Below are 57671 nucleotides of genomic sequence, written 5' to 3'. Positions count from 1 at the left end.
GGGTGAGAGAACACTCTCACCCTAGCAAGGAGTAGTTTGATGGCTGAATTAGCAACGAATATCGAACCGGCAGAAATACTGCTTTCAGTGAACAACATTGAAGTCGTTTACGACGAAGTAATACTAGTGCTTCGCGGTGTGAGTTTAGAAGTTCCAAAAGGGCAGATTGTGACCTTACTGGGGGCCAACGGTGCGGGTAAATCCACAACGTTGAAAGCCATTTCTGGTCTATTGAAAACCGAAGATGGTGAAGTAACGCGCGGCGAAATCAACTTCATGGGCGAGCGCATAGACAACAAAAGCCCGGAAGAGATCGTCCGTTCGGGCATCTTCCAAGTTATGGAAGGTCGCCGAATTGTTGAAGATATGACGGTAATAGAAAATCTTCGCTTAGGCGCTTATACACGCACTGACAACGAAGTTGAACAAGACATCGAAATGGTGTTTGACTATTTCCCGCGACTCAAAGAGCGCACTGGCCTGGCGGGCTATTTGTCTGGCGGTGAGCAACAAATGTTAGCGATTGGCCGAGCTTTAATGGCTCGACCGAAGATGATTTTGTTGGACGAACCGTCTATGGGGCTTTCTCCACTGCTAGTTAAAGAAGTATTCAGCATTATTAACAAGATCAACAAAGAGCAAGGTATTACCATGCTTTTGGTTGAACAGAATGCCAACTTCGCTCTTCAAGCGGCCGATTACGGTTACATCATGGAATCAGGCAAAATCGTACTAGATGGCAGCAAGCACGAACTGTTAAACAATGAAGACGTAAAAGAATTCTACCTTGGCGGAGGCGATGAAGATCGCAAGAGCTTTAAGAATCTGAAATCTTACAAACGTCGTAAGCGTTGGTTGTAAGGAGCAAGGATGAACGAACTATTTGATGCGAAAGAATCGTTGTCTCTACAGGCGCGAGAAGAGTCGCTGTTTCAACGTTTGCCAGCACTGATTGAAAATTCGAAAGCCAATAGCGAACATTACGCGGCGCATTTTTCTGAGTTAGAGCCTACATTGGCAAACAATCGTGAAGGGCTTGCTCAGTTCCCGATTACACGTAAGTTCAATGTACCTAATCAGCAGCAACTTAAACCGCCGTTTGGTGGCTTAAATAGCGTTGCCATTGGTCAAATGGCACGTGTTTTTCAGTCTCCTGGGCCTTTATATGAGGCTCAAACGAATGAGGCCGATTTCTGGCGTATGGGGCGCGCGTTTCACGCTGCTGGGTTCTGTGCGGGTGATTTAGTGCATAACACGCTCTCTTACCATTTCTCTCCTGGCGGATTTATTATGGATGGTGGCGCAAGGGCTTGTGGCTGTTCGGTATTTCCGGCTGGGGTAGGCAATACCGAAGCGCAAATAGAGGCAATTAAACAGCTTCAACCTAATGGTTACACTGGTACACCTTCCTATTTGCTGACGTTGCTACAAAAGTACCAAGAGAAATACGATGAGCTGCCTAGCTTTGAGAAAGCTCTGGTCTCTGGTGAAGCGGTTACAGCAGACATGCAACAGATGTTTGAGGAAAAAGGCATTGCAGTCTTTCAAGCCTACGCAAGTGCAGAGCTTGGCTTGATTGCTTATCAAGTGTCTGGTGAACAAGGATTAGTGATTGCCGAGGATATTATTGTTGAAATCGTTGATCCTGATGGTGTTCCTGTACAACCGGGAGAAGTCGGTGAAGTCGTTGTAACGTCGCTCGATGAGAAGTTCCCGCTGATTCGCTACGCAACGGGAGATTTATCGGCATACCTAGAGACAAGTTCTGATTCTTCACGCACGAATGCACGAATTAAGGGCTGGATGGGACGAGCAGACTCCGCGGTGAAAGTAAAAGGGCTATTTGTTTATCCGCATCAGATCCAAGAAGTCTGTCGTCGCCACGATATTAAAGGCTCATTGAAAATTGAGCGCGATGGCTTCAACGATGCCATTACTTTCTGTTGTCATGATGTGCATGTATCAGCAGAGGACATTCAAGCAACACTCCAGTCTGTCACTAAACTGAAAGGCAATGTCCAGTTTGTACCGAACCAAGCGGAGCAGCCGTTAATCAATGATCTTCGCAGTTAACTCATTGGTGGCATAAGTGCAGTAGAAAGTGGTTGTCATAAAAAACTAACAACGTCAGACAAAAGGCTAGAAAAGGGATACCACATTGCGCTGCGTATCCCTTTATTTTTTACTACCGCAATCAGGGAGCGGGTAAATGAAACAGGCACCAATGATTAACACACAATTCTGGGATGATTTGTTTATCCGAGGCACTATGCCTTGGGATGCCCAATCGACACCTCAAGAACTCAAGGACTATCTCGACAATTCACTTCATGTAGGCCATTCAGTGTTTATTCCTGGGTGTGGTGCCGCTTATGAACTGAGCACTTTTATTCAATATGGGCATGACGTGATCGCGATGGATTACAGCCAAGAAGCGGTAAAAATGGCGCAATCAGCGTTAGGTAACTACAAAGATAAAGTCGTATTGGGTGATGTATTTAATGCCGATTTTTCTCAATCGTTTGATGTCATTTACGAGCGGGCCTTTCTCGCAGCACTACCGAGAGACATGTGGTCAGAATATTTCTCTATGGTGGATAAATTATTGCCAAGCGGAGGTTTTCTAATTGGTTTTTTCGTCATTGATGATAATTACCTATCACGCTTCCCTCCATTTTGTTTGCGAAGTGGGGAGTTGGAGGGTTATCTAGAACCGGCGTTTAAGCTTGTGGAATCCTCAGTGGTGGCAAACAGTGTTGAGGTTTTTAAAGGCAGAGAACAATGGATGGTGTGGCAGAAACGTTAGTCGTCACTGAGACTTCTTTAGAAAGTATTCGCGGAAACTGTCTGGTTCTTTTTTAATCGCTGAAAAGTAAGTCACAAATGTATGATATTTGGTCGATGCCATGAGCCAGAGAGCGATAATAGGAAAAAGTACAAAACTAACAAAAAAAAGTTTATGTTCATCTTCAAGAAGGAATAGGCCAAGAAGCGTAAACAAGGAACTGAAAGTAAATATTGATTAAGTTGATTTCTGCCGCTTTAGGTTTGCCTCTAACAATCATCATGCTTGGGATAACAAGCAGTAGAGTCATGACCCCAGCAAAAGAAAAGTTTAGAGCCAAGAAAGTATCAGTAGTTAAGTGCTCAGACGACTGGTCAATCAATATTGCCAGCAACGTTACTGCCATGCCGCCTCCCATCATAATCAAGGTAATGACTGCCACGCCAACAAGAAAAACCCAAATAGAAAGGTAATGGTTGTCAAAAAACTCTTCTGCCTTCAATCTTTTAAACCTCATCGATACATACTGTGAAATAACAGAGGTTACTTCACTCTATTCCTGTTGAGGGGATACTCACACAGAAAGAATACGTATGTAAAATATCAATAAGCGTTAGTTTTAAAGGCGGGAGTTACCCCCATAATAGGTCGAAAGGTATTTCAGAATGGCTTCGCGATTATCACCCGGCAGTTCATCCATCCCTTGCTCTTCAATCATCCAGTCTAAGGTTTCATCTCATCGTTGGCGGCTTAGTCATTGTTGTGTGACCATGTGTAACGAATGACAGGCTGAGCAGACTGCCGCGACGAGTTCCATATTCTCTCCTGGCGCTAATATCCCATCACCAGCTGATTTGACCTCCATTTCAGATGAAGCAGTATTCCAATCTGGTGGCGTGTAGGGTTTTGGGTTGCTAGCCATGCAATGATTGCGGCTCGCGCACCCGGGTCTTTTACGCCGGGAAAGACCATGTTTGTGCCCGGAGCAAACTCTGGTGGTGACGCCAAAAAAGCATCCAGTTTTTCTGCGTCCCATTGACCTTGATGCTGTTTGATGGCTTCGCTGTAATTGAAGCCTGTAAAGCCGGCAATATCACGCTCTGCTAAGCCCCAAAGAGGCAGCCCCACAAGCACTTCCTCCATTTTTCAAACTGGTGACAAGCTTTACACACCATCGCTTGCTGTTCGCCTGCGGCTATCAACTCGTCATTGTTTGCTAAGGCTGAGTAACTTAACAGCGCGAGAAAAGTAAACGAGAGCGGGAAAACCCGCTTATTTAAGGATGTTGCTTTCACTGTTATTCCCCCTTCATGTTTAACCCTTAACAATCAGCGCGATTCGGTGGAAGGTGTTGTTGAGGTAACCTTTCGGGTTCCATGTGATAGCAAAAGGTTGGCCCACCTCTTGGTCATCAGTCGCCTTTGCCCCAACTTCGTAGTAGCCCGCTTGGGGGAATGTCACTTTGGCGTTGAACGTCTGCCAAGCGCTGTCATTGGCTGGGGCTGCGAGTTCGGCATCCATACATGTTGCGCCAAAATCAATCCTTTCTCGCTGCACTACCGAGAGACCAGTGGCCAGATTACTTTGCTATGGTGGATAAATTGCTGACAAGAGACGGTTTGTTAATTGGTTGTTTCGTTATAGATGATGATTACCACTCTCGCTTCCCTCCATTTTGTTTGCGAAGTGGGGAGTTGGAGGGTTATCTAGAACCGACGTTTAAGCTTGTGGAATCCTCAGTGGTGGCAAACAGTGTTGAGGTTTTTAAAGGTAGGAGCGCTGGATGGTGTGGCAGAAAAGTTGCCGTATTTAAACGCTATGGCATCAAATAATGAATACAAAATCAGCGTCACATAATGCATCTTTTAAAGACAATTATTCTTGTGGTAACGATAAGTGTTGTGAATTGGCGAAGTTGCGAGAAATGTGGATCATGTCCTTTGAAAATATAAGGATATATAATATGGACAAATCATTTTCTCTCATCGATAAGCCTACCTTCTTAGGCTCACTCTTTCTTTTACTCAGCGTCGTTATACCCTTAATTTTATTTCCCACACAAGGTGCGGATTGGATAGCTTCGGCCAAATTTTTCATGACCGATAAGCTTGGTGTGTTATACCTCGCACTGGGTATCGCAGCAATGTGTTTTATGATTTACACCGTGTTCAGCGATCTTGGCCAAATCAAACTTGGTGAAGCCGACGAGCAACCAGAATTTGGTAACGCCTCATGGGCTGCAATGCTATTTTGTGGAGGTATTGGCGCAAGTATTCTGTATTGGGGGTGTATCGAGTGGGCATACTACTATCAATCACCACCATTTCAGTTGGAAGCAGGCAGTGAAGAAGCCATTCGCTGGGCCGCGACTTATGGTCTGTTTCACTGGGGACCGATTGCTTGGTCAATTTACCTTATTCCTGCTCTGCCTATCGCTTACTTCTTTTATGTACGCAAACAACCTGTTTTGAAAATCTCTAGTGCGTTAATGCCTGTATTAGGAGAAAAGCGTGCAAACGGTGGTATTGGCAAGTTTATTGATGTGTTGTTTATTTTTGGTATGTTGGGTGGCGCGGCGACTACGCTTGGCTTAGCAGCGCCTCTTATCAATGGTGGTCTACATCATATCTTCGGTCTTCCAAACAATACCTTCAGCCAAGTGGCTGTATTACTTCTCTGTACTGCTATTTTTGGTTACTCCGCGTATGCAGGGCTTGAGAAGGGGATCAAATTCCTTAGTAACATTAACTTCTGGGGTGCGATGGGCTTGTTACTCTTTATACTTGCCGTTGGGCCAACCGTGTTCATGTTAGAAACGGGCTTAGATTCAATTGGTCGTATGTTGTCTAACTTCTTTGTTATGGCTACCTGGGCGGAGCCGTTTGGTGGTTATGGTGAGTTTACAGATACACACTTCCCGCAAGACTGGACTATTTTCTACTGGGCATGGTGGTTGGTCTTTGCTCCTTGTATGGGATTGTTTGTTGCGCGTATCTCGCGTGGAAGAACGATCAAACAGATGGTCGTAGGTTCTATATTTTACGGTTCTTTAGGTTGTTTCTTATTCTTCATTGTTTTAGGTAACTATGGTTTATCGTTGCAATTGACGGGTGAGCTTGATGTCATTGCAATCCTCAACGAATCAGGCGCGCCAGCGGCTATTTTTGCAACGTTAGACACATTACCGTTAGGGCCAATCGTTATTGGTGTTTTTACACTATTGTGTATCATTTTTACGGCGACTTCGTTTGACTCTATCTCGTACATTCTTGCGTCTGTGGTTCAAAATGATGTGACGGAAGAACCGATGCGCTGGAACCGTTTGTTCTGGGCGTTTACTTTGTCTTTTCTGCCAACCGTCCTAATGTTCATGGGAGGTTTATCGACATTACAAACCGCTGCGATCGTGGGAGGTTTACCGTTGTTAGTTATCTCGGTGATGTTGATGGTGTCCTTTGTCCGCGCGGCGAGCCTAGATATTAAACATCAAGCAGAATACGAAGAGCCAACCATTAACATTGAAGAACTGCCGGAAATTGACCCTTGGTCAACAGAGGGAATGGCTTTGGCGAAATTTGAGCGCTTTAAAGACTTAGCTCAACAGGCGGCTGAAGAAGAGCGCGAAGCAATGGCGGCCCTGATGAGCATGCGTAAGAGAATTCGCGCATTTGCCTTAGAACACAGCTGTGAATCTGGGTTTTCGGACCATCATTTACCAGAAGAGATGCAAACAGAGCTACAGCAACTAACCGAAGCGCTTGAGTTGGCTCAAAAGAAGAAACAAGAACTGTCTGAGCAAGCCCAAGAATCTCGAATGGAATTTAATCATGTGTTATTAGGCGGCGCGTCGGCAGGTTTAGCAACATCGCAGGCTTAAGAACAGGCACACAAGAGCCGAGTACAAACTCGGCTCTTTTTTTGCGTGGATACCTTACAGTTAAAAATTCTGCTCAATCAGTGTTAATGCTTACACTATTTTAGGTTGACCATCTGATGCGGTGGCACCGCCGTCTACAGGTAGGTTTACGCCATTAATGAAAGATGCGTCATCACTTGCCAAGAAAGTCACGACAGACGCAATTTCTTCAGGTTCGGCTGCTCGGCCAAGCGCAATGCGCTCATTGAATTTATCGCGGATGTCCTGCGGCCAGCCGTTTGTCATGTTGGTTTTTACTAAACTTGGGCATACGGCGTTAATTCTTACCCCATCCGCACCATGGTCCAATGCCATCGCTCGGGTAAGGTTCACCACTGCGCCTTTACTCGCGCAATAGAATGCGGCACCCCAGTCACCACCCAAACCGGAAACGGACGCGGTATTTACCATACAACCTTTCGTTTTTAAGAGTTCAGGCAAAGCAAACTTCGCGCAATAAACAACACCATCAATGTTTACACCAGAGATCTTCTTCCAGTCTTCCAAACTACCTTCAATCACGGAACCTGGGACATGTACGCCAGCATTGTTTACTAAAATATCCAGTTTACCGAAACGGGTAACAACATCAGAAATCAGTGCTGCGACTTTGTCTGGATCAGAAACATCAATGGAATGTGCCGACACACGCTGTTTATCAAAGCCCTCAACGGCGTTTGCCAACTGCTCTTCATTCCAATCGGCAAGAGCGACGTTTGCGCCTTCTTCATACAAACGTTTTGCGATGGCCAAACCAATACCATTGGCAGAACCAGTGACGAGTGCGACTTTATTTTTTAATCCTCTCATGCGATTTCTCCTTCGAAACTTACAAAAACGGGATCTTGATTTTTCTCTGTGCGCGGCAACATCAGTTTGTCGTTGTCGCTGTAATCTACGGGGATAGCCACCACTGCTGGTCCTTCAACGTCCATGGCTTTATTCAATGTCGGTAGCAATTCGTGTTGACTAGTCACTGCGAAGCCTTTCGCGCCAAATGATTCGGCGTACGCCTTGAAATCAATTGGTCCAAATTTCACACCAGAGCAGCGCTGATATTTGTTGATCTCTTGCATTTCTACCATGTTGTAGGCGTTATCAACCCACACAATATGGACGATATTGCAGTTCAGTCTAACCGCGGTTTCTAACTCCATGCTCGATTGCATAAAACCGCCGTCTCCTGATATCGATACCACTTTGCTACCAGGTTTTAGTAGGCTGGCACCAATGGCCCATGGTAGTGCAACGCCCATCGTTTGTTGGCCGTTAGACACCAGCATTTGGCGAGCTCGAAAACAGCTTAAGTAACGAGCGATCCAGATGTGGAAGCTCCCCATATCAAGGCATAGCGTGGTATCTGGTGTGATGATAGATTGCATGGCTTTAATCAGTGCCAGTGGATGAAATCCTTGCTTGTGATAGACATTGGGATAGGTTTTGATCACTTGCCGTTGCAGTGCTACCTCTTCCAGTACTGAAAGTGCTGTTGGGGAAAGACGAGCATATTCAGAGATATAGCTGCCCATCTTGTCTAATGACTGCGCAATGTTTCCGACGATTTCAACACAAGGCTGATAATTAAGTTGGTATTCTGCCGGTTCAATATCGAGGTGAATCACTGGGTTGCGGTGGCTGTTCCAAAGCTCAGGGTCATACTCTATTGGGCTAAAGCCGATGGTGAGAATTAAATCGGCGTCCCGCAGTAAAACATCGCCAGGTTGGTTATTAAACAAACCGACACGCCCAGCAAAGTGATGATAGTAATTGATGTCTACCGTGCCGGCGGCCTGGTAAGTGCCGACAACGGGTAGCTGCGTATTTTGAAGAAACCGAGCGATAGCAGTAGCGTTTTGACTGCGGCTCGCGTGAAGGCCAAGTAAAACCACACAGCGCTTTGCTTTACTGATTCGACTGACCGCTTCTTCGATTGCTGCGATGTCTGCGCAACCAGGCTGTGTGTAAGGCGAGGGGACAATAATGTCCGTTTGGGTTTGCTCGGATAAAACATCTTGGGGGAGACTCAAAAAGCAAGCCCCAGGACGACCTGACTCTGCGATACGAAATGCGTTCGCCATGATCTCGCTTGCGGCGTCCACATGCTGCACTTCAGCACTGAACTTAGTTATAGAGCGAAAAATACTGACGGTATCCATGCTCTGGTGTGTTTGTTTTTGCTGGTCAGTTCGTTTCACCGCACCACCGATAGCAATCAGCGGATCGCCTTCGGAGTTTGCTGTTGCAACCCCCGTAACTAGATTTCCACAGCCAGGGCCTGACGTAACCATTGTGACGCCTGCTTTGCCGGTTAGTCTTCCCATAACGCCCGCCATAAACGCGCCGTTAGCTTCGTGACGTACCGGAATCATTTGGATGTTAGTGTCTTCAATCGCATCGAACAGTCGATCTATTTTTGCACCAGGAATACCGAAAATGTACTTAATGCCGAGAGACTCTAGCTGTTGAGCGATCAACTGAGCTCCATTTTTATTTGAAGGTTTGGATTGCATTTGTTGTCCTTATTATTTGCCTGACTTTGTTACTTTTCCGCCTTTTCTATGGCGGTATTTATATCTTCCGGAGCCAAATTGGCGTTGAGGAAGTCTGTCGATACTGGGGTATCAATCACTAGCCGTGAGACTTTGCCAATCTGGAGGAACCCTGACGAAATGCTGTAATCCTGGATATGACCACCTCCTTGGCGGTCATCGGTAATAAAGTGTTCGTGATAGCCGGGCACATTAATGCCAGTCGTGTATTTAGGACTGCGAAAGCCGGCGACCACGCCTTGCTTATGCGTGAAGCGGAATGTTGGTTGTTCTTTGACCACTTCAAGCATTGGCCGATAAGGGCGTGTTTGTTTAGGTACGGTACGAGTGCGAACTGAATCGAAAACGCCATCAATGCGCACTGCGCAAAATAGGTTATCGCTTGGAACCATGTCGTCTATGAGGTTATGGACTTCATGACGTGACATGCGCGATGTCAGTGGCAGCTCGATATCAGGTTTAAAAAAAGTCATGACAGCAAAGGGCGTTTTTTGCGCCAGGTCTGCCGGGTTTGCGGAGCCATCCGACTTGAGTTGAAAAACTTCCTTATCAAAAGCAATCAACTCACCATCCAATTCATTGAACGTACCTAAACCAAAATCCCCATGTTTCAGCAGTTCTTCTATAGTTGTTGAACCTTCGTAAACTCCAGCGATCAAAGCACTCATTAACGAAGTCTGATAAATCTCACCATCTCCGGTAACGTGATGGTATTCAGAAAATTCTTTCGCTACTTCAAGCGAACAAGCACATAGAGGGTTATAAAATCCACGCATGAGTAAGACCAGTTATGCAATGAAGAGTATATTTAGATTGACTTCTACACGGTGCTAAATCCAATATAAAAAAGATTTATTTTGATATGGAAAATATATGGAATTTCGCTACCTGAAGTATTTTGTCTCGGTCGCCGAGACTCGTCACTTTACCCGAGCAGCTGAACAGTTAGGGATTGCGCAACCTCCTTTGAGTCAACAAATCAAAAAGCTAGAGCACGAGCTTGGCGTGGACTTATTTAAGCGCTTGTCTAGAGGAGTAGAGCTGACCCGTGCAGGGCAAGTCTTTTATACGGATGCGGTAAATATTCTTGCTGATGTGGAACGCGCTAAAGCAAAAGCTCGTCAGATTGCTCGTGGTGAAAATACGCAGGTTAAAATTGGGTTCGCGACGTCAACATCAACCTGCATTAAGGTATTGGAGAAGATTGGGCGTATTCAAGAGAATGGGGTTCATTTACAGACGGCGGAACTATCAATGCCAGAGCTTGCCACTCAGTTAAAAAGCAAACAACTTGATCTCGCAATCATGCGGCTACCCTGTTACGCCAGTGAGCCTTTTGAGCACAAGGTGTTGTTTAACGACCCGTTTGTCGCAGTGATTCCGGCGGGCCACGAACTGGCAAAATATCCCTGTATCCAGATGAAACAGTTGAGAGGCCATAAAATTTTACTGTTTCCACGAGAGACTGGACCCGCATTGTTTGATGGCATGAGCACACTTTTTGCCGACGCAGGAGTAAGGCTCGAACCACAGTTCGCAGCACCGCAACTTCGTACGACGATTGCCATGGCGCAGGCCGGGTTAGGTATTGCTCTCGTTCCGCGCTCACTGGCTGAACATCTCGATGATTCCGCGACAGTCGCTGAGATTGATAATATCCCTCTCATTAGTCGTGTTGTTGTTGCTTGGGAGGCATCTAATCTCAATAAACAAGCGCTAAAAGTAGCCATGCACATCGGTCATGTTGAGGCTTAAAGATGAGTCATCGAATTGGCTCTGATAGCCACAGGCAAATGTGATACTCTCACTCGTTATATGCAAAGCTATGCTTTGGTTGAATAGACAAATCTTACTCAACGAATAGAACTTACTGAGGATGTACCAATGATATACGCTGCGGTCTTTGATATGGACGGGTTGCTGATTGATTCAGAACCTTTGTGGAAGGAAGCGGAAAAGCAGGTGTTTTCATCAGTTGGTGTCCAAGTGACCGAAGTGCTGTCAAAGCAGACTGCAACTATGACGACAGGTGAAGTAACAAGGTTTTGGTATGAACGTAATCCTTGGCAAGAAAAGAGCCTAGAGGAAGTAGAGAATGCTGTTGTGGATAAAGTGGAGGCATTAATAATTGAAAAAGGATGCGAATTAGAGGGTGTTACAGAAACACTCAAATTGCTTAAGGAAAAAGGGTTTAAGATAGGGTTGTCTACTAATTCACCTTATCAACTCATTCCCATCATTTTGAACAAACTCGGTATTGCCAGTTACTTTGACGCGATATCATCGTCAGACGATGTAGAGCAGGGTAAGCCAGAGCCAGATGTCTACCTTTCAACAATCAATAAACTAGGTGTAGATTCAAGTAACTGTATTGCCTTTGAAGACTCTTATTCGGGTATGCTTGCGGCAACACGAGCAAACATAAAAACAGTCGTGATACCTCAACCTGATAAGTTCTACCAAGAGTTTAATGAAGCCAGTCTAAAGCTGCAAAAGCTATCAGAGTTTAATGAAAGCCATTTGGCGAGTTTAATGGACTTGAATTTGAAAGCAACACTTGCACCAACACCGCATGAAAGTTTTTTAGAAGAAGGACTTGATTGTGAATAGCCGATCGCTGAAAAAATACCTACTGCCAATGTTCTTATTGGTTTTACCTATAGAATCATTCGCAAAAGATACGACTATGTTGGACGAGCTCAATAATCGATTTGTTACATTTGAAAGGCGATTTGATGATTGTATCAACTCTGCTTCTCAAAGTGATATGAGTGAAAACATTGTCAGTCAGATTCAAGCGCTTAATATTGATTTTGAAATTTCGGTTGGCTATTTATACAAACAATCACTTTATTTATGCTCTGATGATGAATTCAGTGATTTAGCAAGAATTATCATGATAATTGAAACCTCCGATAATGATGGATTGCAATTATCAAAGGCAAAAGCTAGTCAAATTAGAAAGCTACTTTTTAGCAAAGTGGATTTACGTTTAGAGTCGAAGTTTCAAAGTTTACCGCAAGATAAAAAGGAAGCATTACTGAGCATTGCGAAAAAGCTTGAACCTTTTGATCTCGTAAGCATGCATGAACGACTTCAGGCAATGTAGACTTATGAAAGAATGTTTTGAGTAGATTCTTAACGCTTGGCTTTTTCATTAAGATTGAGTATTAGGTTCAACGCCTCTAGCTCTTACACAAGATCTAGAGGCATCCATTTTTTATTGACTTAAAAATGCCGCGCTAAGATTTTAACCCTGCAGCGGTCATCATGACGCGAAATAACATAGACACTAACCCTAATGCAGCGACGCTAACGACCCAAATTCCAACCATCCACGCCCATTGGCGGCACCAATTTTTGACTTTCATACTCACTCCTTATCAACTCGTTAATGGTACGCTTCGTCTTCTTTCACTTTTCCAGAGAAGACGTAATAACTCCAAAAGGTGTAAGCCAGAATGATCGGGATGATGATCACCGCTCCAACGAGCATAAAGCGCTGACTGCTTGCAGGAGCCGCTGCTTCCCATATTGATATGCTAGGAGGAATGATATTTGGCCAGATACTGATACCAAGCCCTGCGAACCCGAGAATCACGATCACTAGCGCCATCACGAAAGGGCTGCGCTCTTTACGCTTTTTAACGGAGTCAGCAATCTTCAAACATACCAGTCCAGTAATGACTGGTACGGGCAGTAAGTAGAACAAATTCGGCAGAGAAAACCATCTTTCCGCAATGGTAGGGTAAGCAAGTGGAGTCCAAGCGCTCACAATGACTAATGCGGAGATCATCGCCAGTAGTGTTTTATTAGTGAAGCGGTACATCGTGTTTTGCAGTGCACCTTCCGTCTTCATGATGAGCCATGTGCTACCGAGCAGCGCGTACGTTGCGACTAAACCCAAACCGCAAAAGATGGGAAAAGGGGTAAGCCAGTCTAGTTGGCTACCTACGAAGACGCGGTTTTCCACCGCAAAGCCTTGAATTACCGCGCCAACAACGATGCCTTGGAATAACGTGGTTAAAATCGAGCCGACCATAAAAGAACGGTCCCAGAACTTTAAGTGGTTTTCCAATGCTTTAAAGCGAAACTCAAACGCGACGCCACGAAAGATCAAAGCAATCAACATCAACGTCAAAGGGATGGTTAGCGCTTCAATAATTACCGCGTAAGCCATGGGAAAAGCGCCAAATAGAGATGCACCTCCAAGCACAATCCAAGTTTCGTTTCCGTCCCAAACCGGCGCGACACTGTTGACCATGACGTCTTTTTGTTTTTCATCCTTGATGAAGGGCATCAGTATTCCAATACCCAAATCGAAGCCGTCCATGATGATGTACATCAAAGTGGCAAAAACGATGATCGCGAACCAAATCACGGATAAATCAAAATGCATATTCTCTACCTTAACTTTGTGACAAATTCTAGATGCGGCCTGAAACGGTCGTCATGTCGTGCTCATCGTGCTCGATTGCATCGGGGCCTTTCTTGATTTGGTGGATCATGTAGTAATACCCAAAACCAAACACCAAGCTGTACACAACAAGGAAACACAGCAGGCTGATGCTCATTTGTAGGTCTCCGTGTGCAGAAACCGCATCACGCGTTTTTTGTACGCCATACACGACCCAAGGTTGTCGACCAACCTCTGTCGTAAACCAGCCAGCGAGTATTGCGATAAGACCAGATGGCCCCATAAACAATGAAAATTTGAGGAACCAACGCGAGGTATAAAGCGTGTTCTTTTTTCGTAACCACATGCTGTAGAAGCTTTGAAAAATCATCAGAAGTCCTAGCCCGACCATGATTCGAAATGACCAAAAGACGATAGGTGAGTTCGGTCGTTCCTCTTTCGGAAAGTCTTTCAGCGCCGGGATTGGCTCAGTTAAACTGTGGCGTAGGATCAAACTTCCTAGAACAGGAATTTCTAAGGCATAGTCTGTGCGTTCTTGTTCCATGTTTGGCATGCCGAACAAAATCAATGGGGTTGGTTTGCCATCACTGTTATCCCAATGTCCTTCGATGGCAGCGATTTTGGCGGGCTGGTGTTCCAGAGTGTTTAGCCCATGCACATCGCCAATCACGGCTTGGAGTGGCGCAAGGAACACTAAGATCCCTAGCGACATCGAAAACATGGTTTTTACCGCAGTCGATTGATTGCCTCTCAATAAATGCCAAGCGGCTGACGCGCCTACAAAGAGTGCTGAACTGACGAAAGCCGCGACGCTCATGTGCGCCAAACGATAAGGAAATGAAGGATTGAAAACGATAGCAAACCAGTCGGTTGGCACCACACGTCCGTCGACAATTTCATAGCCTTGTGGCGTTTGCATCCAACTGTTGGAGGCGAGAATCCAGAACGTCGAAATGATCGTTCCTAACGCCACCATCGAGGTTGCAAAAAAGTGCAGCTTTTCGCCGACGCGACGCCACCCAAACAGCATTACGCCAAGAAATCCGGCTTCGAGAAAGAAAGCCGTTAACACTTCATAAGTCAGTAATGGGCCTGTGATAGAACCAGCGAAGTCGGAGAAACCACTCCAATTGGTGCCGAATTGATAGGCCATGACAAGACCAGATACAACACCCATTCCAAAGTTAACCGCAAAAATTTTCGACCAGAAGTAATAGAGCTTTTGGTAATCGGGATTACGTGTTTTTAGCCATAAACCTTCCAACACGGCGAGATAGGTGGCCAAACCTATGGTGATAGCGGGGAAAATAATATGAAAGGATACGGTAAAGGCGAACTGTATCCGTGCAAGCATAAATGCGTCGAGGCCAAACATTAAACTTCCTTTGATCTTTTAAGTTTTATGAGAGAGCTATTTTAAAAGGAGTGAAATGAGGGAAGTAGGTACAGACAGTGACTATAAACCTATAACAGATTAAATATTGAAGTGTTATTATTTTGCATTCGGCTTTATGAAAGGGGATTTGCGTTTGGCGAAGTATCAAGAGTTAGTGGAACAGCTTAAAAGGCAGATAAAATCGGGGATATGGCATCCGGGTGACAAGCTGCCTTCTCTGCGTCGCCAATCTGAACACTCGGGTTTGAGCTTGATGACGGTGTTGCACGCGTATCAAATTCTGGAATCTCAAGGCTGGGTAACATCACAGCCGCGATCTGGTTATCGAGTCGCGCCCAATATTAAGAGTTCAAATGAACCCCAAGCGCCAGCCGCGGTTTCGTGGACAGAGCAGGTAGACATCAATGAGTTTATCTTTGATGTTCTGCAGGCGAGCAAAAATCCATCCATGATCAATTTTGGCTTTGCCTATCCAGACCCAAGTTTGTACCCACGATATCACGTGAATCGGGCGATGAGCGCAGCCGCTCGCAATATGCCGATTTCCACCACCTTTGATAACTTACCGCCGGGAAACGAACAATTACGCACCATCATCGCGAAGCGTTATGCTGCGAAAGGCATTGAAATTTCACCCGATGAAATTGTCATTACGGCAGGCGCGCTGGAGGCGTTAACGCTCAGTTTGCAAGCTTGTACAAGACCGGGAGATTGGGTGGTTGTGGAGTCGCCTGCATTCTATGGCGCTTTGCAATCCTTAGAGCGGTTAGGTTTGAAAGCGCTCTCAGTAAGAACAGACCCAGTCACGGGCATTGACCTAGACTCATTGGAACGAGCGCTGCAAACGCATGATGTGAAAGCGTGCTGGCTGATGTCGAACTTCCAGAATCCTCTGGGTTTTACGCTCTCCAACGAGAAAAAACAAAAGCTGATTGAACTGACACAGCGATATAACGTGCCAGTAATTGAAGATGATGTGTACAGCGAACTGCATGCTGAGAATGACTCGGTTTACCCACTAAGAATGTTTGATGACACGGGCAATACCATGTTGTGCTCCTCATTTTCAAAATCATTAATCGCAGGGCTACGTATTGGTTGGGTTGCGGCGGGAAAGCGGGCGCTAGAGGTACAAAAGTTACAGCTAATGAGTACATTAGCGACGAGTGCACCAGTGCAAATGACATTGGTGCATTATTTAACAAGCCGCAATTATGAATTGCATTTGAAGCAGTTACGGAAAAAGCTGTTTGAACGCAAAAGTAAGATGACGGGTCTGCTCAGTGAGCTGTTACCTGAAGCAGTCAACGTGTTAAGCCAAAGCGGCGGGTACTTTATTTGGTTAGAGCTCCCCAAGCATATTGATGCCTTGCCAATATATCGAGAAGCACTAAAAGGTAATATCAGCATCGCACCGGGAAAGATGTTCAGCCTGACAGAACAATACGATCACTGTATTCGTCTTAACGCTTCTTTTGAGCTCAATGACAAATACGTTCATGCTCTCATTCTGCTTGCCAATATTATTCGCGACCATTTGGCGAAATAGCGACTTTCTTCAGTTTTTTGGTTTAATGGAGCGCGCCGGATTTCCGACAACTCGATCGCCCGGCACAACGTCTTTGGTTACGACAGAGCCAGCGCCAACGATGGCCTGGTCGCCAATGGTCACGCCTGGCAGTATGATAGCGCCCCCACCAATCCAAACGTTATTGCCGATGTTGACCGGTTTGGCGATCTCATCTCCAGCTAAGCGCCTTTGCGTATCGAGTGAATGAGCGGCTGTGTAAATTTGCACTCTAGGCCCAATCATGACGTTCGCGCCAATCTCAACCTGCCCATTGTCCAGAATAATGGCATCCCAGTTGATGTAGGAGTTTTCCCCGATGGACAAGTGACAACCGTAGGTAAGTTGAAGCGGTGGCTCTATACAGGCGCTGTTTTCTAATTGGACGCCCATTTCTGCCAATAGTTGTCTACGTATATCTGGGTTTGGCTCGTGGTTAAATTGGAAGACAAGCTGCGCGGTTTTGGCGCGCATTAGCTTTAGCTCTTCATCCAGACAATTATAGGTTTCTCCAGAGCGCATCCGAGTCAGTTCTGACATAACAATCATTCCATCAATGTTATTTGCAACAAGGTGCACAATAATAAGTGAGAGTGACTCGAAGTGAAAATTTGATGCTTAAAAATCAGAAAGTTATCACTGATTTGCCTTGCGTATTCAGTCGGTTGATTGGCTCGTTTAGTACACAAAGACGTGCTCCCTAAATAGCTTAATCGTGTTGAAGCTAAAGCGGGAAACCACTCGAAGCGTTTTGCGTAGATTACAATATAGTTAATAAGAAGAACTTAATTGAGCCGTTTGCGCTATCGATTGGGCTAAAAATATAAGACTTATGCGCTCTGGCTTGCTGGCAACGATGAATCAAGAGTGAGCACTTTATGTTCGAACGGGTCATTTCATTTTTAGAAACAACACTGTTTACCTTTAACGAACAACCTATCACGTTATGGGCGATATTGATGGTGCCGACATGGGTGATTGTCGCTTTATGGTTATCAAAAATTTTGATCAAAACCGTTACGTCAAGAATGTCTTCATCGGGGAAAGACCCAAACGTGATTCATTTGGTTAAACGGATATTATTTGTCATCGCTCTCGCCATTATTTTTATGACCACACTTTCGATGATCAATGTGCCAATTACCGCGTTTGCCTTTCTGTCTGGTGCCATCGCTATCGGCTTCGGTTTTGGTGCGCAAAACATCATTAACAACTTCATAAGTGGCTGGATTTTGATTGGTGAAAAGCCAATTCGAATTGGGGACTTTTTAGAGGTTGAGGGCGCCAAAGGCACTGTCGAGCAAATAAATACACGTTCAACGAGAATCAGACGAACCGATGGTGTTCATATGCTCATACCCAACAGTCAGTTGATTGAGAACGTGGTGATCAACTGGACGTTATGCGACAGATTAGTTCGTGGCTCGGTCGTCGTCGGCGCCGCGTATGGGAGCGATGTCAAACAGGTTGCTGCCTTAATGGCGGAAGTGACTTCGCAGCAAGCGCAAGTTCTGAGTTCGCCAGCGCCAGATGTGTTTTTTCAAGACTTTGGTGACAATGCTTTGATCTTCGAATCTTATTTTTGGATTAACTCAACGGTTGAGGGCGGTATTCGCTCGGTCGCAAGTGCCATGCGTTTTGAAATCTACGAAGCTTTTGAAAAGCACGGCATTGAAATCGCGTTTCCACAACGAGATGTGCACATTGATGGGCAAATCAAGTTGTCTAGGGAGAGAAACGGATAGGGCGATAAGCGGTATTGGTGTTCTTATCTTGGTGTCGAGTAACCATAGCGAGGCGGTCACAACACGGATTCACCTCGCTAGAAACCAGTTTGAAGGCGTTATTGGTTGTCCCACATGACTTCGCATTCTTCTTTGATTGCTGATTTTAGCAACTCAATCAGTGGAAACGCTCTGCGTCCTAGGCTTACCGCGGGCTCTGCTTGTTCTTCCTCTTCGTCTACATCAGTAGGGAGGTTTTCTTCAGCTGCATTTTTCGCAGATAGAGCAGAAGTTAATCTTGATAGCGCGTCAGGAACATCTTGAGCGGAAATTGATCCCGGCACCGTGCCGCTGTGACCCATCATTTTGAGCATATCTAATGCAATATCACCAAACATTGTGACGTTTGAGTGGCTTCGACAACGAAATGTTATGAGCATTTACCTGATCCTGTTTTATATGTTCGGTTTGAAACTAAATTGTAGCTGAAATCAGACACTAATTAATGTGATGAAGACTGTTGAGCGTTAAGGTTTTTATGAGTAACAACAAAAAACGGGCACGTACGTCTGCATGCCCGTTGAAATACATTACCTGATTGGTTGTTGATGATTTACAAGCTATACGGATCGCCCAGAGCTAATGCGACCCTAGAAGCAGGAGACTTTCCTAACGCACGGCAAATTTGCCAACCCGCTTCATTGATGACGCTAAGGTCAACGCCCGTTTCAATCCCAAGTTGCTCACACAGATAAAGTACATCTTCCGTTGCAACATTGCCACTGGCACCTTTCGCGTAAGGGCAGCCGCCCAAACCAGCAACCGCACTATCAATGGTGTTGATGCCCATTAACAAGGCTTGGTAAATATTGGCTAAAGCTTGTCCATAGGTGTCATGAAAATGTACCGCGAGCGCGTCTTTTGGCAGTAGCGTTAACAACGAATCCAGCATGGCGATAACGCGATTAGGCGTTGCTTTACCGACAGTATCACCGAGCGAAATCTCATAACATCCCATATCAAACAACGTATTGGCGACCTTGGTAGTTTGCTCTGGCTTGATTACTCCCTCATATGGACACACCATGGTACAAGACAAGTACCCGCGTACAGGAATGTTGTGCTGGTTCGCCAATTCGATAACGGGTTCAAATCGAGCGAGACTTTCGGTAATGCTGCAGTTGATGTTCTTCTGGCTGAACGTTTCTGAAGCGGAGCCAAACACCGCAATTCGCTTTACACCGCTTTCCAGCGCACGTTCTAACCCTGCGAGATTTGGTGTGAGCGCGCTATAAACCACGTCAGGCTTTTTTGAGATACCAGCAAACACCTGATCGGAATCGGCCATTTGAGGCACCCACCTTGGAGAGACGAAAGATCCCGCCTCAATATGCTTTAAGCCACTGCTGCTTAGTTGGTTAATCAAACGGATTTTATCAACCAGCGTCACTGCCGTTTCATTTTGCAGACCATCACGAGCGCCGACTTCGACGATATTAACCTTCGCTGGTAGCATATTCGCGCTCCTTATCTTCACTGACGTTATCCGATATCAAAGACAAATTCAGCAGTATGGAACCGTGCTGTACTTGGTCCCCGTGCTGATAAAACAATTCGTCGACTGTTGCTGCGACCGGAGCCGTGATGGTGTATTCCATTTTCATTGCTTCGAGTACCAAAAGCGGATCGCCCGCCGCCACTTCGTCACCTTTAGCCACCATAACTGCTGAAATTATGCCGTTGAGTGGTGCGGTTGGACTTAGTTCATCATCTACATCTTTTGCAGAGTCAAAGTTAGGTTGATGAGCGAACGTGCGCTGCTGACCAAGATAAAATAGTGTTGTTCTTTGTTCATCGCTAAGTGCATTAAAGGTGTAACGCACATTATCAATATCGACGATAAATTGGTTGTCACTTTCAAGCAGGATGACCTGATGCAGCTCCTCACCGCATCGGACAGTGAAGTGAGATCCTGTATCTTGCGATGATTGTTGCAAACGTACTTGATGGTTGGCATTGGCATCCGTGAAGTTAAATCGGTAAACGTTGTCAACCGACAGTCTAAAACCTCGTTTGGTTGGCGCGGGTAACGTTGAGCTGTCTGATTTTGAAATCAGATCATTCCAGCGAGCAACCGCCGCCAATGTAAGCCAGATTGAATCCGACACGTCTTGCTGCTCATTTATGCCTTGTTGATGTGTGACGAGGAAACCTGTATCAAGCTCAATCTCTGCAAAGGCTGGCTGCGAAATAATGCTGTGCAGATAACCAATGTTTGTCGTTACGCCACGTACGTGATATTGAGTTAACGCCTGCTTAAGCTGCTTTAGAGCGATATCACGAGTTTGCCCCCAGACGATCAGCTTGCTGATCATTGGATCGTAATATTCGCTGATGCTATCGCCTTGGGTAACACCGCTATCAACTCGTACGTACGCTAGGCGCACATTACTGTCTGATACGGGTTCTTTTAAGTAGTCAATGCGGCCAGTCGACGGCATAAAGTCATTGTCTGTATCTTCTGCGTAAATTCGCAGCTCAATTGAATGACCGTTGTGGGTGATTTCAGATTGCGAAATAGGTAAATGCTCGCCAGCTGCGACTTTGAATTGCCACTCCACCAAATCAACGCCGGTGATCAATTCAGTGACAGGGTGTTCAACTTGCAGACGGGTATTCATCTCCATGAAGTAGAATTGACCTCGGCTATCGAGTAAGAACTCCACCGTGCCAGCGCCAACATAGTCGATCGCTTGAGCGGCCTGAACCGCAGCTTCACCCATTTGTTTACGCAGTTCATCACTAAGACCGGGAGCTGGTGCTTCTTCGACTACTTTTTGGTGACGGCGTTGAATGGAGCAATCGCGATCAGAAAGATAGACACAGTTGCCATGTTGGTCAGCAAATACCTGAACTTCAACGTGGCGAGGCTGCAATATACATTTTTCGATTAGAAGCTGCTTATCGCCAAAGCTTGAAAGTGCTTCACGCTGCGCACCGTCGATGGCCAGAGGCATTTCGGCTGCGCTATTGACTACTCGCATGCCTTTACCGCCACCCCCTTGGGTTGCTTTAAGCATCACTGGGTAACCGATTTTTTCAGCTTCCGCTAATAAGTGCTCTACGCTGTTGTCTGTGCCGTGATAGCCGGGAACCAAGGGCACGTTCGCCTCAGACATGATGGCTTTGGCGTGCGACTTCGAACCCATTGCTTCAATTGCGCTGGTGGAAGGGCCAATAAAGGCGATGCCATTTTCGCTGCACGCTTTCGCCAGTTTCGGGTTCTCGGAAAGAAAACCATACCCAGGGTGGATAGCATCGGCTTGCCATTTTTTCGCAGCGCCGATAATCGCATCGATATCGAGATACGATTCACTCGCCGGAGCGGGGCCAATGAATTCAGCGAAATCCGCTTGTTTAACATGTAAGCTGCTGCGATCCGCTTCGGAATAGACGGCAACCGTCTCTATAGCCATGCTTTTTGCGGTTTTAATGATTCGGCAGGCAATTTCACCGCGGTTTGCGATCAGTATTCTTTTAAACATGATTCCTCCAATTGGCGGCGCGCTTTTCAAAAAATGCAGCTAGTCCTTCTTGTCCTTCGCTGGACACGCGAGCGGTTGCAATAGCTTGGCTGGTGTATTCAATTAATGAGTGATCGATAGGTTGATTGTCACAACGTAAGCAGAGTGCTTTTGCTGCCTGCATGGCTTGTGGACTGTTGTTAAGCAGGTGATCAATGGTGCGATTGACGGCTTCACGTGGTTGAGCGTCTATCTGATGAAGAATACTCATCGATAGTGCGGTTTCGGCATCAATCAGTTCCGCGGTTAAAAAGTAGCGTCGGCTCTGTCTTTGTCCAATCGCTCGGATTACGTAAGGTCCGATGGTGGCGGGTAACAAACCGAGCTTCACTTCACTCAAACAGAAGCGGCTTTCAGGTGTACCAATAGCGATATCGCAGCAGCAGATAAGCCCAAGCGCGCCGCCAAATGCAGCGCCGTGCACCATAGCAATGGTTGGTTTGCTAAAGGTATCCAGCGTATGCAAAAGTTTTGCTAGTTGCTGTGCATCTTGCAGGTTTTCACCCTCGGTTTTGGTTGCCATTGACTGCATCCAGCCCAGATCTGCTCCCGCAGAAAAGTGTTTTCCCTGTGCAGTAAACACCAGTGCACGGAGAGAGTCGTCCTTTTCGAGCTGTTCTAGTGTCTCAATTAGTGAGGCAATCAATGCGTCATTAAACGCGTTGTGTTTTTCTGGTCGATTGAGGCTCAACCAAGCAACGCCATTGCTGTCTTTTTCAAGCAGTAGTCCGGTCATGTGACTTCCTTTGTCTGACATTTCAGTCTCTATTCCAATGCTCGCTAACCGTTACTTGTATAAACATCGGTGTTTGCGAGGAGTTAAGGTTTGCCTTGCATCCGACTACATACGGAAGATGCCAAATTTGCTGTCTGGTATCGGCGCATTAAGCGCAGCAGACAGAGCAATGCCGACAACATCACGGGTTTTTGCAGGATCAATAATGCCATCGTCCCACAGGCGAGCACTGGCGTAATACGCATGGCTTTGAGTCTGATATTGCTCCGCAATTGGACGTTTGAACGCTTCTTCTTCCTCCGCGCTCCAGCTTTCACCTTTGCGAGTTTTGATATCGCGGGTCACTTGCGCCATCACGCCAGCCGCTTGCTCTCCACCCATGACGGAGATGCGCGCGTTTGGCCACATCCACATCATGGTTGGATCATAAGCGCGGCCACACATGCCGTAGTTTCCTGCGCCATACGATCCACCAATAACCACGGTAAACTTCGGCACGTCTGCACACGCAACAGCAGTTACCATTTTCGCACCATGTTTGGCGATGCCTTCGGCTTCGTACTTCTGACCGACCATAAAGCCCGTGATGTTCTGCAAGAAGAGCAGAGGAATTTTGCGTTGTGCGCACAGCTCAATAAAATGCGCGCCTTTTTGTGCTGATTCCGAAAATAGAATGCCGTTGTTAGCGACAATGCCAATCGGCATACCGTGAATATGGGCAAAGCCACAGACCAAGGTTTCGCCGAACAAGGCTTTAAATTCATCGAACTGGGAATCATCAACAATTCGGGCAATGACCTCTTTAACATCAAACGGCTTTTTAAGATCGGTTCCGACGATGCCGTACAGCTCTTGGGCAGGAAAACGTGGTTCCTGAGGTGCTTTTTGCTTGAGTTGAACGGGTTTCAAGTGGTTGATTTGTGAAACCGCTTGTCTTGCCAACTCTAACGCGTGGTGATCATTTTCTGCGTAATAGTCCGCCACACCAGAGGTGCGACAGTGAACGTCTGCGCCACCAAGATCTTCCGCGCTGACTTCTTCACCTGTCGCTGCTTTTACAAGAGGTGGACCTGCCAAGAAAATCGTACCTTGTTCTTTGACTATGATGGAAACATCACACATCGCAGGAACATAAGCGCCGCCAGCGGTACATAGCCCCATGACCACCGCAATTTGTGGAATGCCTTTGGCCGACATACGGGCTTGGTTGTAGAAAATACGGCCAAAATGGTCTTTATCTGGGAATACCTCATCTTGGCGGGGTAGGTTAGCGCCGCCAGAGTCGACTAAGTAAACACACGGCAGTTGGCATTTTTCTGCAATTTCTTGTGCTCTTAAGTGCTTTTTCACGGTGAGTGGGTAGTAACTGCCGCCTTTTACCGTCACGTCGTTCGCGACGATCATGCACTCATTGCCGTCAATTACACCCACACCGGCAACCACTCCAGCACATGGAACGTAATCTGGATACACATCCCAGCCAGCAAATTGACCAATTTCTAGAAAGGACGAACCAGGGTCGAGTAGGGCAAGAATGCGCTCACGTACCGGAAGTTTGCCTTTCTTCTGCTGATGCTCGCGGGCTTTCTCACCGCCACCATCTTCTATTTGGGCAGTCACGGTATAAAGTTGATCTACAAGTGACGCCATAGAGCGGTAGTTTTCCTGATACTGCTCTGAGTGGGTATTAATATTGGTCGTCAAACAAGCCATAAATAGCCGATCTCCATTCGGTAGACGGGTGACACCACCCGCCTTTATCTATGTTGAATAAGATTTAGGTTGAATAAGGAATTTATTTAGATTCAGAACGCCTAGGTATGTTGATTAGGCGCTTTCGTTAAACAATTCGCGACCAATAAGCATGCGGCGAATTTCTGAAGTGCCCGCACCGATTTCATACAGCTTGGCATCTCGCAACAAACGGCCCGTATCAAACTCGTTGATGTAGCCGTTACCGCCAAGTAGTTGAATCGCATCCAGTGCCATCTTGGTTGCCAGCTCTGCGCTGTAGAGGATCGCGCCAGCAGAATCTTTACGTGTGGTTTCACCGCGATCACAAGCGGCAGCGACGGCGTAAACATACGCTTTAGCGGCATTCATTTGTGTGTACATATCCGCGATTTTTGCTTGAACTAGCTGGAATTCACCGATGGATTTACCGAACTGTTTACGGTCGTGAATGTAAGGCACAACGATATCCATACACGCCTGCATGATGCCAAGTGGGCCGCCTGCAAGCACCACACGTTCGTAGTCGAGGCCGCTCATCAATACTTTCACGCCTTGGTTTTCTTCGCCGAGAATATTTTCCGCAGGGACTTCGCAGTTTTGGAAGACCAGCTCACACGTATTCGAGCCGCGCATACCCAACTTGTCGAGTTTTTGTGCTTGAGTAAATCCAGGGAATCCGCGTTCCACAATAAACGCCGTGATGCCTTTGGAGTGCTGGCTTGGGTCGGTTTTTGCGTAGACAACATAGGTGTGTGCATCAGGGCCGTTGGTGATCCACATTTTGTTGCCATTTAATAGGAAAATAGCGCCTTTACGTTCGGCTTTAAGCTGCATAGAGACCACATCAGAGCCGGCGCCGGGTTCACTCATAGCAAGGGCGCCGATATGTTCACCGGAGATGAGCTTAGGTAGGTATTTCTCTTTTTGCGCTTGTGTGCCGTTACGGTGGATTTGGTTGACGCAAAGGTTGGAGTGAGCGCCGTAACTTAACGCAACCGAAGCGGATGCTCGGCTGATTTCTTCCATAGCGATAACGTGGGCGAGATAGCCCATGCCTGCACCACCAAACTCTTCGCTGGTGGTCACACCTAAAAGACCCATGTCACCTAATTTGGACCAAAGATGGTTTGGAAAGTCGTTAGTTTGGTCGATAGATTGCGCTAGCGGCGCAATTTCTCTTGCAGCAAAACTATTGATTTGCTCGCGAAGCAAATCGGTATTTTCGTCATAAACAAAGTTCAGGGAAGAGTAGGTAGATTTCATTGCGTGTCCTTGCCTTTACGTCACCTACATCCCAGAGTTGAGGTGTTAGGTGACTTTTTCGCCTTTCATGGATCTCAGTGTGTTTTGGCATCGCAACTGCGCAGCATTTAACTCCATCATTACCGCTTGAATGTCGTTTGCTTGCTGTTGCAATGCTGCCTTCTTCTCTTCGATCAACCGAATCATATAGTTCAACTGCTCAGTACTTTGATCGGTATCGTAGAGTTCAAATAACTCTTTGATATCTGCAAGAGAAAAGCCCAATCGCTTACCTCGCAAAATCAGTTTTAGTCGAATTCGATCACGACCATTGTAGATTCGAGTGTTGCCTTTACGTTCTGGAGTTAGGAGACCTAAATCTTCGTAGAAGCGAATGCTTCGAGTAGTAATGTCGAACTCTTTCGCGAGCTCGCTGATCTTAAATGTGTTCATTCCTTAACCTTACGACTTTCGTATAACATTTACATGAATATACAATTCGTTAACGTTAAAGTAAACAAACAAAATCCACTCTTGAGCCTTGATATCACTCGCATTTACTCGAAATCAAAGAATCACTCGAACAAACAATAACCTCAAACTTGACGTTAACGTAAATGTTAGTATAGTTATGACGTAAACGTCAACAAAAGGTTAATGGAATGAAAAATGAAACATGGATTGTTGCCGCTAAGCGAACGCCTATCGGCTCTTTTCAAGGTGCATTAGCTTCAACAGATGTCACGGAACTCGGTGCGAGAGCCATTCAAGGGGCGCTAGCCGAAAGCCAACTCGATGTGCACAAAATAGACGAAGTGTTGATGGGGTGCGTTTTACCCGCCGGTGTGGGGCAAGCGCCTGCAAGACAAGCAAGTCTTAAAGCTGAAATGCCACAATCGATTGGTTGTACGACACTGAACAAAGTTTGTGGATCGGGTATGAAAACCGTCATGCTGGCATATGACCTTATTCAATCTGGCAATGCGCATGCTGTCATCGCTGGTGGCATGGAAAACATGTCGTCTTCTCCTTATCTATTAAAGAAAGCGCGTGATGGTTTCCGTTTAGGTCACGAGCAAGTGCTTGATCACATGTTTTATGACGGTTTGCAGGATGCCTACCAAGGCGAGCTGATGGGTGTCTTTGCAGAACAGACGGCGCAAAAGTATCAGTTCAGCCGTGAAAGTATGGATGCCTGGGCGCAGCAGTCGGTGACTCGTGCGCAGCAAGCAATCGAGCAAGGTTTGTTCAAAGAAGAGATCGTGCCTGTTAACGTAAAAAGTCGGCGCGGCGAAACCTTGGTTGTAGATGATGAGCAACCGAGCAAACTCGACGTCACTAAAATTCCTACCTTACGCCCTGCGTTTGCCAAAGATGGCGGCGTAACCGCAGCAAACTCTAGTTCCATTTCGGATGGTGCGTCGGCAATGATCTTAGTCGATAGTGAGTTTGGTCGTCAGGAAAACCTTCAGCCTCTAGCCAAAATTGTCGCGTACAGCTCGCATGCAAGACAGCCTGATGAGTTCACCATCGCACCAGTCTTCGCGATTGAATCGCTGCTGGAAAAAACGGGCTGGGACAAATCGGACGTGGACCTTTGGGAAATCAATGAAGCTTTTGCTGTTGTGACTCAATACGCGGTGAAAGCACTCGAACTGGACGAGAGCAAAGTGAACCCTCGCGGAGGGGCTTGTGCGCTGGGGCATCCAATAGGCGCAAGTGGCAATCGAATCCTTGTCACTTTGATTCATGCGCTAAAACAAACTGGTGGTAAGCGTGGCGTTGCATCGCTTTGTATTGGTGGTGGTGAGGCTACCGCTATCGCGATTGAAATCTGCTAAATCACTCTCAACAAAGTTTCACTTACATAACAGTAGTCAGTAACAAGCTGAAAAATACAAGGATGTCATCATGACAGAACAAGTAAAGCAGTATATCGGTGGTGAATTTGCCATCTCCGATTCAAAACAATGGCTAGATGTAACCAACCCGGCAACCAACGAAGTGATTGCACAAGTACCTTGTGCCACGGAGTCGGAAATGAATGCGGCGATTGCCAGCGCAACAGAAACGTTCAAACGCTGGAAAGAAGTTGCAGCGCCGGAGCGTGCTAGATTGATGTTGCGTTACCAACATCTGCTAAAAGAGCAACACGATGAGTTGGCGATACTGCTTTCAAGTGAGACAGGCAAAACCCTCGCGGATGCAAAGGGTGACATTTGGCGTGGGATTGAAGTCGTAGAACAAGCGGCGAACATTTGTAGCTCAATGATGGGCGAAACGGTGGAAAATGTCGCGACCAATATTGATGGTTACTCTTACATTCAACCGCTCGGTGTTTGTGCTGGCATCACACCCTTTAACTTCCCTGCGATGATCCCATTGTGGATGTTCCCGATGGCGATCGCTTGTGGCAACACCTTTATTCTAAAACCTTCGGAACAAGTTCCGCTGACTGCAATGAAATTGGCAGAGCTATTTGAACAAGCTGGTGCACCAAAAGGCGTATTGCAAGTTGTTCACGGGACCAAAGAGCAAGTCGACCGCATTCTGACTGAGCCAGTTGTTCGTGCGATCTCTTTTGTTGGCTCTGTGCCCGTTGGTGAGTACATCTACAAAACAGGTACAGACAACCTGAAACGCGTGCAGTCATTTGCAGGTGCTAAGAACCACATGGTCATCATGCCGGATGCAAACAAACAGCAAGTCATCAATAACCTAGTTGGCGCGTCAGTTGGTGCTGCGGGCCAACGCTGTATGGCTATTTCGGTTGCCGTATTTGTCGGCGAAACCAAAGAATGGATTCCAGAGCTTAAAGAGGCGTTAGCTCAGGTTCAGCCTGGCGCGTGGGATGATGAAACCGCTGGTTATGGTCCACTGATTAGCCCTCAAGCGAAGCAGCGAGTGGTGAATCTGATTAATGAAGGCAAAGCGTCAGGCGCGAATTGTGTTCTGGACGGGACAGATTGCCAAGTACCTGGCTTCCCGAACGGTAACTGGGTGGGGCCAACACTGTTTACTAACGTGACCACAGACATGTCGATTTATCAGGAAGAAATTTTCGGGCCTGTACTGTTAACTATGGAAGTGGATGACCTAGATGAAGCGATTGAACTGATCAATGCAAACCGCTTTGGTAATGGTACGTCTATTTTCACGGCGAACGGCGCTGCCGCGAGAAAGTATCAACACAATATCGAAGTAGGTAACGTAGGCATCAACGTGCCGATTCCAGTGCCATTGCCATTTTTCTCATTTACTGGGTGGAAAGGCAGCTTCTACGGCGACCTGCATGCTTACGGTAAACAAGCGGTTCGCTTCTACACCGAGACGAAAACTGTCACCGCGCGTTGGTTTGAAGATGACATTCCAAGCGGTCCAAACATGACCATTCAACTTAGCTAATTACTGGATTAGCGACACCTCTAGCCAAGCGCCACCGTTTAAGTGGGCTTGGCTCGGATACAAATGCAACGAATTAGACCTTAGGACTTCAAGATGGATTTTGAATTAAACGAAGATCAACTCGCGTTTGCCGAAGTAGCAAAGCAGTTTGCAGACCAAATGTTAGCGCCTCATGCGGCCGAGTGGGATGAAAACCATCATTTCCCTAAAGACGTACTGCGTCAAGCAGGTGAACTTGGTTTTCTGAGCATCTATACGCCGCCAGAGCATGGTGGCTTGGGGTTATCTCGTTTGGATGCGGCGATCATTTTCGAGCAGTTGGCTATGGGTTGTACCGCGACTACTGCGTTTATGACCATTCACAACATGGCGACGTGGATGATAACCAGCTTTGCCAAAGCCGAAGTGGCGCAGCAATTTAGCGCGGATCTAATTTCGGGTGAAAAGCTCGCTTCCTACTGTTTAACCGAACCTAATGCCGGCTCTGACGCCGCTTCTCTAACGACTAGCGCAGTGCGTGATGGCGATGAGTTTGTCCTCAATGGAGCAAAAGTGTTTATCTCGGGTGCGGGTGATACAGATGTTCTCGTCGTGATGGCGCGTTCGTGTGGTGAAGGAGCGGGTGGCGTTTCTGCATTCGTTGTTCCTGCTGATTGCGAAGGCATTAGCTACGGTAAAAAAGAAGCCAAAATGGGTTGGAACTGCCAGCCAACTCGCATGATTACCTTCGAAAATGTCCGCATTCCGGCTGACTATCTGTTGGGTGAAGAGGGAGAGGGCTTTAAGTTCGCCATGCTTGGCCTTGATGGTGGTCGAATCAATATCGCTACTTGTTCCGTCGGTACTGCGCAACAAGCACTGAACGAAGCCAAGCAATACATGAACGAACGCAAACAGTTCGGCCGTTCACTGGCGCAATTTCAAGCGTTGCAGTTCAAGCTTGCTGATATGGCGACTGAGCTGGTCGCTGCGCGTCAAATGGTGCGACTCGCTGCCGCTAAACTCGATGCCCAGCACGCAGAAAAAAGTGCGTACTGTGCCATGGCAAAACGCTTTGCTACTGATGTGGGCTTTAAAGTCTGCGATCAGGCGCTGCAAATTCACGGTGGCTATGGCTACATCAAAGAATATCCAGTCGAGCGCCATTTCCGAGACGTTCGTGTTCACCAAATCCTTGAAGGTACCAACGAAATCATGCGTCTGATCGTCGCAAGACGATTACTAACGGAAGGCGTTGAGCTGCTTTAGTCAGCGAGACACAGCCTTACCTAAAGAAATTAAAAAGGACTGAAAGATTATGACGGCACAAATCAAATTAGAGCGCGAAGCGCATATTGCCAAGCTCACGATTAGTAATCCGCCAGCGAACACTTGGACGCTTGAGTCTTTGAATCAGCTAAAAGAGTTGGCAATTGAACTTAGTAATGATCGCTCTATTTATGCGTTGGTTTTAACAGGCGAAGGCGAGAAATTCTTTTCTGCTGGAGCAGATCTTAATAACTTTGCATCGGGTGATAAATCACAAGCAGCAAACATGGCGTTCGCATTTGGTGAAGCGTTTGAAGCGCTTTCTGCATTCGATGGGGTTTCTATCTCAGCGATTAATGGCTATGCGATGGGCGGCGGTCTGGAAGTGGCGATGGCGTGTGACATTCGTATCGCAGAAGAACAAGTACAAATGGCACTTCCTGAAGCATCGGTAGGTTTGTTGCCGTGTGCGGGTGGGACGCAAAACCTGACCGCGTTGGTAGGTGAAGGTTGGGCGAAGCGTATGATTCTATGTGGCGAACGAGTGACGGCCGAGCGAGCGGAAAAAATTGGTTTAGTCGAAGAGGTGGTGGCGAAAGGTCAAGCACTCGAAGCGGCTATGGAACTAGCGCAGCGTGTTGCAGGTCAATCACCGAAATCTGTGTCAGCGTGCAAAACGCTCATTCAAGGTCGACGCAGCCAAACTCACGCGGCTGGATTGGTTTTGGAGCGTGAACTGTTTTTACAGCTGTTCAATACACAAGATCAGACTGAGGGTGTGAATGCGTTTTTGCAAAAGCGCAAGCCACAATGGACAAACAGCTAGCGGAGGCCAAATGACAGGTACAGTAAATGTTTCAAAACTTGAGTGCGCAGATGGCTCTGTTATTGGTGTGCTGGAGCTTGATAATCCAGCTGCTCTCAACGCGTTGAGTTACGTGATGATTGAGAAGTTGTACAAACAGCTTAATGAATGGCAAACGGACGACAGCGTCGTCGCGGTATTCTTGCATGCTCAAGGTGAAAAAGCGTTTTGTGCTGGCGGAGATATTCAAGCGATCTACCGTGCACTTGAAAACAAAGAGCAAGACTTTGATTCTGCGTTTTCAGCGATGGAAACCTTCTTTGACCTCGAATATCGCTGTGATCATCTTATTCATACTTATCCAAAACCGATCATCGCGTGGGGAGATGGTTATTTGATGGGCGGGGGAGTTGGCCTGTTTATGGGCGCAAGTCATCGCGTAGCAGAAACCACCACCCGCTTTGCAATGCCAGAGATTAAAATTGGCCTTTACCCAGATGTAGGCGCGACGTACTTCCTAAACCAGTTGCCAAAACATTTGGCTCTGTTCTTAAGTTTGACGGCTTGCCAAATTAGCGCAACAGATATGAAAGCGTTGGGGTTAAGCCAATGGATTGCACAGCCAGAAAACAAGCAAGTGCTGCTGGATCTGCTTGCATCGGTAAGTTGGAAAGGTGAAGCGAACATCAACGAAAAAATCGCTACTACGCTGCGTTCGGTACACGTGGACGAGCCAAGCGAAGGGATGTTGATGCCCTATGCGGAATTGATTGAGCAGTTATGTTCGGGTGACTTAGCGTCAATTGTTGACGCAATCAGCAGTGCTAACGTTGATAACAAGTGGTTCGTCAATGCGCAGAAGTCACTGAACTATGGCAGTCCGTTGTCGCTCAGTATCACTTATCAGCAGTTAACGCAGTATCAAAATCTCTCTTTGAAAGCGTGTTTTGATATGGAGTTTAACCTAACACTACGTTGTGGCTTAGAAGGTGATTTTAGAGAAGGGGTTCGTGCGCTGATTATTGATAAAACCAATCAACCGACTTGGCAACATCGCACGGTTTCTGACGTAACGCCACAAGTTTTGGAGCGCTTCTTCTCGCCAATTGACTCAGCAGAATACCCACTGACCGCATCGTCGGTAGCTATAGCGGCACTTTAGTACAAGGAAGAAATACGATATGGACAAAATTGCATTTATTGGCCTTGGTAACATGGGTGCGCCTATGGCTAAGAATCTACTCAAAGCGGGCTTGAATGTCGAAGTATTTGATTTGAACCCAAGCGCAGTTGAGGAGTTGACCGCATTGGGCGCTTCAAGTGCCGATTCCGTTCAGCAGGCAGTACAAGGTGTTGACGTGGTTGTCACTATGCTGCCAGCGAGCCAACACGTTCAAAGCGTTTATCTTGGTCAAGATGGCATCTTAGATAGCGTCGAATCAGGTACCTTGCTGATTGATTCTTCCACCATCGATCCGGTGACTGCTCGTTTGGTTGGCGAAAAAGCATCGCAACTTGGTATCAGTTTTGTTGATGCACCAGTATCTGGTGGCGTTGCGGGCGCAGCAGCAGGTACGTTAACTTTCATTGTTGGCGGCTCGCAAGAGAACTTTGTTCAAGCCAAAGCGGTGCTTAGCCACATGGGTAAAAACATCTTCCATGCGGGCGATGTTGGAGCTGGTCAGGTCGCGAAGATCTGCAATAACATGATGTTGGGCATTTTGATGAGCGGCACCTGTGAAGCACTAAATTTAGGGATGGAAAACGGACTCGATCCCAAAGTGCTTTCCGACATCATGTTGCAAAGTTCAGGGCGTAACTGGGCGCTAGAGCTTTATAACCCTTGTCCAGGTGTGATGGAAAATACGCCTGCAAGCAATGGTTATCAAGGCGGCTTTATGAGCCAGTTAATGGCTAAAGATCTGGGTCTTGCGATGGAAGCGGCGGTTGCCAGTCAAACATCAACGCCAATGGGCAGCTTGGCTCGTAATCTGTTTAATTTTCACAACGGTCAGGGCAACGGGCAAAAAGATTTTTCAAGCTTGTTTGAGTTCTACCAAAAGCAAAATCAGGCCTAAGGAGCGCTTATGGAGTTAGCAAATAAGGTCATTGCGATCACGGGGGCAGGGCAGGGGCTGGGTAAACAAATGGCACTGTCACTGGCGGAAAATGGCGTTCATCTTGCGCTTATCGACCTCAATTCAGATCAACTGGCTGAAACGAAAGCGGAATGTGAATCTCTCGGCGTTACCGCTCGTTTTTATGTGACGAACGTGACTGACGAACAGCAGGTGTGCACTGCTTTTGAGCAAATTGAGGCAGATTTCAAGCAGCTCAATGGCGTTATCAATAACGCAGGTATTATGCGTGATGGTATGTTCATTAAAGTCAAAGATGGTCAGGTTAACACGATGTCGCTGGAACAATTTCAGTCTGTTCTAGATGTGAATGTAACAGGCACTTTCCTGTGTGGCCGTGAAGCGAGCAAGGTAATGCTGAACACCGATAGCAAAGGGGTTCTGATCAACATATCCAGCGTTGCGCGTGCCGGGAATATTGGTCAAACCAACTATTCAGCATCTAAAGCGGCGGTAGCCACCATGGCAACGGTGTGGGCGAAAGAGTTAGGGCGTTTCGGAATTCGCTCAGTGGCGATTGCTCCGGGTGTCATCAAAACTGCCATGACAGACCAAATAAAACCTGAAGCGATGGAACGTTTAATCGGAATGATTCCGGTTGGACGTTTAGGTTTGGCGGATGAAATTTCATCGACCATAAAATACGTGTTAACCAACGAATTCGTGACCGGACGAGTGTTCGAAGTCGATGGCGGAATGCGAATGTAACCCCCTCTGCAACATAAAAAAGGGGAGCGAGTTTGATTGTCCGCTTCCTTCCACTTTCTCCTTTCTTTTATTGCTTCTATCTGAAAAATGTATTGGATGCATGGTCGACTGCTATCTCATCGAACGGTATAAAAATTGATTCTATTTCTAATGTGAATGGTTAGTTCTATATTGCTTGTCATGTAAATGTATTAACTCACAACTAAGACGATCTTTTGTCTCACTAACGAGATCGTTATTCTTGGTGTGTAAAAAACATTCTTATTGGTCATATTGTAACCGAAAACTATTTCGGCATCTAAAGATGGTGATTTATTATTCAGCGCAAAATACATGGGAATATGAGGCTGACTGAATAACCTTCAGTTGTCTTAATAATAAATAATCAGAATTCTCAATTACACTGAAGTAACTACCCATTAGGGAAGAGCAATAATGTCACTATTTCATTCGCTTAGGACGATGCCGCTATTATTGGGGTGTCTGTGTTTTTCTGTTCAGGCCTCCACAGAAAAGGTGGAACAGGAAGGTAAGTTTTTACAGTCGTTAGAAGGCATCGAAAATCAAATTTACGCATTACCTCAGAGTTCTTTAGCTTTGATTGAAGCGTTAGAAGAAGAGTCTTTACTACAAAACCAACCAACAGCGCTGTTGGTGCGTTACTGGCTTGCCAAGGCCACGGTTTTAGAGCTGCTAGGGCGCGTAGAAGAGAGTCAGAGTGTCGTTCAAAAAGGATTGGAGCTTGTACGTCCACAGAGCCATGAGTATCTCCTGTTTAAGTTGATTCAGATGCGAACTATGGTTGGAAAGAGCGATATCGATACCGCGCTTTCTGCGTTGGATAGCTTGTTGGAAACATCGCGTGAGAATGGTGATAAGCAACTTGAATCAGAAATCCTGTTGCTAAAAGGACGCTATTACGATGAGCAAGGTGAGTTTAAAAAATCCTATGCTGCACTTATGTCGTCCATGGATGCGGCTGAATCTTCAGGTGTTCACGGGCTGGTCGAACGTGCAGCACTAGAGCTAGGTGACGTACTTGTCAAAATTCAGGGTTACGACCGATCTGAGGCGCTTTTGGAACAAGCATATCGCTATTTTAGGGATAGGCGTATGTCGTTCAATGAGTTGTTGAGCGTTTTGACGATAGCGAAACTTCATAAAGCACAGTTCCAATACGAAGAGGCGATAGCGTCATATCAGCGAGCGTTAAAGCTGGCTCAAATTATCGGTGATGGACGCTTTAGATTTCGAGTTAACCTTGAACTTGCAGCTTTATATCGCGAGACGAAACAAGAAAAGAAGATGGTTAATCACTTGAAGCTGGCGGAGAATTTACAGTACAGAGAAACGTCTAGCGCGTATTTGGCAACATTTAAGTTGTTACAAGCCGAATATATGTTAGAGCAGCAGCAATTTGAAATACTTTTAGCGATGATCGCGCCAATGCTGCCGGAGATTATAGAGAGTCGATACGTCAAGCAACAGCAAATGGAGCTACTAAAAGTCGCCGCTATGGCCTATGCGGGAAGCAATGACTTTAAACTAGCATTCGAAACTTACGGTAACTATCACGATAAATTTATCCAATTTAGCAATCAAAGAGAAGTTGAAAATCTTGAGCGCCAGCAGACGTTATTTGAGTTGGAACGACTTGAATATGAGAACGAAGATCTCAACTGGAACAATGTTTTGCAGCGTATGGAGCTAGAAAATAACCGTCGTACTTTTTACTTATTGGGTGAAGCGCTACTTGCGCTCATCGGTGTTCTATTTTTGATGGCGGTAGTATTTCTCGTCGTCAATCGCTCGCGTTTGAGAATGCGTCGCCTCGCAAAGACAGACACATTGACGGGGTTGTTCAATCGCCGTTTTTTAGAGGACTGGTTCACTAAGCCAGTAGAAGTGAGGCGTGAGCGAAAAGAGAAACCGGTACCTCAATCTAAGCAAGAAAAAATACAACACTTTGTTTTTGAGCAAGTCGAGCAAGTTAAGTACGGTTATCTAGCTTTAAATAAATGGGTAGATAGCAAACTCGATAAACAGAAAATGGTGCCAAATAAACCACAATCGGGGCCAGTAACTTTAGCGTTAATCGATGTGGATTATTTCAAGCAGGTAAATGATACCTATGGGCATGTGTTTGGAGATACCGTACTAACGGGCGTTGCCAAAGTGTTGGAGGAAACTGTACGTGAAAACGACATTGTTGCTCGCTTTGGTGGTGAAGAGTTTGTTGTTGTTATGCCCAATACAGACCATGAAAACGCCCTTATTACTGCCGAACGTTTACGTAGCGCTTTATCCCTACATGGCTTTGTTACGGAACAGAAAGAAGAAGTGAGAGTGACCTGTAGTTTTGGAGTCGTTACCACTGAAGATAATGAGATGAGCTTTAAATCACTTTGCGATCAGGCCGATAAATTGCTTTATCAAGCGAAAGCGAACGGACGCAACTGCGTGAAAGGTCGCTCGCTAGCGTAACAGAAATCAAGAGTTCAGGCTCATCGCACGATGAATCTGAACTTATCCCTCCCATTTACTTTGATAGCCAAGTGACTTTGAGATCCTTGCTTCGAATATAAAACGCTGAATCTAACATCTTAAAGTCACTTGGCGATATTACTTAAAAATGGCTTAAGGATATCGAATCGCATATTCATGGCGTTCAACATAACCTCTCTTTTTGCCTCCTTCACCTTCAAAGTGCGAATGCCAGTTGTGTCTACAAAACTATAACAAACTAGTGTGTCTATTCTTTGTACAAATAAACCGTGTACAGGTGAAATGATTAGTGGTCGATATAAATTTTTTGTGGCACAGATTTTTGTTGTTCAAAAATCAACTCGTTCATCATCGTTTTAAAAATAGAGAAAGAGTTAAGTATTTGATTTTGTTTTTCTTGTTTGTTTGTTCTTAAACTGAAATCTAGTTATCCCGACAAGTTCTTACCGAGCGATTTTTCGTACACCCTCAACTTTTCATCCTTTTTTACTAACATTTTTCTTTAAAAATAATTTGAGTTCGAATTAATTTTCAGGCATTTTATATTTAACTAACCGTTCAATTAAAAATAACAGGGACGCAAAATGCCAAAGGTGGGGATGCCTGAAATCAGAAAACCGCAGCTTGTGAAAGCGACAATGTCAGTGATTGATAGAGTCGGTTTACACGCGGCGAGTATTTCGTTAATCAGCAAAGAAGCCGGTGTATCAACGGGGATTATCAACCACTATTTCGGTGGTAAGCACGGATTGCTGGAGGAAACGATGCGAGAAATCTTGCGTCAGCTTTCGTCCACTATCACACAGAAGTTACGTGAGCTGCCAAGTGATGCTCATCACCAAAGAATTAATGCAATCATTGACGGTAACTTTGTCGGCTATCAGGCAGAAAACCAAGTTGCTAAGACTTGGCTGGCGTTTTGGTCGTACTCAATGCATGACGAGCAGCTCAAGCGTTTACAGCGTGTCAACGAACGACGTCTATTGTCCCACCTAAGAAAAGAACTCAAAGCATTATTAAATGCAGAGCAGGCTGAATTGGTTGCTCATGGTATTGCATCACTTATTGATGGAATTTGGCTGCGCGGAACGCTCAACCCGCAAGGCATTGATGCAGAAAGAGCGAGAATCATCATCAACGATTATCTCGAAAAACAACTTACGTTTTATTCTGAAAAAATATAAAAGTTACAGGTCTTCAAAATGGAAATGAAAGCACACTATATCAATGGTGCGATGTACGACGGGTGTTCAGATGAACACTTCACCACTTACAATCCGGCGAATGGTGAGCCATTGGCCAACATTAAACAAGCGAACCAAGACGATCTTCAAGCAGCGATTGAATCGGCAAAAAAAGGTTTTGCTGCATGGTCGGCGATGACTGCGATTGAGCGCAGCCGTATTTTACACAAAGCCGTTGCCATTTTACGTGAGCGTAATGACGAGTTGGCTGCATTGGAAGTGGCAGATACTGGTAAGCCCATTCAAGAAGCTATCGCGGTTGATGTCACAACAGGTGCCGATGTTCTTGAGTACTACGCTGGCCTTGCTCCAAGTCTACAAGGTGAACAGCAGCCGCTCAGCGACGATCAGTTTTTCTATACACGTCGTGAGCCATTGGGCATTTGCGCGGGTATTGGCGCTTGGAATTATCCAATTCAAATTGCGATGTGGAAATCGGCGCCAGCACTGGCTGCGGGCAACGCAATGATCTTCAAGCCATCAGAAGAAACACCATTAACGGCGCTTAAGCTCGCCGAAATTTATTCAGAAGCGGGCATGCCAGATGGCGTATTTAATGTCGTGCAAGGGGATTACCGAGTAGGACAGATGCTAACGGCGCATCCTGATATCGCAAAAGTGTCATTCACGGGTGAGTCAGGCACCGGTAAAGTCGTCATGAGTGACAGCGCTAAGACACTAAAACAAGTAACGATGGAGCTTGGTGGTAAGTCTCCACTGATTATTTTTGATGATGCGAAGTTAAACGATGCCGTTTCTGCGGCCATGGTGGCGAACTTCTACACCCAAGGTGAGGTTTGTACGCACGGTACACGTGTATTTGTCCATGAAGGTATTTATGACGACTTTATCGCACAGCTTAAAGCCCGAACCGAGTTGTTAGTCGTCGGCGATCCGCTTGATGAGAACACGCAAATTGGCGCGCTAATCTCTAAAGATCATGAATCGAAAGTTCTAGGAGCGATTGAAGCCGCGAAAGCGAGTGGCGCGACGTTACTGACTGGCGGCTACAAAGTAACAGACAATGGCCTAGCTAATGGTAACTTTGTTGCTCCAACCGTATTTGTCGATTGCGATGATGACATGAGCCACGTTCAACAAGAAATCTTTGGCCCGGTAATGTCAGTTCTGAAATTCCGCGATGAGTCGGAAGTGATTGCGCGTGCAAATGGCACCGATTATGGCTTAGCGGCAGGTGTATTTACTCAAAACCTATCTCGTGCGCACCGTGTGATCCATCAAGTTCAAGCGGGTATTTGTTGGGTGAACACATGGGGTGACTCACCTGCAGAAATGCCAGTTGGCGGCTACAAGCAATCAGGTGTTGGCCGTGAAAACGGAGTCGAAACCCTTAAACATTACACACAAACGAAGAGTGTTCTGGTTCAGCTAAGCGACTTCGAAAGCCCTTACAAATGATACTACTCATAGTAGATAACTGACCACTTTAGCTTGTTAAAATGCTCGATAACTACGTTGTCAATTTTGATTGTAGGTTAACTACTTATCAAAATTTCCGCCTTGTTCTCAAGCATTTTTCCTACGCTAATTTCGTTCACTTATCTACGGTGATGAGTATTAACTCCTAGGAGAATAAAAATGCAACAACACTACGATTACATCATCGTCGGTGCGGGTTCGGCCGGCTGTGTGTTAGCGGATCGCTTAAGTGAAAGTGGTCAAAATTCGGTCCTATTACTCGAAGCGGGTGGGTCGGATAAAAGTATTTTTATCCAAATGCCAACAGCGCTTTCTTACCCGATGAACACTGAAAAATACGCGTGGCAGTTTGAGACGGTTGAAGAGCAAGGGTTGGATGGTCGCCAACTTCATTGTCCTCGCGGAAAAGTTCTGGGCGGTAGCTCATCTATCAACGGCATGGTTTACGTTCGCGGACACGCTTGTGACTTTGACCAGTGGGAAGAGGAAGGCGCGAAAGGCTGGAATTATCAGTCGTGTTTGCCTTATTTCCGTAAAGCAGAGTCTTGGATTGGTGGTGCTGATGAATATCGGGGTGATCACGGTCCAGTCGGCACATGTAACGGCAACGATATGAAGCTCAACCCGCTGTACCAAGCTTTTATTGATGCAGGCAAAGAAGCGGGCTACCCAGAAACAAAAGATTACAACGGTTATCAGCAAGAGGGCTTTGGCCCAATGCATATGACCGTCGACAAAGGCGTACGCGCTTCGACCTCTAATGCATACTTAAGCCGTGCTAAAAAACGCAAAAACTTCACCCTAATGAAGAGGGTGACGGTTCATCGAGTTTTATTAGAAGAAACTGGTGCAGAAGGAAAGAAAGCGGTAGGCGTTGAATTTGAAAAGTCAGGTTCAATTCAGCAATGTTTTGCGAATAATGAAGTGATTTCGAGTGCGGGTTCGGTTGGCTCCGTTCAGCTGTTGCAGCTTTCAGGCATTGGCCCTAAGGCAGTATTAGAAAAAGCGGGCATTGAGGTGAAACACTCGTTGGAGGGAGTAGGTAAAAACCTGCAAGATCACTTAGAAGTGTACTTCCAATATCACTGTAAACAACCTATCACGCTCAACAGCAAATTAGGTTTGGTGAGCAAGGGCTTGATTGGCACTGAGTGGATATTAACTCGCAAAGGCCTTGGTGCGACTAACCACTTTGAATCGTGTGCATTTATCCGCTCTCGAGAAGGGCTAAAGTGGCCAAATATTCAATATCACTTCTTGCCAGCGGCAATGCGTTATGACGGGCAAGCTGCTTTTGATGGTCATGGTTTCCAAGTGCACGTTGGACCTAACAAGCCAGAAAGTCGCGGGTCGGTCGAAGTTGTCTCTGCGAATCCGAATGATAAGCCGAAGATTGAGTTTAACTACATTTCCACTGAACAAGATAAGCAGGATTGGCGTGATTGTATTCGCCTTACTCGCGAGATCCTCAATCAGCCAGCCATGGATGAGTTTCGTGGGGATGAGATCCAACCCGGTCTGAACATCACAACGGATGAACAGATTGATGAATGGGTGAAGCAAAACGTCGAGAGTGCTTACCATCCATCTTGTACCTGCAAAATGGGCGCAGATAATGACCCATTAGCCGTCTTAAATGAGCGATGCCAAGTACGCGGTATTCAAGGCTTGCGTGTGGTGGACTCTTCTATTTTCCCAACCATTCCGAACGGTAATTTAAATGCGCCAACGATTATGGTGGCAGAACGCGCCGCGGATATGATTTTGGATAACGCCCTAGAAACGTCGAACAACGTACCAGTTTGGATTGCACCGGACTGGCAAGAGATGCAACGAATGCATCCGCCAAAAAGAGATCTCGATTCGATCTCATAAAATGAAAAAGTCAGTAATCATTACAAGGAATTCAACATGTCTAAGATGACAAAAATCTTCTCAACAATTGCACTAAGTACTTTAGCAACAGGCGCTTACGCCAACCAATGTGAAACGGTTCGTTTCGCAGATGTAGGTTGGACTGACATCACTGCGACCACTGCCGTTACATCAGAGTTACTTAAAGGGTTGGGGTACAAAACGAAGACTGATCTTCTGTCTGTGCCTGTAACTTACTCCTCTATGGCTAATGGCGATATCGACATTTTCTTAGGTAACTGGATGCCAACGATGGAAGGTGATATCGCGAAATACCGTGATGCAGGTACTGTTGAAACCGTACGCGCGAACCTCGTTGGCGCAAAGTACACGCTAGCTGTTCCAAAATACGTTTATGACGCAGGCGTAACCAACTTCGCTGACCTAGTAAAACATGCCGACAAATTTAAAGACCGCATTTACGGCATTGAACCAGGAAACGATGGCAACCGCTTAATTCAGTCAATGATTGATAGCAACGCATTCGGCCTAAAAGATTTCAGCCTAGTTGAGTCCAGTGAAGCTGGCATGGTGTCTCAAGTATCACGTGCCGCACGCCGCAATCAATGGATTGTGTACCTAGGTTGGGCGCCGCACCCAATGAATAGTAACGTTGAAATGGAATATCTAGCGGGTGGCGATGACTTCTTCGGTCCTAACTACGGCGGCGCGAACGTCTACACAAACGTACGTAAAAATTACCTCGCTGAGTGTCCAAATGTAGGTCAGCTAGTGAAAAATCTAGAGTTTAACCTAGAAATGGAAAATGAACTGATGGAAGCGATTCTTAACCAGAAACAAAAGCCATCAAAAGCAGCGCAAGCATGGTTGAATGCAAACCAAGAGCAAATTGAAGCGTGGCTAGAGGGCGTGAAAACGGTAGATGGCCAAGATGCGCTAACAGCTATTACAAACTACTTAAAAACAAACGCTTAATAAGCAGTATTTGAGCTCGTTTTTTTAAAGAAAGTGGGCAGAATTTTGCCCGCTTCATTAACACAAAGGTTTTATTTTGAATTTTATTACGGACAACAAACTACCGTTGGGCCAATGGATGGAAACTGGCGTCGATTGGTTAACCATCAATGCATCGGGTTTTTTCGATGCAATCTCTATTACACTTGAAACGATCATTCTTTTCGTGGTGGACATTTTTAAATGGATGCCACCTGCAGCGCCAATCATTATGACGGCGGCAATTGCTTGGTTCTTACATCGCAGCATTCCTCTTGTCGTATTTATCGTGTTGGCCTTACTCGCAATTCTCAACCTTGGTTACTGGCAAGAAATGCTGGAAACCTTTGTCCTTGTGTTTGCAGCGACAACGATTTCCGTATTAATTGGCGTGCCGTTGGGCATTATGGCGGCGCACCGTCCTTGGTTATACACCTTGTTGCGGCCAATACTCGATTTGATGCAGACCGTACCGACATTCGTTTACCTAATTCCAACCTTGGTTCTGTTTGGCTTAGGTATTGTCCCTGGTCTAATCTCGACCATCATTTTCGCTATCGCTGCGCCAATTCGATTGACGTACCTCGGCATTATTAAAGTGCCGGAGGAGCTACTTGAAGCGGGTAAAGCATTTGGTGCCAGCCGCATGAAGCTACTGTTTAAGGTGGAGTTACCTGCGGCATTGCCAAGTATTATGGCTGGCGTTACGCAGTGCATTATGTTGTCTCTGTCTATGGTGGTCATTGCGGCGCTTGTTGGTGCTGATGGACTTGGTAAACCAGTCGTACGCGCACTGAATACGGTAAACATCTCGCAAGGTTTTGAAGCTGGTTTAGCGATTGTACTCGTTGCCATCATTCTTGATCGCTTGTGTAAAGCACCAAACCAGAAGGAGGCATAATCATGGACGCTATTACTATTAAAAATCTTGATGTCGTTTTTGGTCAGCAACAAGCACAGGCGCTAGCACTACTAGATCAAGGGAAGTCTCGACAAGAAATCATTGATGAAACTGGCCAAGTGGTTGGGGTTGATAATGTTTCGCTGAACGTGAAACAGGGTGAGATCTGTGTCTTGATGGGGCTTTCAGGCTCGGGTAAATCAAGTTTGCTGCGAACGGTTAACGGATTGAACGATATTTCTCGTGGCTCTCTGAAAATTAAAGATGGCGACGATATGGTTGAGCTCTCTAACTGTGACGAACAGAAACTGCGCCACCTTCGTACGCACCGCGTGTCCATGGTGTTTCAGAAGTTTGCATTGATGCCTTGGTTAACGGTGTTAGACAATGTAGCGTTTGGTCTAGAGATGCAAGGCATTGGTAAAGCAGAGCGTCGTAAAAAGGCGCGTGAACAGCTCGAAATGGTCGGTTTATCTGAGTGGGAAACCAAATTCCCGCACGAGCTTTCTGGTGGTATGCAGCAGCGTGTTGGCCTAGCGCGAGCGTTTGCGATGGACACAGATATCTTGTTAATGGATGAACCGTTTTCAGCACTTGATCCATTGATTCGTGCTCAGCTTCAAGATGAATTGATTCTGCTTCAAGAAAAGCTAAATAAAACCATTCTTTTTGTAAGTCACGACTTGGATGAGGCGCTTAAAATCGGCAACAACATCGCCATTATGGAATCAGGAAAGCTGATTCAACATGGCAAGCCAGAACAGATCATTCTTGCTCCAGAAAACGATTATGTGGCGGACTTTGTTGCTCACACTAATCCATTAAATGTGCTGAAGGGACGTTCCTTAATGCGTGACGATTTGGTTCGCGAAGATACGCGTGTTCTGATTTGCCCTGATAAAGATATTTGGGTGATACAAGAGAGCAAGGGGTTAAGTTTAGCGGATAAAGGTAAATCGTTGATTCAATGGAAGAGCAATTCTTCGAACCTTGACGAAGTTAATGAAAACTCTCTGGTTCAGGTTAGCCCAGAAATCAGTATGCGAGAAGCGATTGAACTTAAACAGCGTAGCAATCAGCCTCTGCTTATGGTTGAAGATAATAAGCTGGTTGGTGTGTTAAGCGACAATGAGCTTTACGATGCATTGCTTGGTAATTTTAAGTCAGAGCAAGTTGCGTAAAGTTGACGCAGAACCAAGTAAAAAAGAGCCGCACATTAATGCGGCTCTTTTTAGTTTAAACAATGAGTTAAGTCGCTAAGCTAAGACAATGGTCGACTATAGAGTCGTAATTACGTCATCCATTGCAAGGCGCGCTTTTGGAAGACCATGATTATAATCTTCCCCATCTTTATGGTAGCCAATCGCTAGCGCAACTTCACAAATATGGCCCTCGAGCTCTTCTTTAAACTCTTCTCCAATCAGAGCCGGATCGACACCTTCCATCGGTGTTGAATCAATGCCTAGTCGTGCCAATGTGTGTAGTAGGTTGCCTAGTGCCAAATAGACTTGTGCTTTTGTCCAGTTTCCGTTGAAGCCATTTTCGTCCGTATTTGCATCGGCAAAAGCGTAAGCACCCATAAAGTTGTTGTACATCTCCGCTGGCAAGTGGCCAGATGTTACTTCTGCATCCACACGCTTCGCAAATTTCTCTTTAGTAAATTTAGGATCGTAAGCAAACAGAATCGTATGTGATGCGGCTTTCGCGTGTGGTTGGTTAAACTGATGCATATTTGCAAACGTATTGTGGAAACGTTGCTTCGCTTCATCACTTTCAATAACGATGAATTTCCATGGTTGTGAGTTGATAGAAGACGCCGACAAACGCAGTGCTTCTTTGATTATCGCCATGTCTTCTTGAGAAACGCGCTTGGTTTCATCATATTTTTTTGCAGTGTAACGGCTATTTAGATCGGTAATGATTTGATGGGACACGTTTATATCCTCTTTATGTGATGACAGATGAGGATGCACTAGCATCGACAACCATGCGTACCTCGAATATGGGTTCATGATAATGGATATTTTTTCATTGATAAGAGGGTGTTTATTTAAATCACTTTTTACTTTTTGTTGAAAATCGATGTGAGTTGATCGATTTGAAACTTAAATGTCCTTATTTGGAAGCTTTTATTTGATACTAAATTAAACTCATATTGAGGCGTAGGGGAAAGCAACATGAACGTGATTGAAGTTTTTAATGATAGCTATGAACGTTGTACTTCAGATCAGGAGTTTTTCGACTTGTTCTACAAAAATTTATGGTCGAAAAGTGCCAACTTTAGACAGAAGTTTGACGGTATAGACATGCACCAACAAGTGAGAATGCTTAGAGGGTCTATCGTATTTTTTATGATGGCAGATACCTCGACCGAAGCGCACAAAATGGTGGAAAAGTATGGGAAAAAGCATGCAAGTGCAGATATTGGTATAGAGCCGCAGGATTTTGATGTTTGGCTTGAGAGTTTGTTAGAAACGGTTCGACAGTGTGATTCCGGGTATGATGCCGATGTTGAAACCGCTTGGCGAACATGCTTTAAAACGGGCTTAGAAGTAATGAAACAAGAATGTGATAAAGAAGATGGGCACATCCTTAAAGCGAGTACTAAATAAGGAAGTAACGTGAGTGGTCGTTACTTCCTAGGGTCAGAACCTTACTTATCTTGTGTCTCTTTATTCTTTTTCACCGCTTCGGCGATATCACTGACAGCTTCGACAAGATTGATCGGCATTGGAAAAATAATAGTGGATGTTTTGTCTGTAGTGATTTCAGTGAGTGTCTGCATGTAACGTAATTGCAGTGCATTCGGTGCTTCGTTGAGCATTTGCGCTGCTTCTTTTAATTTATTTGAAGCCTCTAACTCACCAGTAGCGTGAATGATCTTCGCCCTACGGTTACGTTCTGCTTCTGCCTGACGGGCTAGGGCTCTGACCATGCTGTCATTTAAATCAACATGTTTGACTTCAACCGTAGCAATCTTGATTCCCCAGTCATCAGTCTGTTGATCGAGAATGGATTGTAAATCCTTATTGAGGCGTTCTCGCTCTGATAGCAATTCATCGAGTTCATGCTGACCCAATACCGAGCGCAGCGTGGTTTGTGCTAACTGGCTGGTGGCATCGCTGTAGCTTTCAATATTGTTAATCGCCATTTGAGGATCGACTACGCGAAAATAAACGACCGCGTTGACGCGCACAGAAACGTTATCTTTGGTAATCAAATCTTGTGTCGGCACATCCAAAACGACAGTACGTAAATCAACCCTCACCATTTGCTGAATAAATGGGATAAGGATGATCAAACCAGGTCCTTTGACTTCTTGAAATCGACCAAGAAAGAACACAACCCCACGTTCGTATTCTCTCAAAACCTTGAACATTTGGGTCGCTAGTGCGAACAGCAGCACCACGATCACCGCAACGGTATAGAGCATCATAAAGCGCCTCCTATTTATTTTGGCGGTCATCAGGCATCACAGTTAAGGTCAGCCCTTTAACATTAACAATGGTGACGTGATCACCTTGTTTGAATTGTTGATGGTCTTTGGCTTTAGCTCGCCATAACGCACCGTTGAGTTGAACGCGTCCTTCGCCATCGATAAAGTCATCGCTTACCACGGCGACCTTCCCAGGGTAAGTCTCTAAACCCGTCGTTACACGCCGGCGACGAATTTTGAGCAGCAGGCCGACGGTCAGCACGATTAGAGCCACGGAAAATATGGCAATACCAAAAATCAAAGGAAGGGCGATCTGGAATCCTGGTAACTCACTGTCCATGAGAAATATCGAACCGAGTACAAAGGCGACAACGCCGCCTAAGCCCAAAATACCAAAGCTCGGGCTGAATGCTTCCGCTATCATTAGTGCAATACCGAGTAACAGCAGACCAAGACCTGCGTAGTTGACGGGCATCATTTGTAGTGCGTACATGGCAAGAAGCAGACAAATCCCACCTAGCACACCGGGTAAGCCAATTCCTGGGTTGTAAAACTCAAGAAGTAAACCGTAGATGCCGATGAGCATTAGGATGTAGGCAACGTTTGGATTGGTGATAACGGCTAACATTTCTGCTCGCCAATCTGGCGTTCTTTCAACCCATGTTGGATTTTCAAGTGACAATGTCACAGTGCGATTGTTTACTTTAACAGTTTGCCCATCTATGGCTTTGACTAAGTCCTCTGGCGAATTGGCGATGTAATCGATCACGTTTAATTCTAATGCTTCTGTTGCATCCAAGCTCGCCGCCTCGCTTACTGCTTTCTCTGCCCATTCTGCATTTCGTCCATGAAGTTTTGCTAAGCCTTTAATGTAGGCTTTGGCATCGTTAATTACCTTTTTCTCCATTGCGGTTTTAGCGGGAACTTTCTCTGAGCTTTCGTTGGTTCCTTCTGGCGTTTCTTCCGCGTTTTGATCTTTGCCATCATCCGATGAAGGAGGTTGAGGCGCACCACCTAACGCGACGGGCGTTGCAGCTCCGAGGTTTGTCGCTTCAGCCATGGCGGCTACGTGACTAGCGAGCAAGATGTATGTTCCTGCACTGGCAGCTCTAGAACCAGATGGGCCGACCCAAGTTGCAATGGGAGTCGAGGAGGTGGTAATCGCGTGAATAATATCTCGCATTGCGCTATCTAAGCCGCCTGGTGTGTCCATCTCTAAGATCACTAAACTGACACCGTTTAGTTGAGCTTCTTCTATTTCACGAGATAAATAGTCGCTAGTAGCAGGCCCTATAGCGCCTTTGACAGGAACAATCCAAACGGTATTCGCCAGTGCTTGACTGGCAATCAAGAGTAAAGGTAAGAACCATATCCATAGTCGTTTCATGCAGTCCTCCTTGTGTGGTCACAGGGACTTTTTGAAATCCTAATTCAAGTATATCCAAATAACTTAGAGATGCTTGAGTATAGGTTCTAATGAATAAGTTCCCGAGGCTAATTAGGAGACTACTTTTTTATATATAAACGCTGTGTGAGATAGTAAACTAAAGCAAATTATTGGTAATTGTGATGTTTATGTTTATTGTTCAGCGTTTGATTAAGTTGGCCGTTATCTGTGCCGTATTCTTTACTATTTTCGATCTGATCTCCTATGGAGAGGTGACTTGGTTTCAACGGTTTTTGGCTTTTCTACACTAAACTCAGATTTCAATACGTTAGCTACTCATAAGGCGATAGGTTTCTTCCTATTCGCCTTATTACTCCCTCTTCAACCAAAGCCTTAAACAAAGCAATACTTAGCTCGTTTTTTCAACTTCCTGTCGGTGGAAAAAACGCCAAAATGCAACTAAATTCATATCAATGACAAGTTTAAGGTATGTAGTTGATGAGGCAATTCAGCGCAATCGCACTAGCTGTTGTAACACTCATTTTGAGCCAAACAACAACCGCAAGAAACGCGAAGATGTTAGGTGATATCTCCCTAGTTCAGCCCATACAGGGTGATCCTAATGTGGATATTAAGCTAGCGAGAATTGGCTGGCATCTCTTCCGCGATCCTCAATTATCGTCAAATGGTAATGTCAGCTGCGCGACATGCCACAATCTGCAAACCAATGGCGCTGAAAATACACCAGTCTCTACGGGGGTGAAAGGTGATGGAATTAGAAATTCTATAACAGTGTTTAATGCAGCGTTAAATTATCGTTTTTTATGGGATGGTACGGAAAACACCTTGATGGCTCAGATTGATGGTCCAATCCATAATCCAATGGAAATGGACTCAAACTGGCAAACAATAGAGCAATATGTAAAAGAGAGTGAACATTATCAAGCGCTATTTAATCGTGACGGTGAATTGCCGATTAACGTTCATAATATCAAGTCCGCTATTGTGGAGTTTGTTGAAGGGCTGCAGACGCCTGGCGCACCATTCGATGCTTACTTATTGGGTTACACGCATGTATTGAGTGAACAGCAAATCAGAGGTTGGAAAACATTTCAGACTTCAGGTTGTGTGCAGTGTCATCAGGGCAAAAATATCGGCGGAGCGATGATCCAAAGGTTCGCCTATTTCAAGGATAAGCCAGTAGTAGAGGACTCGGGCAGGCAACTCGTTACGATAGAAGATGAAGAGCGATTCTATTTTAGAGTAGCCAGTTTACGCAATGTCGCGCTAACGAGTCCTTATTTTCATAATGGGCAAGTCGATAAGTTATCCGACGCGATACAAATCATGGCTAAAACCCAGCTCGGTATAACGATGAACGATGAGAATGTCGCGGACATTGAAGCATTCTTGCAGTTGTTGACAGCACCTAGACCCATAATTTTAGAGGTGTTGGAAAATGAATAAATTCAAACTGATCAACTTTTGCTTTTTTATTGGGATACTGACGTGCTGCACACTGGCGTATATGTCGTATATGAATTCAAAAAACGCTCAAGAATTTCATGCAGGGCTAATGAATATCGGACATGAGTTGATTGAAGAGCGTGATGTTATCGTGAACCGATATGCCGTTGAAGATAGGAAAAACTATGAGTTAACAACATCTTTAGTAGAGATAGAAATCGCAGCACAGGCACTGTTGGAATCATCAAAGGCATCAGTTTGGTTTCCCGTGACACCCAATCGTATAAAAGTTAGGGATACGCTTGAACAGTTTAAGGAGCGAGTGCTTCAAACAACGTTGAAGCTTGATATGTTAATTGGTGTTCAGGTAGAAAATCGGTATGCATTACTCATGTTGTTCAATTTATATCAGCAAGATGTTTCTACCGAGCGCGGCCAATCATTGGGTGGCAGTCGTTATTTTGAATTTCTCAACCAGTTGCTTCTAACACAAACTGAAGTTGAGAGTGAAAAGGAAGCGAACTTCCTTAAACGGCTTCAAACGAGTGATAAAAGAATTGAATTGCTGACGAATGAACTGCTTGATCACACTTATATTGAGTTTGTCGAAAGCTCAGAGCATCGGTTACTCAATATTGCTCAAAGTGAGGCGCGTTTTACGTGGTTGTTTGTATTTATTGCGGTGATGTTTCTAGTTAGCGCGTTTGTTTATCAGTCACATCACCGAATGCATAACTTAAAACAGTTGAATCTTGAAATTGAAGAGGCGAGAAACAAAGCCGAGCGAGCGGCAAAAGCGAAATCAAATTTTCTCGCTGCAATGAGTCACGAACTAAGAACGCCGATGAATGGCGTACTAGGGCTTTCTCAAATGATTGCAGAACAGACCAAAGAGCCGACGACGAAAGAGCACATTAGGGTTATTCTTGACTCTGGCCAGCATCTGATGACTATCCTCAACGATATTTTGGATTTTTCTAAAGTTGAAGAAAACAAACTGGAATTTGAGCAAGCTAAGTTTAAGCTCGATCAAGTGCTTTCTCCGGTGTGTAGCGCAATAAAACCACTTGTTGATGAAAAAAATATCGAGCTAATCTTGGAAAACGAGGTTTCTGAATATACTGAATTTACTGGGGATTGTGCGCGTTTACGACAGATCTTATTTAATCTCGCCGGTAACGCGGTGAAGTTTACCAATGAAGGGCATGTGCTGGTTAGAACCGAGTTAGATGAATCGAATCAGTTGTTGGTCATGCGCGTGAGCGACACCGGTATTGGTATTGCGCCAGACAAGCACGAGCATATTTTTAACTCGTTTGAGCAAGCAGACTCATCAACGACTCGAAGGTTCGGCGGAACAGGGCTTGGGTTAGCCATCGTCAAAAAACTAACCGATTTGATGGGTGGCCATATTACTCTCAAGAGTATAGAAGGCGTTGGAAGTCAATTTATCGTTGAGTTGCCGATTCCTTGGGTAGAATCTGCTCCGAAAAAGCAGCAAGAAGCACCGAAACCTCGCGCAAAATCACACCATTTAAAGATACTACTTGCTGATGATAACCGTGTGAATGCCATTGTGGCAAAAGGGTTTTGCGAAAAGCTCGGGCATGAAGTGGATGTAGCAGAAAATGGGTTAATCGCGGTTAAAAAGGCGAAAGAGAACGAGTACGACCTGATCTTGATGGACAACCATATGCCCGAGATGAATGGTGTTGAGGCGACACGCGTTATCCGACAAGAGTTAGGTATCAAGACATTACTCTTTGCGTACACGGCAGACGTATTTCGTGAAGCTCACGATAGCTTTATTGAAGCAGGAGCAGACCATGTGCTTACAAAACCGCTACAGCATGAGAGCTTTTCAGACGCTCTCAAACAGTTTGCAGCCAGACTCGAACCGAAACGGAATCCGCCACTAACGAATGACAGCAATGTGCTTCAGTTGCAACGTAAGCCAATCGAGAACTTAAGGTTAACAGAGGAAGAACTCTCCCGTTCAGGCATGTTTACTTCTTTACGAGATGAGCCAGAAGCGCTTGACGAGCTGCTAAAAAGCATTATTGTCGATTTTGAGACATCTGTTGATGAGCTTATTGAATACTTTATGGCTGAAGACTTTGCTTCATTAGCGCTGACGTTGCACAAAACGAAAGGGATGGCACTGAACCTAAGTTTACCTATTTTGGCGAGCCAAACGGAGGCCCTGGAAACTCAACTTAAAGCCAACCAAAGTCCCGAGATTGAGCAGTTGCAGATGCTGATCAATCGGTTACAGGTCAACATCCATCAGTCTCATAGACTTTTGGATGATATACAGAAGAACAATGCCGATCCTCAACAGATTTTATAGTCCCTGTGAGTGCGATGCTTTCCTTAACTCATTTTGTTGTGGTTTACTGTGGCAAGGACGGATAGTGTTGATTCGTCGTCGGAAAATCAGGGAGTTAGAATGAGTAAGCATTCCGCTTTAATCAAATGGCATCGTAAAGCTGGGGAAGAGTTTAGTGATAATAAGTATAGTAGGGCACACATTTGGCAATTTGATGGAGGGTTGCAAGTCCCAGCATCTCCATCTCCCCACGTAGTACCATTACCACTATCCGTAGAAGAAAACGTTGATCCAGAAGAAGCGTTTGTCGCGGCACTTTCTAGTTGTCATATGCTCGTTTTCCTGTCTATTGCAGCAAAGCGGCGTTACGTTGTGGACAGTTACTTCGATGAAGCGGTAGGGGAGCTTGAAAAAGGCGAAAACGGAAAAGAGTGGGTATCAAAGGTAACGTTAAACCCTAAGATAACATTTTCAGGTGAAAAACAACCGACACCATCTCAATTAGAAAAACTGCACCACATGGCCCATGAGAATTGCTTTATCGCCAACTCCGTTAAAACAGAAGTGACAACGCTTATTGCGAATTAAGTGGAGCTCTTTATCAAAAAGCGCGGCCTATTGCGGAGTTATATTAAGCCAGCAGTCATCCTGCTGGCTCGTTCATCTAGACGACACCTTGCTCAATCATTGCATCAGCGACTTTTCTAAAGCCTGCAATGTTGGCGCCTAAAACTAAATTTCCAGGTTGGCCAAACTCTTTACTGGTTTCGTTTGCATTGATGAAAATATTTTTCATGATGGTTTGCAACTGACTATCCACTTGTTCAAACGTCCAGTTTTGCATGCTGGCGTTTTGCGCCATTTCAAGTTGACTGGTTGCAACGCCGCCTGCATTGGCTGCTTTGGCAGGCCCATAAGCTATGTCTGAGTCCACGATAATATTGGCAGCATCACGGGTGGTTGGCATGTTCGCCCCTTCACTAATCAAAATACATCCGTTTTCGATAAGAGCCAGTGCGTCGTCTGACGTTAGTTCATTTTGAGTCGCACAAGGGAAGGCAGCATCAGCCTGATATCGCCAAACAGCATGTCCTTCATTAGGATAGTCGCCCTCTGGTGTGTATTCTGCTTCAGGGTAAGTTTCTAAATATTCTTCTAAGCTTGCTCTTTTCACTTCTTTCAGTTGTTTTAGGAGCTTAAGATCAATACCGTGCTCATGATAGATCGTACCTCGAGAGTCGCTGCATGTAACTGGCGTTGCTCCCATATGGTACAGTTTTTCAATGGCGTAGATAGCCACGTTGCCAGCACCAGAAACGAGACAAGTTTTCCCTTTCAATGAATCGTTGCGGTCGTTGAGCATGCATTCTGCAAAATAGACGGCGCCATATCCTGTCGCTTCTTTTCTGGCGAGTGAGCCACCCCAAAGAAGACTCTTGCCTGTGAGCACACCTTCGTAGCGTCCCGTCAATCGTTTGTATTGACCAAACATATAGCCAATTTCGCGCGCCCCGACGCCGATATCGCCTGCGGGTACATCGGTGGCAGGACCGATATGACGGTACAACTCGTTCATAAATGATTGGCAAAATCGCATGATCTCGCCGTCGGATTTTCCTTTAGGATCGAAGTTTGAACCGCCTTTGCCGCCACCGATAGGAAGGCCAGTCAGTGCGTTTTTAAAGATTTGCTCAAAGCCGAGAAATTTTATGATGCTCGCATTGACTGAGTGATGGAATCTCAATCCTCCTTTGTACGGCCCCAAAGCAGAGTTGAATTCAACTCGATAACCTTTGTTTACTTGTACATTTCCAGCATCATCAACCCAAGGAACTCGAAACATGATTTGACGTTCTGGCTCGACGATCCTCTGGATAATCGCTTGTTCCTTATATTTATTATTGCCTTCTATTACCGGCGCGAGAGAAGTTAATACTTCTTCTACCGCTTGGTAAAATTCTTTTTGCGCAGGGCTACTGTGTTGCAACGCAACAATAGTATCGTGTATGTATGACATAGGTTTCTTCCTTGATGTGAATAAGCAATCAGTTTATATGAATGTATTTCCATTAAATAGTGATTTTAACCAAGATTCAATGGTTGTAGTGGTATTTCCTGCGGATGAGAATGTGCAGCTTCTAACCCGGGCAGTGTTGGTTGAGATAGGTAGGGCGAGCTAAGTAAGCGGGTGGTTGAGTGATCAGTTTCACATATAACAAGCAGAAATCACTTTAGTCGATGTTGTTGTGCAGTTACGCAAATTGTTTATGTTAACGTCATGTTAAAGTTTGTGTGTGTGATAACTTGTGAAAAGACAACTATATGGATGAGCTTAAGGTTCTGAACTCGTTTATTCAGCAGAATGGTCTACCAGCGTTTGGCCACCTTGATGGAATTCCAACATCGTTACAGCTAGATAAATTTACCTACCTTGATGAGATGGATAAGCCAGTGTCTAAGTGGCGCCGTTACCGCGATTATAAGCAGTTTCAGTTCGTCAATTTGGTCACACCTGATTACGTCATTGGAGTAGCGATTGCTGATATACGGTATTTAGCATCCGGCTTTTTCTACCTGTTTGATATTAAAAAGAATAAGTTGATTGAGCAACAATGGTTGAAACCTTTTAATATAGGTTATCAAACTCAGCCTTCCAGTTGGTGCAGTCTTGCCCATCTTGCTAACAAAAGAGTTCAGTTTTCTATTAAGGATGGTATTTGGCACGTCCACTTTGTGACAGAGTCAGTCAATGCGGATCTCTATTTACGTCCAGAAAATATGAGTTTGCCATTAATGTTGTGTACGCCAACAGGTTATGCGGGTTGGACATATACTCAGAAGCACAATGCGTTAGCAGTAGACGGTAACTTGTTCATATTAGGAAAAGAGCAAGATCTTTCAGAGGTGGCTGCTGGTTACGATTTTTCCGCTGGGTACATGCGGCGAGAAACAAGTTGGCGCTGGGCGAGTATCAATTGCTTTGAGGATGACAGGCGTCTGGGGTTGAATTTGGCAGCTGGCGTTAATGAAACTGGCTATTGCGAAAATGTATTGTGGATTAATGGTCAGCGTCACTTTTTGCAACCTGTGCAGTTTCAGTTTTCACGAAGTGATGAAGGGCAAAAGTGGCATATTACGTCTGAAGATAAACGAGTTAACTTACAGTTCACGCCTTTGAATCGACGCTCAGAGAAGAAAAATTTTTGGCTTCTCAAAAGTAACTTTCGTCAGTACATCGGTTATTTCTCTGGCTATCTTATCGATGGAAATGGCATCAAACATCAGTTAGAAGAAGTTATGGGTCTTACTGAAGATCACTATGCAAAATGGTAGAAACATAATGGATTGGACGCAGTTGATGGACCGCCCAGAATTACTTCTGATGATTCTGGCTCCAGTTTTCTTTTTCTGCATGCTTGCCGAATATTGGTTCGGACAAAGAAGGGGACGCTTGCCTGAAAGCGCGACGTATTACTTCCCTGAAGTAGCGTGTAATTTTGTTCTTGCGGGCTTACACCAAGCGACAGACATACTCACGGGTTTACTGATTGCTCAGTTGTATTTGTGGTGGTTTGATTGGCGTTTGTTTGATATCGAAATGAGCGTCTCAGCTTTTCTTTTACTTGTTGTCCTGCAAGATTTTTTCTATTACTGGTTTCATCGGGCTAGCCATCGTATTCGTTGGATGTGGGCCGCGCACGTTGTTCATCACAGTTCGGAAAGAATGAACTTCAGTACCGCCTTTCGTCAAAGTTTAATGTATCCGCTAGCGGGGATGTGGATTTTTTGGTTGCCCTTGGTGATTATTGGTTTTGAGCCAAAATGGGTTGTCTTCGTTGTGTTGTTTAATCTGGGCTTACAGTTTTTTGTTCACACCCAATCAATTCGTTCGCTCGGGCCACTAGAGTGGGTATTTAACACGCCGTCTCATCATCGCGTTCATCATGGTGTGAACCGTCAGTACATCGACAAAAATTATGCGGGTGTATTAATTATTTGGGATCGAATGTTCGGAACGTTTGAACCAGAGGTGGAAACGGTTCGGTATGGGGTTTCTAAACCTGTAAACAGCTTTAATCCCATCCGCGTGACGTTTGCAGAATGGAAAGACATGTTTTATGACGTAACTCGACCAAACTTATCATGGAAACAACGCTGCCGCCGTTTGTTCGCTCCGCCATCGGATTTTTATGAGTAAATTGAGATAAAGAGATTGGAGCGGGCAGCGGGAATCGAACCCGCATCATCAGCTTGGAAGGCTGAGGTAATAGCCATTATACGATGCCCGCGCATCGATAGGACTCAGTTAATATGCCACACTGGACGAAAAAGAAAAGTCTTTTCTCATCAAATGTTTGTCAGTTGCCTAAAAAAGTAGCGGACTGATGTTAAAGTGTTCATTGTCTCTGGTTTTTTGTGGCACTCGCGATTCCGCTACTAAGCCTAGGGGCTTCCAATTAGGTCGTAAACACCGAATTCTTAGGTGTTTAGGTGTTTAGATGTTGATGATATTCAAGATTTTCTGTGTAAAGGTTAATCTCGTTTATTGAACAGTCACGTTTCATGGTCAAGACTAGATATTGAAATGATTACTTTTTACTGTTGATGCGTATGTATAACACAGGGTAATTCTGCTGAAACAGTCAGCTTAACCAAAGGAGATTTAACATGATGAGAGGTTTGATATTAGGGTTGGTGGTGATGCTGGTATCTGCTTGTACTACCGTTACAACTGATGTAGATAAACAAGCCGACTTTTCAGCTTACAGAACGTTTGACTTCGGTGCTCAGGCGGAAGCTCCTACCAGTATTGATGGTCGACGTATTGAGCAAGGGCTTGCTGAACAGCTTGAGGGTAAGGGTTTAATTAAGGTAAATAGTGGCGGTGACCTTTACGTACATCATGATATCGTAGAAGAATCCGAGCTTGTTTCTTCAGGATCGTCGGTGAGCTTTGGCTATGGCTGGAATAGCTTTGGTGTGATCACTTCAAGCCCAGAAAGATATAAAGAACGTAAGTATGGGAAGTTGGTGGTTGAACTGGTTGATGCAAAGGCTAATCAAGTCGTTTGGAAAGGCGTTTCAAGTCGTAAACTGTCTGAGTCAATGAGCTCTGAGAAAAGAGAATCTCTCATCCAAGAAGAAATCGCGAAGATGTTTGAAAGCTACCCTTACGGTGAAAAATAATTAGTATTCTTAACGATTAAGAATACTAATTGCCAATAGTTACGCACAGGGTTAAAAGAACTTATTATTTTGGTTTTGGTTACCTTTGTGCGTACGATTCTGATTGCTTTACTCGGACTACTTTTCTGCTTGTTGGCTCCGAGCATGAGCCTGGCGCACTCACACCCAAATTTCCTTCCCTTTCATAACCAGAATATTGCTGTTGACGCTAAGTCGAAGCACTTTTCAGAATATCCTATCTCTCCAATACAACAAGACTATCCGAGTTTAAACAGCCGGAATGTATTGAGGGTTAGCCATGCTAAGGAAATGAGCTCGAACGACGATGTAGAACCCGAATGGTTTGAAATGCTTGATGTAGCATGGTGGGCGCATCGTTCGGCAATTTACTCGATGAAGCGGCTAAAACGCATCGGCAATGAGGCTTTAGGTTGTTGTATTGAAAGTATTTTTACTCACTTTAAATACAGAATCGGCGTGAGAAAAGAATCGAATTTTATATACCGCTTTATACATGCTCGCTAACACATTCCATGTTTTTGCAACTTTTGGTTAATTATGCTTAGGAGCGGTTTATGTTTGATTCGATAATTCAGGTCTTGAGTGCCTTTTGGCATCAAGATTTCACGGCGTTAATGGCGCCAGGCAGTGCAGGTTTAGTTTATTTTGTTGTTGCTGTGATTATTTTTTTGGAAAGTGGTTTTATTCCTGCTGCACCTTTCCCATGCGACAGTGTCGTCGTATTATCCGGTACGCTGGCGGCGGTTGGCGTCCTTGACCCAATTATGATCATGTTGGTGATAGCTGTTAGTGCGGGATTGGGAAGTTGGGCGGCTTATTTACAAGGCAAGTGGCTAAATCGCTTACCTAAGGTCCAAGGGGCTTTGTTGCGTAATTCGGACAGAAAACCAAGTCGTCCGAAATTGAATAATTATTAAACAATATACTGAGTT

Annotated in this window: 51 protein-coding genes, 1 tRNA gene and 3 pseudogenes; 33 read left to right on the top strand and 22 right to left on the bottom strand. The window is 45.4% G+C overall.

Features of this window, described 5'->3' with window-relative positions; all coding sequences use genetic code 11:
* Nucleotides 1–39: 39 nt before the first annotated feature.
* The 3 genes from R7Z77_RS08295 (at nucleotide 40) to R7Z77_RS08285 (ending at nucleotide 2806) form a co-directional block, all read left to right on the top strand.
* The gene (locus R7Z77_RS08295; protein ID WP_005373283.1) at nucleotides 40–861 is read left to right on the top strand and encodes an ABC transporter ATP-binding protein; all 822 of its coding nucleotides are present in this window, start codon (nucleotides 40–42) and stop codon (nucleotides 859–861) included.
* 9 nt (nucleotides 862–870) lie between these two features.
* Entirely contained in the window at nucleotides 871–2073 is a 1203-nt protein-coding gene (locus R7Z77_RS08290; RefSeq protein ID WP_104980556.1) for a phenylacetate--CoA ligase family protein, read from the top strand.
* 136 nt (nucleotides 2074–2209) lie between these two features.
* Nucleotides 2210–2806 (top strand): methyltransferase domain-containing protein, encoded by a 597-nt coding sequence (locus R7Z77_RS08285; RefSeq protein ID WP_085569108.1) that lies wholly within the window; start codon nucleotides 2210–2212, stop codon nucleotides 2804–2806.
* Between the two features lie 163 nt (nucleotides 2807–2969).
* Here the strand turns inward: R7Z77_RS08285 and R7Z77_RS08280 are convergent, their stop codons facing one another.
* The 3 genes and pseudogenes from R7Z77_RS08280 to R7Z77_RS08270 form a co-directional block, all read right to left on the bottom strand.
* Nucleotides 2970–3302: a hypothetical protein gene (locus tag R7Z77_RS08280; protein WP_318136640.1), complete on the bottom strand. Its 333-nt coding sequence runs from the start codon at nucleotides 3300–3302 to the stop codon at nucleotides 2970–2972.
* Between the two features lie 102 nt (nucleotides 3303–3404).
* Nucleotides 3405–4023: pseudogene (locus R7Z77_RS08275) on the bottom strand (c-type cytochrome).
* 76 nt (nucleotides 4024–4099) lie between these two features.
* Nucleotides 4100–4324 (bottom strand): annotated as a pseudogene (locus tag R7Z77_RS08270) (molybdopterin containing oxidoreductase); the annotation flags it as partial.
* Here R7Z77_RS08270 and R7Z77_RS08265 point away from each other — a divergent pair.
* Together R7Z77_RS08265 and R7Z77_RS08260 are read left to right on the top strand one after the other, a co-directional pair.
* On the top strand, nucleotides 4309–4617 hold the full coding sequence (locus R7Z77_RS08265; protein WP_226083206.1) for a TPMT family class I SAM-dependent methyltransferase: 309 nt from the start codon (nucleotides 4309–4311) through the stop codon (nucleotides 4615–4617). The pseudogene R7Z77_RS08270 and the gene R7Z77_RS08265 sit on opposite strands and share 16 nt — an antisense overlap.
* A 131-nt stretch (nucleotides 4618–4748) precedes the next feature.
* Nucleotides 4749–6662 carry a BCCT family transporter gene (locus R7Z77_RS08260; protein ID WP_064354691.1) on the top strand — a complete coding sequence of 638 codons (1914 nt, stop codon included), beginning with the start codon at nucleotides 4749–4751 and terminating at the stop codon, nucleotides 6660–6662.
* Nucleotides 6663–6752: 90 nt separating this feature from the next.
* Here R7Z77_RS08260 and R7Z77_RS08255 read toward each other — a convergent pair whose 3' ends face one another.
* From R7Z77_RS08255 to budA, 3 genes are read right to left on the bottom strand one after another with little or no spacing between them, the layout of a single operon-like run.
* Entirely contained in the window at nucleotides 6753–7511 is a 759-nt protein-coding gene (locus R7Z77_RS08255; RefSeq protein WP_064354692.1) for an SDR family NAD(P)-dependent oxidoreductase, read from the bottom strand.
* Entirely contained in the window at nucleotides 7508–9211 is a 1704-nt protein-coding gene (alsS, locus tag R7Z77_RS08250; protein ID WP_064354693.1) for an acetolactate synthase AlsS, read from the bottom strand. The genes R7Z77_RS08255 and alsS overlap by 4 nt, the downstream gene beginning before the upstream one ends.
* Before the next feature lie 29 nt (nucleotides 9212–9240).
* Nucleotides 9241–10026 carry an acetolactate decarboxylase gene (gene budA / locus R7Z77_RS08245; protein WP_005382707.1) on the bottom strand — a complete coding sequence of 262 codons (786 nt, stop codon included), beginning with the start codon at nucleotides 10024–10026 and terminating at the stop codon, nucleotides 9241–9243.
* A gap of 97 nt (nucleotides 10027–10123) precedes the next feature.
* On the opposite strand from budA, the gene R7Z77_RS08240 reads away from it, so the two are divergent.
* The 3 genes from R7Z77_RS08240 to R7Z77_RS08230 all read left to right on the top strand — a co-directional run bounded on the left by R7Z77_RS08240 (nucleotide 10124) and on the right by R7Z77_RS08230 (nucleotide 12359).
* The gene (locus R7Z77_RS08240) at nucleotides 10124–11005 is read left to right on the top strand and encodes a LysR family transcriptional regulator (RefSeq protein ID WP_064354694.1); all 882 of its coding nucleotides are present in this window, start codon (nucleotides 10124–10126) and stop codon (nucleotides 11003–11005) included.
* Between the two features lie 129 nt (nucleotides 11006–11134).
* Nucleotides 11135–11860 carry a hexitol phosphatase HxpB gene (hxpB, locus tag R7Z77_RS08235; RefSeq protein ID WP_054574664.1) on the top strand — a complete coding sequence of 242 codons (726 nt, stop codon included), beginning with the start codon at nucleotides 11135–11137 and terminating at the stop codon, nucleotides 11858–11860.
* Nucleotides 11853–12359, top strand: a complete 507-nt coding sequence (locus R7Z77_RS08230; protein ID WP_054574663.1) for a hypothetical protein — start codon at nucleotides 11853–11855, stop codon at nucleotides 12357–12359. Before hxpB ends, R7Z77_RS08230 begins: the two co-directional genes overlap by 8 nt.
* A 133-nt stretch (nucleotides 12360–12492) precedes the next feature.
* Here the strand turns inward: R7Z77_RS08230 and R7Z77_RS08225 are convergent, their stop codons facing one another.
* Genes R7Z77_RS08225 through R7Z77_RS08215 form a run of 3 tightly spaced genes read right to left on the bottom strand, consistent with a single transcriptional unit; the run spans nucleotide 12493 to nucleotide 15042 of the window.
* A complete protein-coding gene (locus R7Z77_RS08225) occupies nucleotides 12493–12621 on the bottom strand; it encodes a DUF2474 domain-containing protein (RefSeq protein WP_017447407.1) in 129 nt (42 codons plus the stop codon).
* A 20-nt stretch (nucleotides 12622–12641) separates the two neighbouring features.
* Nucleotides 12642–13649 (bottom strand): cytochrome d ubiquinol oxidase subunit II, encoded by a 1008-nt coding sequence (gene cydB, locus R7Z77_RS08220; protein WP_213967562.1) that lies wholly within the window; start codon nucleotides 13647–13649, stop codon nucleotides 12642–12644.
* A 28-nt stretch (nucleotides 13650–13677) separates the two neighbouring features.
* A complete protein-coding gene (locus R7Z77_RS08215; protein WP_064354697.1) occupies nucleotides 13678–15042 on the bottom strand; it encodes a cytochrome ubiquinol oxidase subunit I in 1365 nt (454 codons plus the stop codon).
* A 136-nt stretch (nucleotides 15043–15178) separates the two neighbouring features.
* Between R7Z77_RS08215 and R7Z77_RS08210 the strand changes: the two genes are divergently transcribed.
* Nucleotides 15179–16612 (top strand): PLP-dependent aminotransferase family protein, encoded by a 1434-nt coding sequence (locus R7Z77_RS08210; RefSeq protein ID WP_213960690.1) that lies wholly within the window; start codon nucleotides 15179–15181, stop codon nucleotides 16610–16612.
* Nucleotides 16613–16621: 9 nt separating this feature from the next.
* Here the strand turns inward: R7Z77_RS08210 and R7Z77_RS08205 are convergent, their stop codons facing one another.
* Nucleotides 16622–17170, bottom strand: a complete 549-nt coding sequence (locus R7Z77_RS08205) for a sugar O-acetyltransferase (protein ID WP_213891425.1) — start codon at nucleotides 17168–17170, stop codon at nucleotides 16622–16624.
* Between the two features lie 338 nt (nucleotides 17171–17508).
* Here R7Z77_RS08205 and R7Z77_RS08200 point away from each other — a divergent pair, with 338 nt between their 5' ends.
* Nucleotides 17509–18375 carry a mechanosensitive ion channel family protein gene (locus R7Z77_RS08200; RefSeq protein ID WP_262599015.1) on the top strand — a complete coding sequence of 289 codons (867 nt, stop codon included), beginning with the start codon at nucleotides 17509–17511 and terminating at the stop codon, nucleotides 18373–18375.
* 98 nt (nucleotides 18376–18473) lie between these two features.
* Here R7Z77_RS08200 and R7Z77_RS08195 read toward each other — a convergent pair whose 3' ends face one another.
* The 7 genes from R7Z77_RS08195 to R7Z77_RS08165 form a co-directional block, all read right to left on the bottom strand.
* Complete coding sequence (locus tag R7Z77_RS08195; protein ID WP_005373256.1) at nucleotides 18474–18794, bottom strand: DUF1840 domain-containing protein; 321 nt, start codon at nucleotides 18792–18794, stop codon at nucleotides 18474–18476.
* Nucleotides 18795–18967: 173 nt separating this feature from the next.
* On the bottom strand, nucleotides 18968–19870 hold the full coding sequence (locus R7Z77_RS08190; RefSeq protein ID WP_005382683.1) for a hydroxymethylglutaryl-CoA lyase: 903 nt from the start codon (nucleotides 19868–19870) through the stop codon (nucleotides 18968–18970).
* The gene (locus R7Z77_RS08185) at nucleotides 19851–21899 is read right to left on the bottom strand and encodes an acetyl/propionyl/methylcrotonyl-CoA carboxylase subunit alpha (RefSeq protein WP_213967561.1); all 2049 of its coding nucleotides are present in this window, start codon (nucleotides 21897–21899) and stop codon (nucleotides 19851–19853) included. The genes R7Z77_RS08190 and R7Z77_RS08185 overlap by 20 nt, the downstream gene beginning before the upstream one ends.
* Complete coding sequence (locus R7Z77_RS08180) at nucleotides 21892–22674, bottom strand: enoyl-CoA hydratase-related protein (protein ID WP_054576066.1); 783 nt, start codon at nucleotides 22672–22674, stop codon at nucleotides 21892–21894. The genes R7Z77_RS08185 and R7Z77_RS08180 overlap by 8 nt, the downstream gene beginning before the upstream one ends.
* A 105-nt stretch (nucleotides 22675–22779) precedes the next feature.
* On the bottom strand, nucleotides 22780–24387 hold the full coding sequence (locus R7Z77_RS08175; protein WP_054574658.1) for a carboxyl transferase domain-containing protein: 1608 nt from the start codon (nucleotides 24385–24387) through the stop codon (nucleotides 22780–22782).
* A 114-nt stretch (nucleotides 24388–24501) separates the two neighbouring features.
* Nucleotides 24502–25671 carry an isovaleryl-CoA dehydrogenase gene (locus R7Z77_RS08170; RefSeq protein ID WP_213967560.1) on the bottom strand — a complete coding sequence of 390 codons (1170 nt, stop codon included), beginning with the start codon at nucleotides 25669–25671 and terminating at the stop codon, nucleotides 24502–24504.
* Between the two features lie 45 nt (nucleotides 25672–25716).
* Nucleotides 25717–26103, bottom strand: a complete 387-nt coding sequence (locus R7Z77_RS08165; RefSeq protein ID WP_005373242.1) for a MerR family transcriptional regulator — start codon at nucleotides 26101–26103, stop codon at nucleotides 25717–25719.
* Between the two features lie 209 nt (nucleotides 26104–26312).
* On the opposite strand from R7Z77_RS08165, the gene R7Z77_RS08160 reads away from it, so the two are divergent.
* The 14 genes from R7Z77_RS08160 to choV all read left to right on the top strand — a co-directional run bounded on the left by R7Z77_RS08160 (nucleotide 26313) and on the right by choV (nucleotide 44093).
* Entirely contained in the window at nucleotides 26313–27491 is a 1179-nt protein-coding gene (locus tag R7Z77_RS08160; RefSeq protein ID WP_005382666.1) for a thiolase family protein, read from the top strand.
* Between the two features lie 70 nt (nucleotides 27492–27561).
* Nucleotides 27562–29055, top strand: a complete 1494-nt coding sequence (locus R7Z77_RS08155; RefSeq protein ID WP_318136639.1) for a CoA-acylating methylmalonate-semialdehyde dehydrogenase — start codon at nucleotides 27562–27564, stop codon at nucleotides 29053–29055.
* A 93-nt stretch (nucleotides 29056–29148) separates the two neighbouring features.
* On the top strand, nucleotides 29149–30303 hold the full coding sequence (locus R7Z77_RS08150; RefSeq protein ID WP_005373226.1) for an acyl-CoA dehydrogenase family protein: 1155 nt from the start codon (nucleotides 29149–29151) through the stop codon (nucleotides 30301–30303).
* A 49-nt stretch (nucleotides 30304–30352) separates the two neighbouring features.
* On the top strand, nucleotides 30353–31129 hold the full coding sequence (locus tag R7Z77_RS08145) for an enoyl-CoA hydratase (RefSeq protein WP_064354701.1): 777 nt from the start codon (nucleotides 30353–30355) through the stop codon (nucleotides 31127–31129).
* A gap of 10 nt (nucleotides 31130–31139) precedes the next feature.
* Nucleotides 31140–32270, top strand: coding sequence for an enoyl-CoA hydratase/isomerase family protein (locus R7Z77_RS08140; protein WP_318136638.1), 1131 nt, complete (start codon nucleotides 31140–31142; stop codon nucleotides 32268–32270).
* Between the two features lie 19 nt (nucleotides 32271–32289).
* A complete protein-coding gene (gene mmsB, locus R7Z77_RS08135) occupies nucleotides 32290–33186 on the top strand; it encodes a 3-hydroxyisobutyrate dehydrogenase (RefSeq protein WP_064354703.1) in 897 nt (298 codons plus the stop codon).
* Between the two features lie 9 nt (nucleotides 33187–33195).
* Nucleotides 33196–33954 carry an SDR family oxidoreductase gene (locus R7Z77_RS08130; protein ID WP_005373217.1) on the top strand — a complete coding sequence of 253 codons (759 nt, stop codon included), beginning with the start codon at nucleotides 33196–33198 and terminating at the stop codon, nucleotides 33952–33954.
* Nucleotides 33955–34416: 462 nt separating this feature from the next.
* Nucleotides 34417–36438 (top strand): tetratricopeptide repeat-containing diguanylate cyclase, encoded by a 2022-nt coding sequence (locus tag R7Z77_RS08125; protein WP_372430189.1) that lies wholly within the window; start codon nucleotides 34417–34419, stop codon nucleotides 36436–36438.
* A gap of 605 nt (nucleotides 36439–37043) precedes the next feature.
* A complete protein-coding gene (gene betI / locus R7Z77_RS08120; RefSeq protein WP_017820329.1) occupies nucleotides 37044–37643 on the top strand; it encodes a transcriptional regulator BetI in 600 nt (199 codons plus the stop codon).
* A gap of 18 nt (nucleotides 37644–37661) precedes the next feature.
* The gene (gene betB / locus R7Z77_RS08115) at nucleotides 37662–39122 is read left to right on the top strand and encodes a betaine-aldehyde dehydrogenase (RefSeq protein WP_064354705.1); all 1461 of its coding nucleotides are present in this window, start codon (nucleotides 37662–37664) and stop codon (nucleotides 39120–39122) included.
* 180 nt (nucleotides 39123–39302) lie between these two features.
* A complete protein-coding gene (gene betA / locus R7Z77_RS08110) occupies nucleotides 39303–41018 on the top strand; it encodes a choline dehydrogenase (protein WP_005373209.1) in 1716 nt (571 codons plus the stop codon).
* A gap of 36 nt (nucleotides 41019–41054) precedes the next feature.
* A complete protein-coding gene (locus R7Z77_RS08105) occupies nucleotides 41055–41993 on the top strand; it encodes a choline ABC transporter substrate-binding protein (RefSeq protein ID WP_005382646.1) in 939 nt (312 codons plus the stop codon).
* Between the two features lie 76 nt (nucleotides 41994–42069).
* The gene (choW, locus tag R7Z77_RS08100) at nucleotides 42070–42912 is read left to right on the top strand and encodes a choline ABC transporter permease subunit (protein ID WP_005392552.1); all 843 of its coding nucleotides are present in this window, start codon (nucleotides 42070–42072) and stop codon (nucleotides 42910–42912) included.
* Nucleotides 42913–42914: 2 nt separating this feature from the next.
* Nucleotides 42915–44093 (top strand): choline ABC transporter ATP-binding protein, encoded by a 1179-nt coding sequence (gene choV, locus R7Z77_RS08095; RefSeq protein WP_064354706.1) that lies wholly within the window; start codon nucleotides 42915–42917, stop codon nucleotides 44091–44093.
* A 96-nt stretch (nucleotides 44094–44189) separates the two neighbouring features.
* Here the strand turns inward: choV and R7Z77_RS08090 are convergent, their stop codons facing one another.
* Nucleotides 44190–44846 (bottom strand): NAD(P)H-dependent oxidoreductase, encoded by a 657-nt coding sequence (locus tag R7Z77_RS08090; RefSeq protein WP_064354707.1) that lies wholly within the window; start codon nucleotides 44844–44846, stop codon nucleotides 44190–44192.
* Nucleotides 44847–45089: 243 nt separating this feature from the next.
* On the opposite strand from R7Z77_RS08090, the gene R7Z77_RS08085 reads away from it, so the two are divergent.
* A complete protein-coding gene (locus tag R7Z77_RS08085) occupies nucleotides 45090–45524 on the top strand; it encodes a globin (protein WP_017633662.1) in 435 nt (144 codons plus the stop codon).
* A gap of 41 nt (nucleotides 45525–45565) precedes the next feature.
* On the opposite strand, the gene R7Z77_RS08080 is transcribed toward R7Z77_RS08085, so the two are convergent.
* The gene (locus R7Z77_RS08080) at nucleotides 45566–46348 is read right to left on the bottom strand and encodes a slipin family protein (protein WP_005373196.1); all 783 of its coding nucleotides are present in this window, start codon (nucleotides 46346–46348) and stop codon (nucleotides 45566–45568) included.
* Nucleotides 46349–46358: 10 nt separating this feature from the next.
* A complete protein-coding gene (locus R7Z77_RS08075) occupies nucleotides 46359–47735 on the bottom strand; it encodes an NfeD family protein (RefSeq protein WP_042523608.1) in 1377 nt (458 codons plus the stop codon).
* Nucleotides 47736–48233: 498 nt separating this feature from the next.
* Between R7Z77_RS08075 and R7Z77_RS08070 the strand changes: the two genes are divergently transcribed.
* The 3 genes from R7Z77_RS08070 (at nucleotide 48234) to R7Z77_RS08060 (ending at nucleotide 52119) form a co-directional block, all read left to right on the top strand.
* Nucleotides 48234–49202, top strand: coding sequence for a cytochrome-c peroxidase (locus R7Z77_RS08070; protein ID WP_213967557.1), 969 nt, complete (start codon nucleotides 48234–48236; stop codon nucleotides 49200–49202).
* Nucleotides 49195–51552 carry an ATP-binding protein gene (locus R7Z77_RS08065; RefSeq protein WP_262599008.1) on the top strand — a complete coding sequence of 786 codons (2358 nt, stop codon included), beginning with the start codon at nucleotides 49195–49197 and terminating at the stop codon, nucleotides 51550–51552. The genes R7Z77_RS08070 and R7Z77_RS08065 overlap by 8 nt, the downstream gene beginning before the upstream one ends.
* A gap of 99 nt (nucleotides 51553–51651) precedes the next feature.
* Nucleotides 51652–52119 (top strand): OsmC family protein, encoded by a 468-nt coding sequence (locus R7Z77_RS08060; RefSeq protein WP_017820322.1) that lies wholly within the window; start codon nucleotides 51652–51654, stop codon nucleotides 52117–52119.
* Nucleotides 52120–52195: 76 nt separating this feature from the next.
* Here the strand turns inward: R7Z77_RS08060 and gdhA are convergent, their stop codons facing one another.
* Complete coding sequence (gene gdhA, locus R7Z77_RS08055) at nucleotides 52196–53548, bottom strand: NADP-specific glutamate dehydrogenase (RefSeq protein ID WP_017633658.1); 1353 nt, start codon at nucleotides 53546–53548, stop codon at nucleotides 52196–52198.
* A 305-nt stretch (nucleotides 53549–53853) separates the two neighbouring features.
* Between gdhA and R7Z77_RS08050 the strand changes: the two genes are divergently transcribed.
* Together R7Z77_RS08050 and R7Z77_RS08045 are read left to right on the top strand one after the other, a co-directional pair.
* On the top strand, nucleotides 53854–54864 hold the full coding sequence (locus R7Z77_RS08050) for a DUF2804 domain-containing protein (RefSeq protein WP_064354710.1): 1011 nt from the start codon (nucleotides 53854–53856) through the stop codon (nucleotides 54862–54864).
* Nucleotides 54865–54871: 7 nt separating this feature from the next.
* Nucleotides 54872–55729 (top strand): sterol desaturase family protein, encoded by an 858-nt coding sequence (locus R7Z77_RS08045; RefSeq protein WP_005373167.1) that lies wholly within the window; start codon nucleotides 54872–54874, stop codon nucleotides 55727–55729.
* 16 nt (nucleotides 55730–55745) lie between these two features.
* Here the strand turns inward: R7Z77_RS08045 and R7Z77_RS08040 are convergent.
* Nucleotides 55746–55820: transfer RNA gene (locus R7Z77_RS08040), tRNA-Gly, on the bottom strand.
* A 379-nt stretch (nucleotides 55821–56199) separates the two neighbouring features.
* Between R7Z77_RS08040 and R7Z77_RS08035 the strand changes: the two genes are divergently transcribed.
* The 3 genes and pseudogenes from R7Z77_RS08035 to R7Z77_RS08025 form a co-directional block, all read left to right on the top strand.
* Nucleotides 56200–56718 (top strand): DUF4136 domain-containing protein, encoded by a 519-nt coding sequence (locus tag R7Z77_RS08035; protein WP_005382627.1) that lies wholly within the window; start codon nucleotides 56200–56202, stop codon nucleotides 56716–56718.
* 144 nt (nucleotides 56719–56862) lie between these two features.
* On the top strand, nucleotides 56863–57243 hold the full coding sequence (locus R7Z77_RS08030) for a hypothetical protein (protein WP_250155575.1): 381 nt from the start codon (nucleotides 56863–56865) through the stop codon (nucleotides 57241–57243).
* A gap of 50 nt (nucleotides 57244–57293) precedes the next feature.
* Nucleotides 57294–57599 (top strand): annotated as a pseudogene (locus tag R7Z77_RS08025) (DedA family protein); the annotation flags it as partial.
* Between the last annotated feature and the right edge of the window lie 72 nt (nucleotides 57600–57671).

The sequence above is a fragment of the Vibrio sp. 1401 genome, assembly GCF_033340295.1.
The sequence above is the reverse complement of the archived record's forward strand: the minus strand, read 5'-3'. Positions and strand labels throughout refer to the sequence as shown.

Coding starts and splice junctions, on each gene's coding strand:
- R7Z77_RS08295 (WP_005373283.1), top strand. CDS start 40: ATGGCTGAATTAGCAACGAATATCGAACCGGCAGAAATACTGCTTTCA.
- R7Z77_RS08290 (WP_104980556.1), top strand. CDS start 871: ATGAACGAACTATTTGATGCGAAAGAATCGTTGTCTCTACAGGCGCGA.
- R7Z77_RS08285 (WP_085569108.1), top strand. CDS start 2,210: ATGAAACAGGCACCAATGATTAACACACAATTCTGGGATGATTTGTTT.
- R7Z77_RS08280 (WP_318136640.1), bottom strand. CDS start 3,302: ATGAGGTTTAAAAGATTGAAGGCAGAAGAGTTTTTTGACAACCATTAC.
- R7Z77_RS08265 (WP_226083206.1), top strand. CDS start 4,309: ATGTTGCGCCAAAATCAATCCTTTCTCGCTGCACTACCGAGAGACCAG.
- R7Z77_RS08260 (WP_064354691.1), top strand. CDS start 4,749: ATGGACAAATCATTTTCTCTCATCGATAAGCCTACCTTCTTAGGCTCA.
- R7Z77_RS08255 (WP_064354692.1), bottom strand. CDS start 7,511: ATGAGAGGATTAAAAAATAAAGTCGCACTCGTCACTGGTTCTGCCAAT.
- alsS (WP_064354693.1), bottom strand. CDS start 9,211: ATGCAATCCAAACCTTCAAATAAAAATGGAGCTCAGTTGATCGCTCAA.
- budA (WP_005382707.1), bottom strand. CDS start 10,026: ATGCGTGGATTTTATAACCCTCTATGTGCTTGTTCGCTTGAAGTAGCG.
- R7Z77_RS08240 (WP_064354694.1), top strand. CDS start 10,124: ATGGAATTTCGCTACCTGAAGTATTTTGTCTCGGTCGCCGAGACTCGT.
- hxpB (WP_054574664.1), top strand. CDS start 11,135: ATGATATACGCTGCGGTCTTTGATATGGACGGGTTGCTGATTGATTCA.
- R7Z77_RS08225 (WP_017447407.1), bottom strand. CDS start 12,621: ATGAAAGTCAAAAATTGGTGCCGCCAATGGGCGTGGATGGTTGGAATT.
- cydB (WP_213967562.1), bottom strand. CDS start 13,649: ATGCATTTTGATTTATCCGTGATTTGGTTCGCGATCATCGTTTTTGCC.
- R7Z77_RS08215 (WP_064354697.1), bottom strand. CDS start 15,042: ATGTTTGGCCTCGACGCATTTATGCTTGCACGGATACAGTTCGCCTTT.
- R7Z77_RS08210 (WP_213960690.1), top strand. CDS start 15,179: ATGAAAGGGGATTTGCGTTTGGCGAAGTATCAAGAGTTAGTGGAACAG.
- R7Z77_RS08205 (WP_213891425.1), bottom strand. CDS start 17,170: ATGTCAGAACTGACTCGGATGCGCTCTGGAGAAACCTATAATTGTCTG.
- R7Z77_RS08200 (WP_262599015.1), top strand. CDS start 17,509: ATGTTCGAACGGGTCATTTCATTTTTAGAAACAACACTGTTTACCTTT.
- R7Z77_RS08195 (WP_005373256.1), bottom strand. CDS start 18,794: ATGCTCATAACATTTCGTTGTCGAAGCCACTCAAACGTCACAATGTTT.
- R7Z77_RS08190 (WP_005382683.1), bottom strand. CDS start 19,870: ATGCTACCAGCGAAGGTTAATATCGTCGAAGTCGGCGCTCGTGATGGT.
- R7Z77_RS08185 (WP_213967561.1), bottom strand. CDS start 21,899: ATGTTTAAAAGAATACTGATCGCAAACCGCGGTGAAATTGCCTGCCGA.
- R7Z77_RS08180 (WP_054576066.1), bottom strand. CDS start 22,674: ATGACCGGACTACTGCTTGAAAAAGACAGCAATGGCGTTGCTTGGTTG.
- R7Z77_RS08175 (WP_054574658.1), bottom strand. CDS start 24,387: ATGGCTTGTTTGACGACCAATATTAATACCCACTCAGAGCAGTATCAG.
- R7Z77_RS08170 (WP_213967560.1), bottom strand. CDS start 25,671: ATGAAATCTACCTACTCTTCCCTGAACTTTGTTTATGACGAAAATACC.
- R7Z77_RS08165 (WP_005373242.1), bottom strand. CDS start 26,103: ATGAACACATTTAAGATCAGCGAGCTCGCGAAAGAGTTCGACATTACT.
- R7Z77_RS08160 (WP_005382666.1), top strand. CDS start 26,313: ATGAAAAATGAAACATGGATTGTTGCCGCTAAGCGAACGCCTATCGGC.
- R7Z77_RS08155 (WP_318136639.1), top strand. CDS start 27,562: ATGACAGAACAAGTAAAGCAGTATATCGGTGGTGAATTTGCCATCTCC.
- R7Z77_RS08150 (WP_005373226.1), top strand. CDS start 29,149: ATGGATTTTGAATTAAACGAAGATCAACTCGCGTTTGCCGAAGTAGCA.
- R7Z77_RS08145 (WP_064354701.1), top strand. CDS start 30,353: ATGACGGCACAAATCAAATTAGAGCGCGAAGCGCATATTGCCAAGCTC.
- R7Z77_RS08140 (WP_318136638.1), top strand. CDS start 31,140: ATGACAGGTACAGTAAATGTTTCAAAACTTGAGTGCGCAGATGGCTCT.
- mmsB (WP_064354703.1), top strand. CDS start 32,290: ATGGACAAAATTGCATTTATTGGCCTTGGTAACATGGGTGCGCCTATG.
- R7Z77_RS08130 (WP_005373217.1), top strand. CDS start 33,196: ATGGAGTTAGCAAATAAGGTCATTGCGATCACGGGGGCAGGGCAGGGG.
- R7Z77_RS08125 (WP_372430189.1), top strand. CDS start 34,417: ATGCCGCTATTATTGGGGTGTCTGTGTTTTTCTGTTCAGGCCTCCACA.
- betI (WP_017820329.1), top strand. CDS start 37,044: ATGCCAAAGGTGGGGATGCCTGAAATCAGAAAACCGCAGCTTGTGAAA.
- betB (WP_064354705.1), top strand. CDS start 37,662: ATGGAAATGAAAGCACACTATATCAATGGTGCGATGTACGACGGGTGT.
- betA (WP_005373209.1), top strand. CDS start 39,303: ATGCAACAACACTACGATTACATCATCGTCGGTGCGGGTTCGGCCGGC.
- R7Z77_RS08105 (WP_005382646.1), top strand. CDS start 41,055: ATGTCTAAGATGACAAAAATCTTCTCAACAATTGCACTAAGTACTTTA.
- choV (WP_064354706.1), top strand. CDS start 42,915: ATGGACGCTATTACTATTAAAAATCTTGATGTCGTTTTTGGTCAGCAA.
- R7Z77_RS08085 (WP_017633662.1), top strand. CDS start 45,090: ATGAACGTGATTGAAGTTTTTAATGATAGCTATGAACGTTGTACTTCA.
- R7Z77_RS08080 (WP_005373196.1), bottom strand. CDS start 46,348: ATGATGCTCTATACCGTTGCGGTGATCGTGGTGCTGCTGTTCGCACTA.
- R7Z77_RS08075 (WP_042523608.1), bottom strand. CDS start 47,735: ATGAAACGACTATGGATATGGTTCTTACCTTTACTCTTGATTGCCAGT.
- R7Z77_RS08070 (WP_213967557.1), top strand. CDS start 48,234: ATGAGGCAATTCAGCGCAATCGCACTAGCTGTTGTAACACTCATTTTG.
- R7Z77_RS08065 (WP_262599008.1), top strand. CDS start 49,195: ATGAATAAATTCAAACTGATCAACTTTTGCTTTTTTATTGGGATACTG.
- R7Z77_RS08060 (WP_017820322.1), top strand. CDS start 51,652: ATGAGTAAGCATTCCGCTTTAATCAAATGGCATCGTAAAGCTGGGGAA.
- gdhA (WP_017633658.1), bottom strand. CDS start 53,548: ATGTCATACATACACGATACTATTGTTGCGTTGCAACACAGTAGCCCT.
- R7Z77_RS08050 (WP_064354710.1), top strand. CDS start 53,854: ATGGATGAGCTTAAGGTTCTGAACTCGTTTATTCAGCAGAATGGTCTA.
- R7Z77_RS08045 (WP_005373167.1), top strand. CDS start 54,872: ATGGATTGGACGCAGTTGATGGACCGCCCAGAATTACTTCTGATGATT.
- R7Z77_RS08035 (WP_005382627.1), top strand. CDS start 56,200: ATGATGAGAGGTTTGATATTAGGGTTGGTGGTGATGCTGGTATCTGCT.
- R7Z77_RS08030 (WP_250155575.1), top strand. CDS start 56,863: ATGAGCCTGGCGCACTCACACCCAAATTTCCTTCCCTTTCATAACCAG.